Below are 54,381 nucleotides of genomic sequence, written 5' to 3'. Positions count from 1 at the left end.
GAAGCTGATGAATACTACAGAGTTAGTATCGAGTTTAAGTGTACTTTGTGCAACTATTTATATCGGCGTTACTCTGAGCACCTTTTTAACTGCACTTCATACAACTATTTTTAGTGATTTTCCACTTAACCTAATCTTTGATGCGTTCTAAGTGTACAAAGTACAACTATTTCCCATTTAGATAGCTATTTCGGCGATTTAGTTGTATATAGTGCAATTATTCCCTTGCGCAGCTATCGTATAGATGTCCCTAGCATACCTGGTCCGATCAGATCAGGTATGATTTGGTCTGATTTTATTTGGTCTGGTCTAGTCTGGTCTGGTCTGGTCTGGTCTGGTCTGGTCTGGTCTGGTCTGGTCTGGTCTGGTCTGGTCTGAACTGATCTGATCTCAGAGCATTCGCTTCATAACATCGAACTTTTCTCCCCCATTAACTATCTTCAACACCCTAAACTCACAGTTAGGAATTCCACCTGAGTTTAAGTGTACTTTGTGCAACTATTCCTATCGACGTTACTCTGAGCACCTTTTTAACTGCACTTCTTACAACTATTTTTAGTGATTTTCTACTTAACCTAATCTTTGATGCGTTCTAAGTGTACAAAGTGCAACTATTTCGCATTTAGATAGCTATTTCGGCGATTTAGTTGTATAAAGTGCAATTATTCCCTTGCGCAGCCTCTAAAGATCCTTACCACATTTGATCTGGTCTGAGAGCCTTCACCTCATAATACCGAATTCTTTCTCCCTGATTAACCGGCTTCAGCAACCCCTTCTCACTTAATGATTGCAGCAATCGACGCGCCGTACGGAAATTAATGCAGAAATGCATGGCTACATCCTTTGGACGAACCGGTCTACCGAGACGCCAAGCGAAACGCAGAACCTCTTTTTCCTCAGATAAAATAGCTACGCTAGCAGATTTACGCGCCAAGTAAGGCGCCAGCACCAGTTGCAACAGCATCCGGCAGACCTCGGGACGTTGCTGGATATCATCAAAAGAAAAATGAATCATCCTCCAGCCCATCCCAGTCAAAAAAGTGTCCCGATTTACTGAATAGTTGAATTTCTCGCGGTCCATATCTTTCACATGGCTTTGATATCCATCACACTCGATCCCAAAGCTGCTGCCCGTCTGTGGAAGATAAGCAAAGTCCAGAAATTGTGATTTACGATTCCAGTCATATACTTCGTATTCTGGATGCAAATCGCCTAGGGACTCAAACATAGGCCACCATACATTCTGCAAAAATAGCTTTTCCGCAAAATTTTGTCCTCTAACCAGCCTCCCTCTTCTTTCACCTGTTCTTGATTTCATATGCTGGTCGATAAACAAACCATGCGCTTCTTCAAACTCCATAACCTATAGCCTCCCCTACAAAATAAAAAAACGCCCTTCACCGCAAAAAGCGGTTTAAAGGACGTTCTTCGTCTAATCTTATTATAACTAGCTCAACAGGCGTTTTACATTAGAAATCGCACCTTGCGTTACACAATACCACTTATTTTGGCTAAACTTCATCATCTAAGTTTGCATTAGCCACAGCATCATAAATTTAAACCTAGTTAGTTTATTCCACTTTTGCTCGTTCTCGCCAGTTTGCTCATTCTTCACCAGTTAGTTCGTTCATCACCAGCCCGTTCATTCTTCGCCAGCTAGTTCGTTCTTCACCAGTTAGTTCGTTCTTCGCCAGTTTGCTCATTCTTCACCAGTTAGTTCGTTCTCGCCAGTTTGCTCATTCTTCACCAGTTAGTTCGTTCTTCACCAGTTTGCTCATTCTTCACCAGTTAGTTCGTTCTTCACCAGTTTGCTCATTCTTCACCAGCTAGTTCATTCTTCGCCAGCTAGTTCGTTCTTCGTCAGTTCCTTGTTACGTCCGTTGGTCAACGCTAACTATAATCACTACATATTTAACTCAGTGTTTAGTTTAACAGTTATATAACCGAACCTACTGCCGGCTACGCCCATGCATTGTGATCGCTTCTTCGACCTTGATGCAGCGGTCCATAATGGCGATCATACCGTGCTCAGCGACGATTTCAGCGGCTTCCGCGCTAACTATACCCTGCTGGAGCCACAGCACACGTGCGCCAATGTCAGCTGCCTCCTGCGCGACCTTTGCGCAGTGTTCGCTTCGACGGAATACATTGACGATGTCCACTGGCTCTGGAATTTCTGCTAAAGTGTGATAACACTTTTCTCCCAGGATTTCTCCGTCCACCGTTGGGTTAACGGGAATGATCCGATATCCCCGGCTTTGCATGGCGCCCGCGACCATATATGAGGTACGATCTGTTTTGTCTGATAAGCCAACAACAGCAATGTTACCTGCGGAAGCAAGAATATCTCCGATCTGCTCCCGACTTGGATTCTCAAAGCTCATAAGTAGTGCCCCTTTCCATAGTTACACTTAATGATCCTTGTTTAACTGAAGCTAGAACTGAAGCTAGATAAGCTAGCTCCCTTATTCCTATTGTACCCACTCCACATTCGCACCAAGCGCACGCAAGTGATCAAAATATTGCGGATAAGATTTTGCCACATGATGTGCATCCTTAATCAAAAGAGGTTGACGCGCACGCAAGCCTACTACGGATAGTGCCATAATTACGCGGTGATCATAATGCGCATTAATGGTGACTCCGCCTTCGACACCTTCGGGCATGCCGTGAACAATAATCTCATCGCGGCGTTCTTCTACCTTGGCTCCGGCACGGGTTAACTCTGCCAAGTAATCGGTAATGCGATCACATTCCTTATAGCGCAAATTCTCAACATTGTAGAATCGGGAGGTACCTTCTGCAAATACTGCAGCAGCCACCATGGCCAGTACCGCATCTGTTGCAGCATCTCCATCGAATTCAACAGCTTTTAGGATACCGTTCCCTTGGACATGTACTGTACCCTCTTCATGTGTAAGAGGAACTTCCATCATCCGCAGTACATCAACAATGGCTCTTTCACCTTGTTTACTTTGTTCTGCAAGACGGTGAATTTTCACATCCGACTTTGTAACGGCAGCCGCCGCAAGGATTGCCGCAGAGCCTGGGTAGTCACCTTGAACAGTATATGATTTAGCTGCATAAGCTTGACGACCCGGAACTTTAAAGGACATGTAATCATCCGCAGCGTGCACCACAATACCTGCCTGCTCCAACACTTCCAAGGTCTGGCCCACGACAACCTTCGATTTCAAATCATCGAGGACAATAATTTCACTATCTTCTTCAAGCAATGGTGTCAGAAACAGTAGAGCACTTAAGAACTGGGAGCTTACTGCACCAGAGACAGTAATTCTGCCTCCAACCGGTTTACCCCCACGGATCGTGATCGGCAGTTTCCCTTCATTATGCTCCACCTGAACACCTAGCTGTTCCAACGACACAATCAAGTCGTCATGCGGACGTTTGCCCAATGAGTCTGGATACGTATTTACAAAAGTAACCTCAGGACTTAACGCGGCCACAGCCATAAGAAAACGCAGCACTGCTCCGGCATTTCCTACATTAAGTTCTTTAACGTCTTTTGGGTGACGTCCGAAGCCTTGAATCACAATCTTTTCCTCATCTTCTGTAAGCACAGCACCCAAATCTGCTATGCAGCGGCGGATCGCGTCGCTATCCTCACTATGTGCAGGATGATAAATCGTACTTACTCCTTCAGACAATGCCGCAACCAGCAGATAACGTGTCGTATAGTTTTTGGAAGAGAGGGCTCCAAATTCTCCTTGCAGAAATGGCGTTGGCCTAACAATAACGTCCATAATATAAACTCTCCTTAGTAGATGTAGTGGGTATGTAATGCTCGTTTGACAGGGTATTCTGTTCTTGTGTTATCATTAAACCATTCTTCTGATGAAAAGAGGTCAAACCCATGCATAATGTACCACAAATCACACCGCAAGAATTACGGCAGTGTATAGAGACAGGTGAAGACCTTGTACTCATCGATGTTCGCGAAGACGAAGAGGTGGCCTTTGGGATGATTCCCGGTGCACAACATATCCCTATGGGAGAAATTCCGCACCGTACTGAAGATATTCCAAGCGATGCCAAAGTGATCTTCATTTGCCGTTCCGGTGCCCGCAGCCAACGTGTCTGCGAATATCTACAGCAATTTGGTTATAACGCTGCGAACCTTAGCGGCGGTATGATTGAATGGAATGAGACACTCTCTTAAAAGCTCAACCGCGGTAATGCATTAAAATATGTTGCGACACTTCTGCCGCAGTCAGTCCCGTTGTATCGACCGTGTAATGCGCGAATAGGTATGCATCCTGGCGATCTTCCATGATTCGTCTGACCCGTTCTTCTGCATTGCCGGCGAGCAGCGGACGATTCTCATCCCCGCTAACACGTGCAATAATCTCTTCCTCAGTTGCCGTTAGCGCAACTACATGCCCTTTACTCAGCATTAAGGCTGTATTCCCCGGCGCCAATACCGCGCCTCCACCAGTGGATATTAATTTATTCTCAGACTCTAGCATTTGCTTTAGAACCGCAGTTTCTACGCTTCGAAAGTATTCCTCACCATCTTCTGCGAAGATTTCTGCAATGCTTCTGCCTTCAGTCTCAATAATGACATGATCCAAATCAACCAGCTCATAGCCCAGCTCCTCGGCCAAAATAGCACCAACAGTTGACTTACCAGTCGCCATCATCCCTACTAAAATAATGTTTTTGTTCTTATCTTCCTGACTCATCGTTTTTAGTTCTTCTGTATCCCCAGCCATGACTATCCTCCAACCGCGATATTTGTCATATCATAACACAGGGTCAAAACATTAGACAATCCGCTTCTTCCAGTAAAAAAAGACCCGAAAGGCTCCCCATTTCTGGTGAAGCCGTCCGGGCCGCTTGTCATACCGTCAATTAGATTATTCCGCTGCCATCCAGTTGTGGTGGAAGACGCCTTCTTTGTCCACACGTTTGAAGGTGTGAGCGCCAAAGTAATCACGTTGAGCCTGAAGCAAGTTAGCAGGCAAACGTTCTGTACGGTAGCTGTCATAGTAAGCCAATGCGCTGGAGAATCCAGGAACTGGAACACCCAAAGTTACCGCAGAAGCAATGACTTTACGCCATGCAGATTGGTAATTGTCCATAACATTCTTGAAGAAAGGATCAAGAAGCAGATTCTTAAGCTCTGCATTGTTCTCATAAGCATCTGTGATATTTTGTAGGAAACGGGAACGGATAATGCAGCCGCCGCGCCAGATTTTAGCCAGCTCGCCATATTTCAGATCCCAACCATATTCGTCGGAAGCTACGCGAAGTTGAGCGAAACCTTGCGCGTAGGATACGATTTTGCTCGCGAACAATGCTTTACGCACGTTCTCAATGAATTCGGCTTTGTCACCTTCAAATGTTGTTGCTTCTGGTCCGTTAAGCACTTTGCTTGCTTCTACGCGCTCATCCTTCATAGCAGACAGGAAGCGGGAGAATACGGATTCGGTAATCATGGACAGAGGTACACCAAGATCTAGTGAGCTTTGGCTTGTCCATTTACCAGTACCCTTTTGGCCAGCGGAATCAAGGATAACGTCAACCATAGGTTTGCCGGTTTCTTCGTCGTATTGAGCAAAGATATCAGTAGTGATCTCGATCAGGTAGCTGTCGAGCTCGCCGCTGTTCCACTCTTTGAAAATATTGTGAAGTTCTTTTGCATCCAGACCTAGAACATCTTTCAACAACTGATAAGCTTCACAGATCAATTGCATATCACCATATTCGATACCATTGTGCACCATTTTAACATAGTGTCCTGCACCGTCAGGTCCGATATATGTACAGCAAGGCTCTCCGTCCACTTTGGCTGAGATTGCCGTTAGGATAGGCTCTACAAGTTTATACGCACTTTCTTGACCACCTGGCATAATCGAAGGACCTTTAAGAGCACCTTCTTCACCACCAGAAACTCCAGTACCGATAAAACGGAAACCTTTTTCTTCCAGCTCTTTACTACGACGAACTGTATCAGGGAAGTAAGCATTCCCTCCGTCGATAATGATGTCGCCTTGATCAAGATGCGGCAGCAGTTGCTCGATGGTAGCATCAGTAGCTTTACCAGCTTGAACCATGATCAGAATTTTGCGCGGTGTTTCCAGCGAAGCTACAAATTCCTCAACGGAAAATGTGCCTACGAGGTTTTTACCTTCTGCTTCAGCAAGAAGATCATGTGTCTTCTCCGGGGAGCGGTTGAATACGGATACGGAAAAACCTTTGCTTTCGATATTTAGAGCCAAATTCTTGCCCATTACCGCCAAGCCAATAACGCCGATTTGTTGTTTTGCCATCTGGTCCTCCACCCTTTGCACCCTATATTTTTGTGAAATCCATTTCTCGCAGTATAAGAATACCACCCTTTATCAGAGACAGCAAAGCCTGCCCTGCGAATAGAGATCAATTTCATTGACAAATTCAGTCTAAGAAATGATCACAATGACTATTTTAACGTTTTTAACGTCAGAAGTGAACCCCTGTCTGCAAGTTCCAATACAAATATAAGACACCCCGATGAACGGGGTGCCTTGAAAGAACATTTGCGGCACTTGCTTACCATTCTAACATAAACAATTCCTTGGTCAAAAAGGCAAGCTCAGCTCGACATTTGTCCGCGCGAACCGTATCTCCAGCCTTTAGGGCATCATTTAACCGATCCAACTGTTCATCTACTTCAATTCTCCGCTGGCGAACCCGTTCTTCCCCTTCAATAGAATAAAAGAGTCTTGTCAGCTCCTCATCTGTGAGCATAGGTCCCTTCTGATATAACACGCGCTGCTGATAACCAGAAATTTCAACTAGGCGAATCACTTCGCCAAACAAAATATTTTCAATAATAATCTGCCGATCCCGGAAACGTTTAACGATTGCATGCCCGCGCATATCCCCAATTAATTTCTCCATCCACTCTGACAAGCGAGCATCACGGATCATATAATCGCCCACAAGCTTATAGCCGTCTTTAATCCTTTGAAACCGCAATTTCACTAACTTACGACCCGTACGGACCGAAATCACAAAGACCTGTTCATTCTCGCTCCAATATAGGGAATAACCTTCTTGAATCAAATCCTTGATCAGGTCCTGGATATGCTGTCTGTCGAACCGCAGTTCCAGGTTACAATATTCCACCTCGTCGTTTTTGTTCACGGCACTCCCCCCTAACAGCTTCACATCTGTAAAGCCAACCTTCATTAGTTCAATTCCAGAGTAATCATGGCTGCCGGACCTCTTCTTGAGTTAACTTCCTTTTTGCGTTCGTCTTAATCTTATTTTATACTTCAGTTTATGTAGCGGTAACTTGGTTTATTGACTATTTTTACCCGCAACAGCCTTTCTCCAAACGCTGATCGAGAATTTTAATGCCTTTTAGTCCTTTTGAAGCATAAACGTTCTAGTCCTTCAGCTGCACAGTGTCATACAGAAGACCTTCGAAACTTACTTCCGTTATATCGTATGTCCTTCTAATTTTCTAAAAAGCCGCTGATTTACCGGATCATTCTCCGGTTATCAGCGGCTTTTTTTCCTCAGCTAGTCTTAAATTTCTGTTTCGTTCTATGCACGATAAGCAGATGCAGCCCGAAGAGCATCAGCATTACAATAGCACTTGCCAGGAATGGGACACCATGTCCTACATGATCCCATAATCTACCTGACAATACTGGCCCCGCTACCATTCCTGAGCCTTGGAGTGTCAGGAACAGCCCCCAGACAGTCCCTCGTTCTCCCTTAGGAACTTGCTTAGCCAGAAAGGCATTCCATGCCGGAAGGATAAGCGCGTAGCTTATACCGACCAGTGCCACCGCGATAAAGGCAAGTGGCAGCCAGCGAACCTGAGAGAAAAAGGCCAGCGAAAAGGCAGCTAACAAAAAACCTATATTCAGAAACACCGTTGTCCCTATACGGTCCACCAGCTTACCTGCGGGAATAAGTGCAAGAACTGTAATCCCTCCCCCTGCAATGAGGAGCAAACTGAATTGATTGGGACTAACATGCAGCTCTGTACGTGCGAACAAGGTAACTACAGGTGTCATCAAGCCAATGGCGAAGGCCTGTAGGAACAACGCCGGGTACAGCCATCTGCTGACTTTCAGGGTAGTTCTCACCTGATGCAGCGTTCTTTTTATACTTTCTAACGGACTAAGTTTTTTACGCTCCATTGCTCCGCCAAGTCCATGCATGTCCCTCACGACAGCATGAGACCCGCTAGAAGAGATTCGTTTAGGTAAGAAAAGGGCTACTACAACTACAGCGGCAGCACAACCTAACAAGACTAGAAAAGCCACGTGATAGCTTTGTCCACCCTGATCCATTAAAAAATTCACAACAATTGGACCGATTCCTGTTCCTGCGAGAGAAGCCATCTCAACAGCGCCCATGGCCGCACCACTGCTGCCGCTTTTAGTTGATCCGGCCAGCTCGGTAATCCCGGTCATCACACAAGGCCAAAGCGGAGATGTCCCGATCCCAAGAATGAGACAGGCGATGGATAACGCAAGGGCCGTTTTGGCATAGATGATCAAACCAATGGCTACTAGAATCAGCAGCAATGCACTTGTCATCGTCCAGCGGAACCCTATGCGCTCCATAACCCAGCCTGAAGGGCTGCGGAAGACGTTGTCCCCCAAATACTGTAGGGCAAAAGCGAATCCCACTACTGTCACCGACAGCCCCAGTATATTCTCCATATACACTGGCAATAAAGCAACAAGCAGCGAACCTTTAACAAATTCAACTAAAAAAATAATTACCCACATCTCAATAATAAATGGTGATGCTAAACTAATATTCATCCGTTGTTCAGCTTTCGTGGACATTCTATCACATCCAAATCCTAGTATTCTGAAGATTGTTTTGTTATACTGATGCTTGCCTTAAAAATTAACTATTCGCGAAAGGTTGTGACAGCATTAAATGAATCAACACCGTACTCCCCTCTTCACAGCTCTAAAAAAGCATGCCGCCGGCAATCCAGTTCAATTTCATATTCCCGGGCATAAGAAGGGGCTAGGAACCGATGCCGAATTCCGTGAGTTTATCGGCGATAACGCTCTATCCATAGATCTAATCAACATCGCACCGCTTGATGATCTACATCAGCCAACTGGCGTAATCCAGGAGGCTCAAAAGCTGGCTGCGAAGGCTTTCGGCGCCGACTATACGTATTTTAGCGTACAGGGCACGAGCAATGCCATCATGACGATGATCCTCTCTGTCTGCTCACCGGGTGAAAAAATAATTGTGCCGCGTAACATTCATAAATCCGTAATGTCGGCCATTATCTTCTCCGGAGCCAAGCCTGTGTTCGTCTCGCCTGTACAGGATGAGAATCTCGGGATAGATCACGGCATAACCACCAGTGCGCTGGAACGAGCGTTAAAGCGTCATCCAGACGCTAAAGGAGTTCTAGTTATCAATCCAACGTACTTCGGCGTATGTGCCGACCTGCGTTCGATTGTCGACCTGGCTCACCGTTACGGGGTACCCGTTCTGGTGGACGAGGCACATGGAGTACTGATTCATTTTCATGAGGATCTGCCGGTATCGGCCATGCAGGCCGGTGCGGACATAGCTGCCACTAGTGTGCATAAGCTTGGTGGTTCCATGACGCAAAGCTCGGTACTGAATCTAAATGCGAAGACTGGGCTGATTAACCCACAACGGGTGCAGACCATTATGAGCATGCTGACTACAACATCAACCTCATATATTTTATTAGCGTCTCTCGATACATCTAGACGCAATCTCGCGCTGAACGGACATGAAATGGCGGAAAGAACCATCCAATTGTCCAACTACGCACGCGAGACCATTAACACTATCGAAGGCTTGTACAGCTTTGGTAAAGAAATACTTGGAACAGAAGCAACTTTCGATCTAGATCCAACCAAACTTAACATTCACGTTCGCCATTTAGGGATCACTGGTTACGAAACCGAAAACTGGCTGCGTGAGAAATACAACATCGAAGTTGAACTGAGTGACATGTATAATATTCTTTGCCTTATTACCCCAGGTGATACTCAAGAATCAGTAGATAAATTATTAGCTGCTTTACGGGTGCTATCCGCTATCCATTATAGCAAGGGTGAAATCTATGAACTGAAGGTTCAGGTTCCAGAAATCCCGCAGCTTGCTTTAATTCCAAGAGATGCTTTTTATGCTGACACTCAGTTAGTTCCGTTCCGCGAATCTGCTGGGTACATCATTGCAGAGTTTATCTATGTATATCCACCGGGGATACCGATTCTCCTCCCTGGCGAAGTCATTACTCAGGATAATATCGACTACATTATCGACCACGTCGAAATCGGCCTGCCGGTTAAAGGGCCTGAGGACCGCAGCATCACTAATGTTAAGGTGATTGTTGAAGCCGATCCTATATCCTAAGATCTATTTTTTTCCTTAAAAACTTAAATCATTTATACAAAAACCCGATACCATAATGAGTATCGGGTTTCTGTATATAAGCATCAACTGTTCCATTCACATAGAACAGCTTAAGTTTAGTCGCTAGAATCTATTCTTGCTGAGCAAGCAGATTGTTGTAAGCTTCTTCAACAGCTTTCCATTCTTCTTCATCTTCGATATTATACAATACCATTTCTTCGTCTTCTTCTTCCATACGCAGAATAATGCCGTCTGCTTCTGGATTCTCGCGCTCTAACAACAGAGCATATAATTTCTCGCCTATGTCGAACGTTTCTACAAGCACCATTTCCACATCTTCGCCCTGCTCGTTCGTCAAGGTCAGCACAAACTCCTCGTGCTCATGGTCGTGATCATGCCCGCAACCGCATGCTTCACCATGCTCATGTTTGTGATCGCTCATTGTAATACCTCACTTTGAATTGTATTATCCTACATCTGGTATCGTACCACGTTAGATTAGTTCAGGTCAATTTAGAACACCTAATTTAACGCTGTTATTACCTTCTCCGACACAAGTACGTAATCGGCATTTTTGGAGGGCTTAATATAGAAGCCTACCCGGTATTTGCCCGCTTCTTTAAAATCATAAGTAAACTCCGAGGTTGGAAACCAGAAATTATCCTTCTGCGAGCCTTCAAGCACCTGTGACTGAATATCCTTAACGTTTCCAGACGGATCTGTCATGGCCACTTTCACAGCTGAAATCTCTTCGGTCAGACTATCTACCTGAGTTAATATCTTTATTTTCAGCTTGCCTACATTGACATTGCCAAAAACCGTATCCCCTTTAAAAAGTACAATATGGACATTAGGTTTAAGGATCGTAACTTTCCCAGAACCGTCCCAAGTAACAACCCCGCCTGTTTCTCTAGCAGGAATGTACGTTTTTCCATCAATTAGATAACCGCCGTCTACAATTTCTTTTCCGTTGCTCCATACTCTAATTTTCTGATTAACGGAATCGGCGAATAATAATGAGCCACCCATTAAGGAAAAAGCAAACACGCACAAAGTGATTTTTTTCCATCTATTCATTTGAGACCCTCCAGATAATTCATGCTGTTAATATATACTTACTTTGTTTCAGCAAGTTGCGCTGATTTCAGGTAAATATTTCATTGATCTTGCGAAAAATGATATTATGGTCTTATTCGAAGTAGAAACATTAGCTATAACCGATTTCAGGAGGGTTCTTTCTTATGAGTCTAAGCCTACAAATGCTAGGAACAGGCAATGCTTTTGCGAAAAAATATTTTAACAACAATGGCTTGCTGCTAGATGAAAATTACACCCTGCTGATTGATTGCGGGATAACAGCCCCGCTTGCCATGCATAGACTTGAAAAATCCTTCAGTGACGTAAATGCTACGCTCATTACACATATTCATGCAGATCATGTTGGAGGGCTGGAAGAGCTTGCGCTAACCTTAAAGCATGTGCACGGTAAAAAAATGACCTTACTTCTTCCGGAGACACTTATAGAGCCCTTGTGGAACAATACGTTAAAGGGAGGTTTATACCAAGAAGATGCTGTATCTTCCTTATCTGATATCTTCGATGTTAAGCCCATGCAGCCTGAAAATACCTACAAGCTCTCTCCTACTCTTTCATTAGAGATCATACAAACACCGCATATTCCCGGGAAAAACAGTTATTCCCTTCTAATAAACAACGAGATTTTTTATAGTGCGGACATGACCTTTCAGCCGGATCTACTGATTAGCCTTGTGCGGGAGCGCGGGATCCGGATCATCCTGCATGACTGCCAACTAGGTGGAACAGGCGTTGTTCACACCACGCTGGAAGAGCTGATGTCTCTGCCTAAAGATGTTCGCGAGCGGATCAAGCTCATGCATTATAGCGATGAACAACCAGATTTCGTCGGACTTACAGGAGAGATGGAATTTTTAGAGCAGCATGTGAACTATAAACTCTGATCTTTACAAAAAAAAGCCGTACATAAACGTCTGTAGACGTATGTACGGCTTTTCGTGTTGAACTATGAAAATGTCGGCAAATTATCCAGATTGTTAGTTGGATCTCCATCCGCATCTCCGCGAATATAAGTTTCTCCATCCTTACCTTTAAAAGCGTTCACTCCGGCAATATTTCCGGCCTGTACTTCTTGCAGGGCTTGGTCATACGCCAGCACACGTCCTGTAGAGGTCTGGAAGCTTGTTAAATCGCCATCCCCATTTTTTTGAACAGCTACGAAAGATTCACGTTCGTTATTTGGCACTTAAGTTCGCCCCTTGCACTTGGATTTGCCATCATTCGGCACATCCTAGCTTGCGTAGAGCGTCCAATAATTATGTGCGCCATCTTTAAAGCATTTTTTGCATACGTACATGTAATATACCTGCATCATAAAATGGTTCTGTAGAAATAACTTCATAGCCGAGTTTCTTATAGAAATTCTCTGCCTGACACTGAGCATCTAGAATTGAAGCTTCCAGTCCAAGCTCCCGAGCAAGCTCTTCCATCGCCAGTAACAAGACACGTCCGTATCCTTTGACCCGATAGTCTTTCAATACGGCGATGCGCTGCATTTTAGCAGTCCCTGCTTTGTAATAGATCAATCTACCCGTTGCTACAGGTATCCCTTCATCTATAATCAGAATATGGTGCGCATTCGGACTGATGGCATCATATTCGTCAATTTCTTCCTCGGCCGGTACCTTTTGTTCCTCAACAAATACTTTAGTACGGATATCCAGCCCCATCTGAAGCTGTTCCTCTGTAGTTACCCGTAAGATTTCTGCCGCCATGTTAGTTGCAAACTCCTCTCTCTATGTAGCCAACGATAGTTGTCTATTATATAAAATAATGACAAGAAAGAAAAGCCTACACATGGAATCCGTAACCTCTCAGTAGACTAATCCACAGAATATACTTCTTCAGGGATTGAACGGTTATATACGTCTTGCATCACAGGTGACAACGGAGGATACTGACTTTTAGATTTGCCATCCAGATTGGTCATCTCATTGATTTCGATAACTTTTGCGGGTTTCACCGTAGAGCACCCCACTACACCCAGCAGTAACACTAGGCAAACGCCGACTTCCCATTTCACAATTTTAGACATAAAAAAGCTCCTTTCATCGCAGCTGCAGTTATACTCACTACAGCTTTGACGATTCAGGAGCTTTATAAACAATAGGAGCTATTCATTCCAGTTTCCCTCTTAGAGATTGACGTTTCCAACCAAATGGACTAAATACATCATCCCAACCAAAAAGCCTGCTAAAACAAAATAAGCTGTCCCATATTTCCAGCGTGTATTGGCTGGCACATCGTAATACTTATCATTATCGTGCACGGTACAGCTGATGTCACATTGCATTTTTAAATGAAGACCATTCTCTAACGTTACTTGCTCCAGCTGCGAAATTCTTACCTTTTCAATAATACATTGCTGTGGCAGTGTAGCTTTGCCATAATAATTCAGCTGGTCCCATCTTACCACAACATACTGCTGTCTCTCTAGATCACTGTAGGTAGTAAAAGGTAAATCCCGGCGATGCTCAGCTCCTGGAATCATGTAACCCGCCTCTCGCAAGGGCTCCACGGGAATTAAGAACCCCTTAGTGACAGACTGCGGCCGGTTGTTGTTACGTCTTTTCACATATTTATTATACAGATCGTAAGCAAACATTGCCCAGATGATAAAGAACAAAATCGAACGCAAGTAAACGATTATAGCTAAGCCACCCACCAGACCCACAAGCCACAGCCAGCGCGTAACTGCGGTAGCAATACGTCCACCGTCTAGCGGATGGATTGGCAGCAGGTTAATCAAATTAAGCAATAAGCCTATATAAGCCAGGGAATAAAGAAGTGGACTATCCATATAATATGCCGCTCCAAACACAGCAGTAGCCCCAATAGTACCCAGAATCGGTCCGCCAAAAGCAACATACGCTTCTGTCTTCGCATCCAGCGGATGTTTTTTCATAGTAATTAACGCGCCTAAAAAAGGAATAAATAACGGAGCGCTGACGGGTAGCCCGATCCGCTTAGCGGCTATAACATGTCCCAATTCATGAACAAGCAAAAGCAGGACAATACCTATAGCAAACCCCCACGGATAAATCAAAGCATATGCCCCTATCGAAACCATCATGGAAATTAACGGCCCGGCAATTTTACCTATTTTCAGCAGAGACAAAATCGCCTTTCCTTTTAACAGGAGCATGGCGGCTCCGCCCCCCAACCATTTCAGCGGAGTAGAAGTATTCTTTTTCTGCTCATTTTGCATTTGCGGCAAGATCACAAGCTCCTTTATCTTTCAATTTTAAGAAACTACTGTACAGTTCCATCTATCTTATCATAGAAGCATTAAGGATATTTCTACAGTGAGCCCTTCGGAAAGTATACGACGCAACTTTTAGAAACGTTTCAGCGTCAAACCAACTATCATGGATAAATTTTACTGCCAGATAAAGAAAGGGTTGGTTAATATGCTCTCTTTTCACTCCAAAGCTTGGTTATCCGTCTTAATGCTCTCAACATTTTTACTCCCTGCCACCATGTCAGCAAGCTCTTCATTAACTGTATCGGTGTCCTCTGCGCTCACCCAAGCTTCCTCTGCTAATACTTCGCAAGTATACTACCAATTTGGCATTCCTGGTGGAAACATAGGCGGACCTGCGCTGCTCAAAAATGGTGTAATCTACGTAGATGTTCGGGGGATCGCTGAACAAGCTGGCTTAAAAATGGAATGGGATAAATCCGGCAAACGTGCTCTGTTCAAAGGCTGGACTAAAAGTTTTGCTGTTCGAATCGGGAGTCAAACTGGCGTGCTTGACGGGAAAGCGGTAGATCTAGGAGGAATACCTTTTAAATCCAAAGAAGATGGGATATATGTGCCGGCCCGTTTTATCGTTAAGGCTTTCGAAGGCAGCCATCTCCGTCTGGACTCCACAACGAACACACTTTTAGCAGATGATCTGAAGACCTACAATGTTTTCACAGAATCCTTTGGAGGGCGTACCTATACGCTGGTCAAAGCTAATGGTGATTTATATGTCTCACAAGGCAAGGATACGGTGATAAAACTCACTTCACTCCAAACAAACTTTGACTGGGCAGGAATGAAGATCGAGAAAACGGCGGGGGGTCTGCTAGTCATTAAGATTATTGATTCCTATGGAGAGCCTCATATTAATACACGCGAAATCACACTCATATTCAAAAATGGTGCATTACTACGCAAGGCCACATTCGCTTACCAGTTCAGAGGAGATGCGGATTTCAAACCTTATGATGGCAACCTCATCTTGCATGATGGTAATACCTTACGTTTCATCCAAGACGGCACAGGCAATGTAATAGATACTCTTGATCTTGTAAAGCTGGGTGGCGAGGAAGATGCTTACTATGTAGAAAGCATTGATAAAGAAATCATACTGCTTCGTGGAAATCAGAATGGATTGCTAACCTTAATCGACCGCCAAACAGGCGAGCGAACCCTTTTGTATAAGGAGCTACTCACAGCAAAGGATCAGGAATATGCGGAAAATAACGATGTTCCTTTTAAAGGAGATACTTTGAAATTCGTAAAACGGAGCGGTGACAAATTGTATTTTATAAATGACTCCCCGCTTACTGGCAAAAAAGAAGTTATCTACTCCATTGAAGCTCATTCCAATAACTCCAAGAATAATACTGATTAGAAAGTACAGCACAAGCATGTGTATAGATTAAAGAACTAATCGAATCCTCCTCAGTGATTATCCCTGAAAATTAACCTTCCTACATATAGGCAAACGCCGTGAACGTTGTAGGCAAAGGACCATAGACTGTTATCAGGATTGAAACATTCGAGGAGGATATCCATGGAATCAAATACAAATTTTCATCAACAGGTCGCTTGGAATTGCATGAATAAATATGTAGGTATAGTAACGACTGATGGTCAATCCTTTGACGGCTTCATCGCTCACGTGGATCAGAACTATATCACCCTAGCGGTTCCCAGCAATGAAATGGTCGATCGTATGAACGGAATGCCTGCCGAGCAGTCGAACTATAGACAATTCGGGTTCCAGCCCGGCTTTTACCCAAGACGCCGCTTCTATCCACGCCGTATCCCTTTTTTCGGAATAAGCAGTCTATTTCTACTCCCGTTTTTTATCTGACTCGGTGCAGGGGGATGAAGGGTCATCCCCTTTCTAGCTATTTAACTACTTAATCGGAGAAAATTAAGAAGTAAATACAACTCTACATCTATATTGATTATAAAAAAGAATTGCCATCCTACTCTATCGTATGGTATTATAAATTTCGTCGCAGGACGGTAGCTCAGTGGGAGAGCACTATCTTGACAGGGTAGGGGTCATGGGTTCGAACCCCATCCGTCCTATACGGTTTTATAAGACATATCTCACAGAAATCCCTTATTATATAAGGGTTTTTTGTTTGTTTATTTATACTAAACAATTTGAGAAATATTGCTCTTTGATAACTGGGGGGCTTAACAGGGGGCACATAATACTGCGCAAAAGTTTTTCCTTAATGCAACATTCAATTAATAAAAAATGAGGGGCATTGTTTCGCCCCCCAATTCTAACCACCTAAGTACCATTTCACAAAAGATCTTTTAGGTATTTTATATAATTTTCCGACTCTTATACTATAAAATTGTTTTGATTCAATTAGATTATATGTAGAATTTTTACTCAGCCCTAAAAATTGTTGGATGTCTATTGGATTTAGCGGTTCTGGTAAATTTCTTAATCGCTTTATTATTTTTTCATCTTTTATTAGTTCGTCCATATCTTCCTCTACTTTTCATTTACTTTTCTTCAATTACAAGTTCTAGACGTCCCAATATGAGGCTTTAAAAACTATATTGAACAAACATAAACTTAATCACTCTAAGCATCATAGCAAGCCTCTGAGAACGTCTAGGAGGCGTTAGGAGCCCTGTGCTTTCATATAAGTTTTAAAAAAATAATTGATTATCTGAATTTTTTAATCGCTTCGGATAAAAACTGCTTAATGTGATAATGCCAATTAACCCTCTTCTTGAAACCCTTAATCTCTATACCGATCTCTTCACAGATACCAATTGGAATACTCGATTTATTTACTTTGCTTATATATTTATGTTCTTTGATCTGATTTTGAGCCACATTCTGATAATCAACGAATTCTTGTATCGGGACAAAGAATACTCGATTCTCTGGCTCCCTGAAATTCATGACAAATCCTGAAATTACATCTTCGTATGTACTTGCTTCTAATAATTTATCAATTTGATGTTGTTTGATAATACTTTCATCAAAACTAAACCTGTTTTCTTTTGTTGATTTAAGTTCGAGTGCAAACAAATGAGATCTTGCAAACATCATGCAATCATAATCATTTTTGGTTACCTTAACACGTTGACGTAAATCTGGCGGAATAAAAACATCCTTTATTCTAGTGAAGAATATTTTTTCACCACATTGTTCTACTGATTTTTGAAGATTGTCTTCAAAAACTTTGCCTTCTTTCTTTTTCACAACCATTCTTTCATAACCTCTAACCGTTCATCCAACGCCTTAGTCTCTTTGTCTAGTAATTCCTGATATCTACCCTCAACAATGAATCCATCCTTATTGTACTCTTCCAGTTTCTTAATCATATGTATTTTCAATTGTTCAACTAACCAAATATTATGTCCTACTAAATTCAATAAATCACTCCTCTTCTAATATAGCAGTCGTAGCATCAACTGCTTTTTTGATACATGTTCGTTCGTCATGTACACTCATCCCATAAATGTTTAAAATCTCACCAGCAGCTACTTCAAATGAGTAGATAACTTCATCACATCCTGAACAAGTTGAGTACTCAATCACCTCCTTTTCTTGTGGATCAGGGAAGGTGTGTCGGTGATAATCTGATGAAAATCTATCCGCATTGTAATTAGTTTGATTATTTTTATTCATATTCGTTCGTTTCTAAGAGGTTTAATAAAGCTTGGCTTACCACTTGTGTGTAGTAATCATCTGTAAGAGGACGATTTAGTAGTTTTTCAATTGATGGTTTTGATAATTTATCAATGTTGGTTTGCATTCTTAGTCTCCTTATTGATGTATTTTGTGTAACCAGTAATCCAAATTTCTAATTCATCTGTATCTATATATCCACCATTACCATCAGGAACAGATTTAAATTTCTTTTTATGCTCAGTTATTTCAATCAAATCACCTATGTTTATTTTTAAACTCTTATCTTTTGTATTGAACGTCTTTCTATCCATCTTGAACATTATATTTTCTCCGCTTCTCACATTATACAAATAGAGTTTTGGAGAGTATTGCGTATTGATGTCAGTTACCACACACCAGGAAGAACTAATATTAGGATATTTCACATCTGCGTAGCCCATATGCTCAATCTGAGTCATTACAACATCATTTGGTAATAGTTCAGGGAATCCATCTTGTTTCAACCGTTCTTCAATTTCTTTAAGTTTCGCAATTCTTACGATCAATGTTTTTTCTACATAACTAGACTTATATTTATATTCTCCATTAACAAATTCATTGTACAGCTTGGTGAGAAGTCCACTATGGCCGTACATATCGAAATAGTTAAGCTTAATCAGAATTTTAATCTGTCTTGCATCTACAGATGTATTTTTAGTTAAATGAATAAGTAAATCGACGAAACTGTTATATGTATTTTTACTTGCTTCGTAGAGATCTTCGGCAACTTTTGCACTCATATATTTGATACCAGATATATCCGCAAATATCGAATTTGTTTCTTCATCGGCAACAAAACTTCTGTTATCCTTCCCGAATTTTACACCTCCATCTTTAATGCCAAACCCTCTTTGCATTTCATCTTTGAGAAGTCCTATTTTATCTTTGTTCTTTTTCTCTGCAAAGTGCCTAAGAAGAGATTCATAAAAATAAATCGGATAATGACTTTTCAAATAAGCACAATAAGCAGAATCAAGGGCATAGCTATAGGCATGCGAAGCATTAAATCCGTAGCCGCTTGAATCTTCAATAATTCTCCATACACGATCACTCATTTCTAGTGCTTCTTCATGAGTAACTGTTTCTCTCTCCATGATTTTATCACTAAATCCCTTAAGGAAACGATCCTTCAATGGTCTAACTACTGCTGGTTTTTTCTTGCTGATTGCTTTGATAATTCCGTAAGTTTCATCTGATGGGAATCCAGCATATGCAAGAGTAGCCATAGTTTGTTCCTGATAAAGCACAAAAGAGTTTTTCATTTCCTCAGTTTGAATAAGATCATCGAAACTGCTGATACCATATGAAAATGGTTTTCTACTTTCGAATGTATGATACATCGATTTGAATGATGGGCGAATAGCGGCGATAAAAGCAGTTAGTTCTGAAATATTTTGAGGTCTATATTTTTTTGCTTTCTGTGTTGTTGAATACTTTTCAACTTGGTTTACTCCAACAGTGAGTCCATTTGCATAAATATCCCATACCTTTTTATTGTCTCTTATTACATTAAGTAACTCTTGTTCTGTATGGATGGACATTCCGATTCTTTTATATGTATTATGTGTTGTCTTTACAACATCTACTTTCAACAAGTCATTCTTAAGGAATTTATTTCTTTCTGCTATTTCACCATCGATTAAACATGCTAAAACTTCTTTTTTTGTTGATTCGCTCTTTAGCATAATAAGTCCAATTTCTTCTCGAATATTTCCTTGATACAGAAGATGCGCACAAGGGTGAGGCTTCTTATCTGATATAATTCCAGTATATTTTTCGCTTTCCTTAATTAGATGATGATACTTTTCTTCAACAAAATCATATACATCAATCAAGTCTTTTTCATCGTCTTCGGCATACTTTAATTCATTTTCGTATTTTTCCAATTGCTTAGATATTTCGTTTGCAATTTCAAACGGCAAATTCTGAGATTTGGCATACATTTTAAATCCTGATTTAATCTTAAACGTTCCATAGGCAATCATCGGAAAAGCATGCCCCTCACCCAATATTGTATTCTGCGCTGCGATAAAAACTTCTGGATTGCCTAAATTTAAATCCAAGTCAGGCAAAGATTTCGTTTGTAAGATACGACTTTCGCTCATAAATCTCTCAGGATATAAATGAACTGGGGCAGAAATTCTATCTACTTTTGAAAATCCTAAAAGAGTATTTGTATAAAAAGATACGCCAGATCCACGACCAGTAGAAGTTATTATCCCACCGTTTTTCACAGCTTCTTTCACAAGTTCATAGTCGATAAGAAAATAATCTGCCATTCCGGTATTTACTACAACTTGACCCTCTTTTCTGATTCCATCAATATGTTCAGCATGTTTTTCTCGGGGAATTAATTCTTTTGCTTTTCTCCATTCATCATTCAGTATCATTTTATACTTATGATCACGTTGTTCCTGTGTAAGTTCAGGATACAATGTAGGAAGCTTAATATCTTTGCTGAATACCTTAATAATGTTTGAATCATAATCATCAAAATCCATGAATAAGAGCGTGTTTTGGATTGCTCTATCTATTTGACCTTCTGATAATACTCCTTGGTCTACGAAGCGCTGCCTTAGTGTATCTCCGTCTGGATAGTCCATAAACCATCCTTCCTCATTCTCATAGACAATACCTTTTGCTTCTAGAACATCATCTCTATCCTTTGCTTGTTCAGGATAAATAAAGTGGCTGTCACATCCAGCGATTAGTTCAATATTATGTTTTGAGGCAAGATCAAGTATTCGCTTATGTAGTTGTCTTTGTGGATCGGTATGGTGTGCCTGAACCTCTAACATGAAGTTTTTCCCAAAGTATGAGTGCAAATCAGTAACAATCCTATCAACATCTTCATACTGCCAAAAAGCAATACATGCCGATGTTACAAATACCTCGTTAGGGTCTAGTGTGGATATTAAATCTAAATCAATACGAGGTCTGTAATAGTATCCAGTCTCATTTGCTTCAGATAGAATACGATTAATATCGCGTCTACCCTTTTCCGATTTTGCAAATAGGCACATATGTCCGTTTGTTTTGTCTTTTTCGAATCTGTCTTTAACCCAATATGCTTCAGTACCAAATATAAACTTTAAATTTTCTTTCTTCGCTACATCATATGTATCAAAATATCTTCCTTGGAATCCGTGTTCCATGCTACAGAGAATTCTGTGGTCAAGTTCTTTTGACCGTTTAACATAGTCATCAATTTTTACTGAGCAGTCGGGCACATATATGTTCGAGTAATCTCGATGATTATGATAATTGCAATAGATGCACAAGTAGTTAACGACTCCTTTCTTTATTTCTTTAAAATATTTATTTGATCAAAAAATATATATATATTTCTATATATCCTTATAAATCAACGTTTTAATCCTACTGGATTTAAATGTTTTCCTTGTAAACTATGTATAGAACAGGTTTTACCCCGTTCTCATATTCCTTGTAGAAATTCATCTATACTTTTATTAACTTCCTCATCTGAAATAAATTCTTCATCCGTTTCTAGCTCATAGATAGGAATTTCAATGCTTAAACTTCTTCTTTCGTTTTTGATCCCAAAAAATAAAAGACGTAATGCTTCTCTTACAACATCACTTTTATCTTCATGTTCTGGTAGCTGCTCAAAAGCTTTTATTAAATCCCTATCTTTCACAGGTCTTAGCCTTGCTCTTGCCACTATCTCCATAGACGAGCACCAAGCTTTCCGTATCCATTCAGTTGAGATAATTGATTGAACAGAATCTTGTTTGGTAAGTCTAAGTACTCATAAATGAAATGTGCAGCACCTCCACCAATTAGATAGTAGTCAAAGGTAATGTTCAAGCTTTCTATTTCATTCTGTATTTGCTGTGCCAATGCTCTAAAAGCCTTGTTTACTAATTTCTTAATACTTTTCCCTTCATACGATCCTGATATGACATATGGATCTAACTCATACTTAGCTGGAGATCTTCCAATGTACGCTTGAAGATAGCTTTGCAATAATTTGTAGGCATTCTCTACACCCAATAAAAGTGCGGTTGATTCTTTCATAATCTCCATCTTATCTAATCCAAGTAATCCCAACGTATAGAATCCAAGATCAATAGTTAATATTTTTGATTTAGCTATTTTGTGTTTTTCAATACTACCATCTGTCTTTAATATGTAATCCATTGCAATTCCATAGCCTTGTGGAACAACCTTACAAGCATTGATCGACAATTTAACTTGTATATTTTTATTCTTACCTTTACGAACAAAAAATCCGTCTGTATCGTTAAGCTTCATTATCTTTTGTTCGAACTCATCTTTTTGTTTAAAATAAAAATTTAGTGGCAGACCAGTCAACAAGTTAATTGGATTCGACCTAGCAAGCGTTCCTATTGCTGTCTTCAAAATCACATCACTAGTTCTAGCTTCTGACTTGTTGTTGTTCATAGAAAAGTATTTAATATCGCTATGTCGTAAAGCTAAGTTACCTACAAAAAGCTCGTCATTATATACGTAATCGTCTGATCTGATGTTCATATCAAACATTGGTTTAGCCTCACCTATGATAGATGGTTGTAAATACGATCTTTTATCATTCCTCCCCTTCGTCCAACTAAAACCAAGATCTAACTCGCAATTTTCAATCATGATACAATCCTCCTATGTGTATAGGTTTGGCTTATAGTGCCTACTTGTGTATAGTTGTAGCCTCAACATCACATATGAATTGTATCATAATTAATAAATTTTGTATATGTTTATTAATGTATTTTTCATAATGAAATACCTAACATTACATCAGTCCGCACATCTAGCATAGATTTCCGATAGTTCTTCAAACCACTGACGATCTTGCATATGTATTGATAAATCTATTAATTCCATTACCTCTTGCTTAGTCAAATAAGAAGAGTCGTCATATTTTACTTCAGCCTTAAAAGTCACTAGATCATTGTAATTCGTATCATGGGGTAGGTCGGCAACATTGTCTATGTATACTTGTAAATCGATTAATGCTCCTTGATATTCATCATGAAGCAATCCCTTGATTTCACTCAGTTTGAGGCGTTGCGGTATGTATCCTGCATATTGAAACTTTACTATATAGTCATGAAATGTCATTCGCTTAGTAACAAAATTATATCTGCCACTATTCATATCCAGACTTACGAATACATTTGGGGGTTGACTGAATTTTAGATAATGCTTTCTAAGTTGCTTCTGAATTATCATTATAATATCTTTATTATTAAGATTGATCATATGTATTATCCTTTTCATTAATTTAAGTATTAGGGGCTTTCGCCCCCAATAGACTAATCACTAATATTGTCTGTTTTATATGAAGTAGAACGTCCTGCCGCTGGTATATAAACTGTTGTACGACTCTTATGTCCGAATGTTGTTCCTTCTTTATATACTGGAACTTTTTTAGCCTTTGTTTTGATTGTGTTGATCTGCATAGGTTTATACCATAACATATGAAGTCTAGCACAAATCATTTTATCATTCTTTAACTTTTCCCATCGATCCGCATAACATATATCACCTAATTGATCGATTGTAGGATTATTAATATTCCTCAATTCAAGTATTTTTTTAAGGTTTTCAAAAAACATTTTAAACTCTTTTGCGTCTGGACTGAGTACCATCATACCTTTTACTAAAGATCGAACATGAAAATAGTATTCTCTTTCATTCATAAAATTCTCAACTATCTGTGTGCCAGATTCTACATCTATGTTACCTTTTACCACGCCGAATCGAATAATGCATGTTGATCCAACGCTAAGATATCTATCAGTATTGGGGTTATGAATAATGAAATTATGTTTTAAATGAGGATTGCCGCAGAGTTGACATATATTTGAAAACCCTTCAGAAGCCTCATTTTTATAATCGTTTAAGTTCCATTCGAATCTAGCCTTATCATATTCACTTGATAAACTGTTCTGACTTATAGCATTGATAGTAAACTGCGTTGGGTCGCACATCTTCTTGTGGGGGTCAATTTTAATAAACTTGAGCTTTGGTTTCTTTTGAGTGTACTGAGCTATAATACATCATCTCCCTTATGGAACAAATGTTCCTTTTTATCTAGCAGGGATATGATATCATATATTTCCAGTTGACACAACATATATTATCTTAAAATAATTTTACACACAACATATTGTGTATAACTATGAATAAGTCCGATGAAAGTAAAGTTTCATTTGTCTTTAATGATTTCAAAGTTCCAATAAACTGTCTTCTTCTGCTGATCTACAGCTACATAAATTTGATGAATTTCTTGATCTTGATACAAAAGACGATTATGTATGCACACTTGTTCAAACTTGATCATCGGGATCAACTTATATGCTATTCTTTTACCCTCAAAGAATTGGAATCCTATTTGTCTACCAACCATTTCTGTTCTTTTAACCGATACTTCTTTAACGGTCGCTCCTATTTGGACTCTCTTATATCGTGGGAATGCTTGTTTTATTTTCTTTTTAGTATACTTATAAAGAGAATTCCTCACATATTTTCTCCTTTGTTTGTTCTCAACTCCATAACTAGTTCTTTTCTAATTTTCAATTCACTAAGTAACAACTCTTCAGGAATCAAATTACCGAATCCAACGGCTCCCTTTGTAAATGGGCTATCTACTCCAACATTGATTTGGTTGACATAGTTAGACTCTCTACCATGGATGTGGCCATGTATAGAGTAAGCATTAGGTGTTAAGCCAATTTCAATTGGATAATGAAATAAGAATAGATGCTGCTTATCAATTTTCTTGGTAATCATATCGTCAACTGAAGCGAACTTGTCTGCAAACTTCTTTACCATCTTCTTATCATCGTGATTTCCAACTACTAGATGAATGTTACCTTTCAGTCTTAAGAGAACCGCCTCCCATTTAGTGCTCCCACCAAATACAAAATCTCCTAAATGATAGACTGTATCATTCTTGTTTACTGTCTTATTCCAAATATCAATTAGTGCTTCATTCATTTCTTCAACTGAATCGTATGGTCTGCTTTCATGGAATGTTCTTGTGGCAAAAGTGAGTATCTGCCGTATACCAAATTTGACTCATATGTATTCTCCTTATTATTTCTTGGGTAATCGCAGGAAAACTATGTATTCGACATTTGACTACTTATATAGGCTTTCGACTTTCTTTCTGTCCGTGTACATGTCCTTTACCTTTAACTCAAACTCTTTGTTGATTGGCTTTGAATCTCCGAAAGATTCTTTCCACATTTTCTTATACATATCCCAGTAATATTTAATCATTCCTGAATCAGAGTATTCAAGTCTTCTTTCAATCCACATAATAATTGACTGTTCTTCTTTTTCATCGTCATCATACTTTCTCATACACAGTTACCCCTTCTTCATGAAATTCAGTTTTTATCGACTTTTCTCGAATATACTGATTCGATATTTTTATTTATAATTGTTTTTTCATTGATTACGATGTCATACCCATATCCCCAATACATGATTATATTCATGTATCTGTCTGGTGTTATGGTTTCAACTTCTGTGCCATTTACAAAGTCTTTAACAAAAACCTCAAACATCCACTTTCCTCCTTTTCGAATAAAAGTCGCATTTCATACAACCATTAGATTTGTCTCATTGAAAAAAATAATATGGGGTCTCAATGGAGCAATTCCATTCTGTTTACAATCACAATAGTAGTTAGCATTTATAGATGTGTCATTTAAAAATTCTACCCCAAATAAAACCTTATCGTTCGTAGTTATGTTGTCAATTATTCGTACTGTACCACGTTGTTTCAAATATTTATCATGCGATACTGGACAGTCCTTTACGTTATGTATAATTACTGAATTGCTTAATTTCAATACTAATCACCCTATTCTCTCCTGATAAAAGCAGCCTTTCACGGAAACCTATATCCCCAAAATCCCTTTTTAATGAGCGCTGGAACTCCGTTACTATGTAAAAATCTAACTTGATTGTTGCTAACATTGTTAACAGGTAGCCTATAATTGTCTCCACTCTTCATTTTTATTAGTATGTACTCATCATATATTTCTGTAACAACGCCAACCTGATAGGTGGTGTCACACCCCAAATCATGAATGTGGCACAATTGATTTAACGCAACCAACATTAGCCCCCCTGTTCATTGTGCAAAATATGGTTATAGAACATCAGCAGCATCATCAGTAAAGTCTCTTGGAACAGTACAATACGTGAGATATGACCAATTAGATATCTCCAAGATACCTTTCTCAACCATTTGCTTTGCTGTCTCCATTGACACTATCTTCCCTCTATAATCGTTAGGCTGATTTCTAATTTTGTATCCGTATTGTTCAACTGTATCTCTAATATAAACATTATTAATCGTAATCCACTTTTCCATGATTAATCACTCCTTATGAAATGCATCTTTTACTCAATTATCTTCGCGACACAGTACAACTCTTCTTTAACAAATTCTTTGGAATATACTACGGCTTCTTCTTCAGAGTTAAACTCTTTAATTATGTATTCAGAATCAGTGAAATCATCATAAATAGTAATTACAATCCACTTGTCCATTTTTTGCTGCCTCTTTCAATCCTATGTATATTCTAGTCGTGTTTACAAGACTATGTTTTAATCCGTTACTTCATCAATAATATATTGTAGTTTCTTAATTGATCTTTTAGTTAAGTTTTGTTTATGATTGTTTAACCAACCTTCAAATTTTGACTTTGTTGATTGTTTATTTTTACTCTCATTGATAGGTTCAGTATATTCTTCACTACTCTTAATAGTGTTGCTATACGTTTGATTAACAAATACGGCATTGTAACTCCCCAAGCTGCTCACTTTTGAGAACTCATCTTGATTCGTAACTGGAATAGCATTCTCACCGTGTTCATCCTTGAATGCCCTATATGTCTTATTTGAGATTGATTTATATGTATTTGATGAAGTTCCCCATAAACTTGATCCAGCATCGGACACATAGGCAACATCTGCAACTCCCTGCTTAATTAATTCAATCGTTTTATCAGAATCAACTCCACTAAGCATAGTAGACGATAGCCACTTAAGCTGAAATGAATCAGCAAGTTTTCTGTCTCTATCTATTTTAATATGTTCTGACTTGAAGTCGTAACCCTGTGTGTAATCCGCATAACTACAAACATATAAGCCGTTTACAAAAACTTTAGATCTATATCTATCTTCTTCTAAGATACGACCATATTTGCTCTCAATGATCCTACCAACGTCCTGAAGATGTAAGTTGGATTCAACAATTTGTTCATAATCATGTGGACTGATTCCTTCAATTGTAATAGTCAAATTGTTATCTGGAACTTTAGTCCAAGGGTATTTCTTATCTACGAAGAAAGTTAGAATTTCTTCTCCATTATAACGGCGAGACTTTACGAATCTTGGATTCCATACTTCTTTGGCTCCATAGTTGAAGAATGTTACCTTCTTATTCTGACGAGTCAGAACGAGTGTAGCGATCTTATATCCTTCTCCAAATTGACCAATAGTGTTTGGATCATCTCGTTTAGTGGAAGATCCCAATAGTAATGTCTTAACATCTAGAACTGACAATTTGTTTCCTATGTATAGTGTTTCAGATTGTTCATCATAATTGAAAAACATTGTGTTATCTTCAGTTGTGGTTTGCTGGTCAAGTGCGTTTTGGAACAGTTCTCTTACTGCGTCTACTACAGTCCACGATGGTACGTAATCTTTAGATAAACTTAGTTCATATTTACTCAATTAATCGTCACCTTTCTTTTAGCTTTCTTTTCTAATCTACTCAAGATAGCCCATGACATCGCTAATCCATCTATGTATCCACTTATGGTGCAGTATTTCGTAGAAAGTACATCTTCTTTTTCTTTTAACTTCTGCATTTGATCCATCTTCTTACTAATTTCATCTGCCCAATCATCTAGTAGTTTGTCGTAGTCAATCATTATCATTTTCCTTTCAGATACATATCTAGTTTTTCAATGTCTTTGCGGAAATACGGGTTGCTTTCATATTCTTGGCAAGACATAACTAGCATTTTCAATAATGTAGTTTGTGCAAGTTTCTTTGTTTTTGAGTTTGCTAATAATCCATTTGCTATATTTGTAATGTATTCATCTACCGCTTTAAAATCAAATTTATCCACTTAGCTTCACTTCCATCACTATAGTTTTAAGTTCATCTGCTCATGAAATAGATATTTCATCATCTCTTTCATACTATATATAGTGGTTTGTAAAATTAATTAATCTATATATACATAGCTTTATCTTTTGTGAATCATCTTTAATTTAATTTTATAGTATGTAGATAATATTCCACACTTTGTTGCCCATATGATTCCATAAACAATAAGAAGCGGTATAAGCCAAATATGGTCATACCAGTGGGGCGTAGCCATTCGCTCATCAAAATAGTCACTTATTAAGCTAATATATTTGTTATTAATAATATGCTTTCTATTGCCCCGTTCCTTGTATTTGAGCAGAAACATCATAATCCATACAACAGGCCAAGCGAAAGTATACTGAGCAGTCTGTTTCCAACCGAAATCTGTAAGTTCCTCTTTGAATATTCCGAACAACAGTGTAAATAGCCCTATGTATAGATAAAATGGAACAATCCAACCACAAATAATATCAATCAGCAAGAGACAGGTTCAGCCTCCTTCAGTTCATTCATCAGAATCTCTGCAAATACTGGAGCTACAACTTCACAAAATGCAATTGCTTGACGATCTCCTATGTATTCAACATCTAAACAATGTGCAAAATAATCTCCGTCAAATACTTCATCGAGATAACTGTTGTTCCACAGCAGACTATGGAAAGCATCCATAGACAATTCACCTTCAGATTCTATACTTACAAGTTCATCATAAGCATCGCGCATCCTATCATCTAATAGAGGATAATATTTCTTTTTGTCTTGTTCCATATAATGCCAATCACGTTTCTTTTCACGATAATATTCAAACAATTCCTTTTTTAGTGGTTCTATTGATTTCTTAGTGTCTACCCTATTTGCCCGATTTCGATCATGAATCTTATCATATAAATATCCTTTGCCTTCACCGTGCTTGCAGATTCGGATAAGCAGTTCCTTGAAGTTTTCATTTTTATTCATTCGCCAACTATAATTAAAGTTGCCGCAATCACTGATTACATTCAAATCGCCATTATTGATTGTTAAAGTTGCCCATTGGCATCGGTGGCTATCTAATCGGATACGGTAAACTTCCGAAATGTCCTTTTCGATACTATACTTTGTCATTTAGAACCTCCTTTTTATTTTGGTAAAACAGGTATTTTAAATAGAAATTATTGAGTTGCAAACAGTGACTGACAGAGATGATTACATATTTACCGAGTTGGAGAAAAAGTTCAAGAGATGCTTTCAATTTAGGCATCTGAATTAAGAGATTAACTATTCTATCTGAATCCAAATATGGGAGGAAGATAGAATATGAATAAATTTTCGTCTGCTTATGGTTATGTTGGTGTTTACATCTTCACTAGAGTTCTAAAAAGCAATAAATATTGTTACTCGGTATTGATTTATCAGGCTGATATTTATGAGGTACTATCTAGTTTTCTGGGTTAAGAGTTGTTGGAGTCACTTCAAAAATGAGGTGGCTCTCTTTTAATGAAACTAGACTTTTATCGCTTTATCTTTCCCAGTTGATGAACTCCGACTTAGGGAAATAACCCATCGGTGTATCATTCACATATCTTCCACCTTCAAATGACTTTAAGAGTCTAAGCATTTCTCTTCCATCTCTTTGACTAAGATCAAAAAACTTAATGATATTATAATTACCTTCTACACATACTACTGCCCAACTATTTCCACTGTTGTTTGGAGCAATGTCACTCCCCATCGAAACCACATTCGACAGTGTGTTGTGTAGCGCTTCGATTTTAATGCTGTTATCTCTAACATTCCTATGTATAAGTTCGATTTTTTCATCGTGTCTAATTAGGTTGCTACCTACTGTTCTTTTGAAATTTGTTAATTTATTTTCAAGGTCGTTGATCCTCAAGAAATGTCTAAGTTTGTTTCTCAACTTCTCTTTTATTTTATTGAGCACTCTCTTCTCTCCTCTTTAATTTTCTATGTAAAACTTGTCTTTCATCCGATCATGTTTCCCATATCATTAATGAACCTCTCAATTAGTTCATCCAATTCATCGTATCTTGTGGTGCGTCCTTTCATGGGATCATAATGCAAAGCCAATAATCCATTCAGTTCACCATATGTTCTCTGTAATTGTTGTTGTTGAATCGCGTACAGTATATCTGTCATTGATTATCTCCTTCCTCATAATTCTTTCCTCCTTAAATTGCCTTAGTTCGGCACAATGTTATGTGCTTCTCTTTCACTCATTCCATATCTGTTGATCAAATTGTGTAATACCAAATGCTCAATGCTGCAAAAGTGGTTTGTGTACGTGTCTCCGTTTTCCATTTGAGTCAATGTTGTGCTTGATTCGCTTACTTCGTTTTCGCAGAACCTACAGTCCATGATTTAATCCTCCTTATGATTTTTCGCTCGTTATTGTAACTGCCATAGCATATGTTCTTGGATAAAGGATTCTTTCAATCTCCTTAAATGCTCCAGGAGTGTTGTCTTTTACTGGAATGATCGTTGATACAACCATTTCCCCTTCCAACCTGCTAATATCTGCTGACTGAATGTAAAATGAGGATACCATTGGTATTTCTTCTTCCTTGCACACCTCAATGATCAGCTTCATCAACGGTGCAATCTTTTCGTCATAGACAGATTCCTTGTCATACGCCTGTTTCATCGTTTGACTCCACCTGCTTCCACGGTATATTTTTGGACTTTTTGGTGAATCCAGAAAGAGTACAATCATAGCAGCGCTTATTCTTAGTCCCTTTAAGTGGCTTTGTTCGACCGCATGCGCAACATTTGCCTAATCTGAAGGTGAGCATTAGGATTCGCCCTCCTTGGGTGCTGGGGTATCTGGGTAAAGGGTGGACATAATTTCTGATGCACCCATGATCGCCTTCCACGCAATCCACGTTTCGTAACTCTCGTAAGCAGATGGACGATCATTGTAGAATTTACCGAAGAAATATGAGTTTGCTTCTTGGAATGACCATTCTTCATGACCTTCTGGCAAGTTATAATTCATGATAATGCTGCCAAGTGAATTACCTGCCACCAAACATCTACCGATTGCCCGTTTAATCTCTTGTTCCCGTTCTCCACGCTCTTTGGCTTCTTGGAGCCAGTAGGGAAGGGCTGTTCGGGATTCGGCAGCAAATATTGCGTTTAACTTTGCTTGATATGCGCTTACCTCTGGGCCGCCCGGATATCGTGTTCCTTGCCACGCTGTATACAATTCTGAGTTGTCATGTTCTGAGGTAATGTTGTATTGATCTGCGGTTGGTACGGTCCAAGCTTTAGCTATCCATGGTCCCTTAGTTGTCGCCTCGCACATCTCCATATCCTTTTTCCAGTCCCTTTGTGTCATTGGGCTTCCTCCCCTAAATTTCTTTTGCCAAGACGCACGGGAAATCCGTTCTCTGCGTCAGCAACTCTTGATATGTGTCGTACAAGTGGTCGTTTAAATCTTCGCAGCGATCGCATCCATCCTCGCAGCAAGTGACGGTTTGTGTTTCAATTTCTTTCGTAGTTAATCGCTTTATGCTAACGGTTATTTCCGTCTCTTCACCTTCCGCTAGATCATCTACAATCATGGTTTCCAAACTATCTGTTTCCTCCAAATATTGCCCGAATGCTGCGTCAGCGTCCTTTGCAGCAATCCAGTACTCATTGACCTTGTACACATTCATCTCTTATATCCTCCTTGTGGGAGAGGAGGGCTATTAACCCTCTCTGTCCCTGTATCTTCGTACTGTGTATTAATCTTCAATTTCATGTACGCAAAATTTATCATCACACTTTCTTTCTAGTACCGTCACAGTATTTTCTGCACGTTTTTTAGAAGAATAGCGTTTAGCCTCAGATAATTTACACCCTGCGGGGAATGTCTCCCCTTGGTGAGTGTATGTGTTTCCCCTGTAAAATTCGCTTAGCCCTTCCACGTATATTACATATTTCATAAAATCGCACCTTCCTTCACAGTTTGCGTCTACTCTTCCTTTGGGAGAGGAGGGATACTCCTACTCCCTGATATCGTCGTATGGCATACTACTGAATCTGTTTTGGATACTCCAACACATCACATTCTTTTTGCGCTTCAAGTTTGCTGCCGAATTTCAAAGCTTCGTTAAGGTCGGTTGTATACTCCTCTGAAAGTGAATTGATTACTTTTTTCAGATACTTGCCTTGTAAATTAACGATAACCCACTGTTCCATTCAAATCCTCCTTGCTAATGGATAGCGTGATATATGCCGCCTCTGCCCTCTCTCGGGGACTGGCGTTGAGTAGAACAGACACTTCTTTTCTTGCAAGTGGAGCCATGATTTTTTTCCATTTCGCGATTTCTAGATTACGTACATAACCAACACTATCTACCTCTATAGCCTTTGCCTGTACCTCTAGGCTGGCAGCAGGGTCGGTGCAATAGTCTGGAGCATCAAAAAATGCATTATCTATTGTTAAAGCAGCCATTCTCTGCCTGCCTATCGGAGTCACTAATGCGTACAATTGTCTGCCGTTAGATCCTATGGGTAATTCTTTGACTGTGTACCCCATCAACTCCGCCAGCGCCCGGTTAAGCTGCTGGTCTGTTAGCTGTATCTGTGTCATGACTTACCCTCCTCGATTAGAAGCAAGTTCTCTTCAGCGTACATTCGATACTTAGGCTTGTATGATCCTTCATCTTCGAATGCTGCTTGTAGTCGGTCTATGGTCTGCTGTGCCTCTCCCAATTCGTCGTTCTTACTAACAAATTCGTCTCGCCATTGCTTCGCTTCTTCTTGCCACTCTTTGCTTTGTTGTTGTGCCTCTTCTAGAGCAGACTCTTGTTTCCTGATTAGCTTGATTAATTCTCCCCTAGTGAATGCGGCTAATTTAATGGGTTCTATTCGTTCTGGTGTCATTCAGTTCTCTCCTTTTCAATCATAAAATTATGATTTTATGTATATAGAAGTTCGTAAATCTCTTCATCAGTCGCCATGTTATTGTTATAGTCACCTTCACAAACTGAGATATTATAATATTTTTGTTCGAACTGTCTTTTTCTATAATGCGAAACATTGGCATATTCACTGTTCTTCTCCATGTCGATTACCGTGTTGTCTTTGACTGTAAAACGTAAATTATGATACTGGATAGCTCTGCAAGGATATGTATTAATCACTCTTCCGGTTTCAACCGCACGAATAATCTTGTAGTCAAGTTCTTCGTATGACTCACATTTATGAGCACTATAAGGACACAGTTCCATATACTTCTCTCTAACATGTTGTTTAATTTTCATTGATCAAGCCCTCCAGTTGGTTGATACAATTCTCGCACTGACTTTCTCTTTTTCCTTTTATGATTCCCTGATCTTCTGCCATCTTATAGTGATTTCTTCTCACTTCATCAAGAGCGTCTGACCAGAAGATACGAATGATAATATTGGTTTTTATTCTGTGAACGAACTTTTTCATTTTACTATTTCTCCTCCAGTTATATTGACGTAATCGCCATTCCTATAAAGTTTGAATGGTCTATCAGTTATTGATTGATACTTTTCAAGTTCTTCATATGTATTGTTATTTGGCTTATATTTCAAACCACTTTTAGTCGTGTATTCGTGCTTACCATCAACTAAAAAACTTGTACATCTTCGTTCATCATTTTCCCAACAGAGAGACAAGATTGCTTTAACGTCATTGCTTAATTCCAATATGTATCACGCTTACCCTTTCAGAGATTGGATTAATATTGCTATATAATTGAATAAAAAGTGACTTAGAATAGGGACTAGAATGTTGTTTGATTTACGATAGTAGTAGCACCAAACAATTCCGATAAATACGTAACCGATTAATCCTACTGGGTTGAAATGTAGTAAAGAGAATATTAACGAGCTGATTATCGCTGCTAACCACCAATTAATATATTTGTTTATTTTTATCAATAAAAATTTCCTGCAAATTAATTCTTCTACAATGGGACTGAACAATACTGCATATATGTACATCATAGGTGTTCTTATGTCAACTTGGGTCTGAGGTGAGTTAATTAATTGTGAAGATAAGCTTGTGAGAATATTGAAACCAATCATAGAAATACATAATGAGTAGAATATATCATCAAATGCAGACTTATCTAGCTTGAGTAAATCCACTTTGAATGTTTTACTCCTAACATAAAGAATGATAGCTAGAATTAAAGTTGGAACGATGTTTAGTGCAACAATTAACAATTATCGAATCGCCTTCTCTCCTATTAAATAAGGTACAAGTCGTTGTGTTTCATTGACTTGTACCTAGTATATCACTTATTTACTTTTGTGTATATGTTTATTAATAATATTATAAGAAGTATTTTTCTAACCACGGATCAACCTCTAAAATGGATGATTTGATACCTTCTGCTAGTTGAGTAATTTCATGTTGTGCACCCTTACCCGGCTTACGTTTAGTATAGAAATCTAGAAGAGTACGAAGATTGCCTGTCATAACGATATTTGTAGTTGCTGCTTGTGGGATTACTGCTCTAGCATCCTCTTGTGGTACTCCCGCTTTTCGTAATTGGTCATAGGCGCTTTGGGCATATCTCATAGCTTCTTCAAAAATGTCTCTGGCTGTTTGCATCTCAGAAAATTCACGATCATCAACTTTTTCAGGAACAATATAATTAAATCCATTCGATTTGCTTTCAGTACTCATTGGAACATATCTCATGGATTGAATAGAAAAAGAAAGATGTCTGTGTCGGGTTAATTGAGCCATAAGAGCACGGCTAACCCCTTCAATAGAAAATGTGTAATTGAGATGTTCTAATGTACTAGTGTGACCAGAACTAGTAATATGGCGAAATAAGCGATCCGCTTCAGTTCCTGTTTCTCCATCCGTAGCCTTATTGCCAAAGTACTTTTTACCTTCTAAATCAACAATATCCGTTGGTTTGTTGGGGCTGTAACAAGTGCGAATAGCCACTAAAGAAATAATTTGACTGTCTTTAGGCACTGGAATTATATCTTGGAGTTCTGACAAAATTGAAGATCTGTATTTTTGAGATAATTGTGTATGTGCAATAAGCTGAATATTCATTTATTAACTCCCTTTAGTTTTTGTTTTAAGAAAAGGCGATAGATCAACCACCGCCAGATTATGTATTAGTTGATTCCCGTACTTCCAATTCCACCTCGTGAAACTTCATCTAACTCATCAACCGTGATAAGCTCAATTTCGGGCATAACTTCTTGAATCCGAAACTGGCAGATTCTATCGTTCTTTTTAATCGAAGTATTTCGCATAGCCAATGCAGGAAAATGCCATTGGTCAGTGTTGCCACTGAAGGAATTATCAATAACTCCGAAATGGTTTGTCTGAATGATCCCAAAGTTTTTAAATGTGCTACTTCTTGGAACCGGATTAGCTTCATAGCCATCTGGAAGTTTCATGCCAACACCAAGAGGAATCAGTTTATATTCTCCTGCTTTCATTTCAACGTCAATTGAAGAACGAAGATCAATCCAGTCACCTTTGGAGATTTTAGTTAGTGGTTCAATGTCATCAAAGTATTTCACTTTGATTTGAAGTGGTTTAACTTTATCGTTTATTGATTTTAGTGCTTCTCCAATCATCTGAGCAGTAATACTCGTGTGTTTACCAATTTCACTGGTCGCTTTAACCAATTCATCAAAACTAACTTTATGAAACCTTTTGTTTCTGAGGATTTTTGAAGTAATTAAAGTGTAAATTTTCTTATGAAATGGTTGTTTTATCATGTCTGTCATTTTTATTATATTTCTCCCTTTTATGTTTATTCATTTAATTAGAAAAGTAAAAATCCTCATCCTTTAGTGCTTCCGTATTCGCTTTTTGATATGAACTACCTTTCATACTGAAAAAGTCATGAGATTTTGTTTTTGTATCTAGACCATTAATTACGATCTGATTAACCTCTTCATGATCAAAGTAACTATCAAACCCAAGATTTTGTAATGCCTTGTTTGCATTGTATCTCAAGAATTTTTTTACATCATGAGTCAAACCAAGTTCATCATACAAATCTTCTGTATATCCTAGCTCGTTTTCATAAAGCCGCTTTAGCAGAGAAATAGAAAACTCATTCAATTCAGCTTTAACTTCTTCAGGTTGTTTGTTATAAATTTCCTGAGCTAGCAACCCAATATAAACTCCATGAATAGCCTCATCACGAATAATTAAATTGATAATTTCTCCACTTTGCATCATTCTACCTTGTCCGTAGCAAAGTAATGGGTAATAAAACCCACTATAAAACAAGAAACTTTCCAGATAAACAGAAGCTACCATTGCCTTATACAGAGATAATTCATCATCATTTTTAACATCGGTATATAGGTTTACAATAATACTCGCTTTCTTCTGAAGATATTTATTATCCTTGACCCATTCGAACAAATCCTTAATCTCTTCGCTTGGCGCTAGAGTCATGAAGATATTTGAATATGACTTAGCATGAACTGCATTCTCCATCATAGCCATAAAGTTTAAAACAGCCTTACGTTGATGTCCCCTTACTTGTCCAGCTATCAAGGGCATCCCAGTATTACCTTGTTCTGTATCAAGTAAAGTCAACCCCGCTAATGCTTTTTTGTATGTCTCTTTTTCTTGGGTGCGCAAAGATTTCCAAATCAACAAATCTGAATTAAGACTGATTTCTTCGGGAAGCCAAAACTGTCTGACATTTTGATTGTAAAACATCTGTGTAAATGAGTCTTCTTCTGAAGACCAATCAGCGGCTTCATAAATTTTCATATTCAATAGATTAATCCCCTTTTTATTAGACTGAGCAAGATATGCAAGTTTCACGAGAAGTGTCTTTTGTTCGCATATAATATAGCGTTTTGATTCCTTTATGATGAGCATACAAATCAATACGATTCAAATCTCTTGTTGTGTGAGTGTCTTTTAAGAACAAGGTAAAACTAATCCCTTGATCAACATGCTGCTGAATTGTTGCAATCATATCGACAACTCTGAACATATCCATGTCATAAGCTTCTTTATAGAAGAACCATGTTTCAGGAGAAAGGTATGGCATCGGATAGTATGTTTTTGAGTTTCCATAAGTACGTTCCTCAATGCGTTCCATGATAGGCATAACAGATGCAGTTGATGATTGAACATAAGAAATAGATCCAGTTGGGGCAATTGCTAATCTATAAGAATGACGAAGCCCATGTTTCATAACTTGATTCTTTAGTTGCTCCCAATCAGTAACTGAGGGGATGACCATACCTTCAAATAAAGTTTTAATCTTATCAAACTTTGGAGAATAATCATTCACTAAGTACTTATCAAAATATTCCCCCGATGCATATTCGCTTTCTTTAAAACGAAAAAACTTCTTACCACTTTCTTTCGCAATCTCCATAGATCGTTTAATGGAATAATAATTAACCATCATGAAGAAAGTATTTGCAAAATCTCTTCCCTGTTCACTTTCATATGAAACTTTGTTTTTAGCTAAAAATCCATGCAGATTCATTGCCCCTAAACCAATAGAAGTCATCATATTGTTTGCTTTGCTAACTGCTGGAGCATTTTTAATATCTGTCTTTTCAGATACCACCGTCAATGCATCAATACCAATCGATACTGTCTCAGCTATCGACTTGTTTTTCATAACATTGACAATATTGATCGAACTCAGATTACAAGATACATCAAGCCCAAGTTCATCTTCTTCTTTATAATCATGATAGTTTGATACATCTGTAAGTTGAAGAATTTCTACACACAAATTTGAAAATTTAACCTTCCCAATCTCTTTAAGCGCATGAACTGCATTCACATTATCTTCAAACATAATATAGGGATATCCTGATTCAAATCTTAAAGCAGCCATCTTCTCAAGTAACTTACGTGGGTTGATTTTATCCTTTCTTACTTTAGGATTGTCAACCAATATGTCGTACATGTTATTCAAGTCCATATCATCGAGATGTTGACCGTATTCTTGATAGACTGTGTATGGATAAAAGATATAAGCATCTTTATCTTCTCTAGCAAGTTCAATAAATCTATCTGGGATTACAACGCCTATAGATAGAGTTTTAACTCGAACATCTTCGTCTGCACTGATTTTTTTAGTATCTAGAAAATCGTTAATATCTGCATGAAAAACATTTAAATATGTAGCACCAGATCCTTGTCTCTGTCCCATTTGATCAGCGTAACGAAAAGCATTATCTAAAAGCTTCATAACACCAACCACACCTTTGGTGGCATTCTCAATACCTTTAATAGCTTCTCCTTTTGCTCTTATCTTACTGAGATTTAACGAAACTCCACCGCCAACTTTACTAAGTTGCATAGACATATCTACTGCCTTGGAAATGTCATTAAGAGAATCATTAACTTCCATCAAAAAGCAACTAACTAATTCTCCTCTTCGTTTACGTCCTGCATTTAGAAATGAAGGTGTTGAAGGCTGGATCTCCTGATTAATCAATGCTTTCACTAGCTTTTGTGCTTTGATGTAATCACCATCCGCCAAGTAAAGAGCAACAATTGATACTCTATCCTCATATCTCTCTAGAATTTTTTTCTTGTCGTTGGTCTTTAATGCATAATCGTTGTAAAATTTGAAAGCACTCATGAAGGATGGAAATCTAAACATTTTGGAATAAGCAATTTCGAATATGTTCTTAATTTGTTTATATGTATATTTACCAAGAAATTCTTCTTCGTAATATTCATTTTCAATTAGGTAATCTAATTTTTCCTTTAGATTGTGAAAGAATACTGTATTTTGATTAATATAATCAATGAAATATCTTTTAACTGCATCCTTATCTTTTGAAAATTGATACTGCCCATCCTGTTGAACCATGATTTCATTATTTAAGCGAATATAGTTGTTTGTATTAGACAATATTTAATACCTCCATTTTTATCTTTTCTATGTCATATGCATTACCTGATAGTTCAAACTTGTGTAATAGAGGTACATCATATCGCTTTGAAATTATTTCTGCTGCACCACAATAAAATTTGCCCCAATTCCTATTACCACTTCCCATTACGCCCTTTAAATATTGATGATTCGATTCAAGAAACTTTTCAATAGACTTTGGTACTTCACCATATCCAGTTGAGTATGTAATCAATACAAAGGGTTCATTTATAGATAATTCAGTTGTAATTTTGGTACTTCTCATATCTAGTTTATTAATAAAGCGTTGAATATTTCCTGTCAAGGAATCATAAATTATAAGTAATTTAACCACCTCATTCATCTAACGACAGCAGAATCGCCTTCCCTTGTTTAAAACTTTCATTAACATCTAATATGCGCTGATTGTGCGATCCTCTCCATTTAAGTGTCAAATCCCGTTGTTCTAGTACAAATTTCCCATCAATTAAAACATCACAATATGATATCAGCTCTTTCATCTTTTCATCTCTGTATATTTCTTCAAAGGTAAACCCAGTCCAAATCCATATATCTTTCTCTTTACACTCACGCTTGACTCTCTTTAAGAGTGGAAGAAGACCCTCTACATTCTGTAGAGGCTCACCGCCAAGAATTGATAAACCTTGAATTTTTACATAATCAATTTTTAAATCCTTAATAATTCTTTCTTCATATTCTTTTGTAAATGGAGTTCCATAATTAAAATTCCAGATAGATGCATTAAAACATCCTTTACAGTGGTGCAAACAACCTGATGTATATAGTGAGTGTCTAATTCCTCTTCCATTGATTACGTCAAACTGTTTATAATCTGCAATGTTCATTTATGTTTCACTCTGCTAACAACTTCATTTTGCTTCCCTTTATTAAAGGGTCTTTGTGAAGGTTCCGAGAGATACCCGCAACATCTACGAATAACTGAAGATGTCTTAGGATTTTTATTGCCGCAATTAGGACACTCAAACCCCGATACTGTTGCTTCAAACTCACCTTCATAACGACACTCGAGACATTTATCTACTGGTGTGTTCGTACCGAAATAAGGAACTCTTTCATAAGCAAAATCCCATACTGCTTCTAAGGCTTCAGGGTTTTTTACTAAAGCATCAAATTCGCAATAAGTAATAAATCCACCACTTGCATAATGAGGATATTCTTTTTCAAACTCAATCTTTTCGAAAGGGGTTGCTTTCTTATTAACATCTAAGTGAAATGAATTTGTGTAGTAACCTTTGTCAGTAATTCCTTTAATAACACCGAATACTTCTTCATCCAGCTTACAGAACCGATAACATAAACTCTCCGCTGGAGTAGAGTATAAACTAAATCCATAACCTGTTTCATTCTTCCATTTAGTAGCCTTATTGCTTAAGTACTTAACAATATTCAAACCTTTTTGTCTAAGTTTAAGATCGTCAAAGATGTGCTTGTCAAACAATGAAAGTACAGTTTCATGTATTCCGATGTATCCAAGAGAAATAGTTGATCTGTCATTCTTAAGCAAATGGTCAATAGTGTCATCTGCTTGGAGCCTTGCGCCTGTTGCTCCTTCCATGTAAAGAATTGGAGCTACTTTCGCTTTTACGCCTTTAAGACGTTCAATTCGATACATCAGTGCTTCCTTACACACTTCGAGCATTTCATCTAACAGTTTATAGAATTTAGATTCAGATCCTTCCGCCTTAATTGCGAGTCGTGGCAAATTAATTGTGGTTACGCCCATATTAAATCGACCATCATGAATTTCTTTCTCGTCTTCAATATACTGTCCAACAAAACTGCGGCATGACATTGGGAATTTAAACGATCCAGTCACTTCTTTGACTTTTGGAACAGATAAAATATCTGGATACATACGGAGTGTACTGCACTTGATTGCAAGTTTTTTAATGTCGTAATTAGGATCTTCAGGCTTGAGATTTACTCCTTCTTCAAGAGCATAGATAAGCTTAGGAAACACAGGTGTCTTGCCTTCTTTTCCCAATCCTCTGATACGATTTTTAAGAATGGCAATTTGGATTTGACGTTCCTCCCAAGAAGTTCCTCTACCAAATCCGAATGTTGAAAATGGTGTTTGTCCATTTGCCGATACAAGAGTGTTGATCTCGTATTCGAGGGATTGGAAAGCATCTAGAGTCTCTTTTTCTGTTAATCTCATCGCATAGTCATAGCATCTAGGAAATTGAATTGCAATATCCAGACTATCTACAGCAATTCCGAGACTATCAATGTATTCTGGTTCAGCGTTGTAGAGCCACTTCATCCCCGTTTTGAAATGTTTTTTAAATGACCTACTAACATAAGGAGCAAGCACTTTATCGATTTCATTTATGGTATTCCCACCATAAATATGACTTGATACTTGAGCAATTATTTGAGCTGTAACTGCTGCTGCTGTAGTAATTGATTTTGGAGATTCAATTTGAGCATTTCCTAATTTAAAACCATTCTCCAACATCTCTTTTAAATCGATTAACATACAGTTGAATGAAGGAAAGTATGGAGAATAGTCTTGATCGTGCTGATGAATATCTCCATTGTTATGTGCATCCACTACACGCTTTGGAATCATATATGCTTGTGCAAAGTCTTTAGCAATGATACCCGCCAATAGATCTCGCTGAGTGGGAATTGTTTGACTATCTTTATTTGAGTTTTCGCTCATAACTTCAGTATTAGTGTGATCAAGAAGTCCCTGTACCTTTTTATCTAAGCTTCCTCTTTCTCTTCGTTTCAAACTTCTTACTTCTCGATATCCTATGTATTCGGTTGCTACATCTTTTCTCTTGCTCAACATCAATGCCGATTGTACTTCGTCTTGAATATGTTCGATATCAACATTGTTTAAATTTGACAGTTTATTTACTACTTTTTCTGTTACCTTTAAAGCCACTTCATCATCAATACCTTTTTCCGTTCTTGTCATTGCTTTGATAATAGCATCTGTGATTTTCTGCTTATAAAATTCGACTACTGTTCCATCTCTTTTTACAACTTTCGTATCTGTCATCCCCTTTTAGTAAATTAAGTCTTCTTCAATTACTTTAAATGATTTCCCATATGAAAAATCAATGATTTTTATGCCTTTGGAAAACTTATGATTCAATTTCTCGTCATAGGTATTCTTATAATATTCAATCTTACTGGAGATATTTTTTGCTGGATTAATAATTATCTCATCTTCGGGGGAACCGTCCATAGAAACTTTAATCGCAACATATTTCGCCTTATAAGCTTCAGCTTCGCTAAACATTGCGATTAGTCCATCCATTGTATACATATTCAATAATTCACCTCCTTGTGTTAATAAATATATTTTTATTCATAAAATTAATGCTTGTCATACCAAACTCTCGAATCGAACTCTCTCCATGCTTCCTTCCATGACTTTTCATCGAGGGAGTCCATCTTTTTAAATTCCTTTGCTCCAATAAACTCCTTCAGTTTCCTTTTTACATATATGTCCTCGTGCAGCTCTGCTTCATTTTTAGTTCCAATATCGTTCCTGAAACAATCAAATAATGCGTCACCTAAACTTATGTATGTTTTCAAGTGTTATGATCTTCTCCTAATCAACAATCTTCTGTACGTTACTCATATCTTTCATGGCGAATACACGAGTATCTTTCTTTGCTAGATCATAGGCTTCCATTAGCCAACATGATTCTGTGTGATATTCAGTGCTACCATATGAAACATTCATAACAACTGCTCTTCGTTTATTGCGCTCATTCTTCCAGTTTAAATAGTCAAATGAGATAGCATTACCTTTTTGAATATTGATCATGTGTTCTCCTTTCTTTCTTGATAAAAGGTACATTTTACAAAGTCTTTAAGTGTCTAATTAATTCATCCTGTGATTCGTCCAATTGCTTTCCAAGATTCTTAATCGTCTCTGGATCACTTTTATCAATAGCTAAAAGTTTAGCTTCAGTGGCAATTACTTCTTTTAATCCACCAATCTTCATTTTAAGTTGAAAAGATTTGTTATCTATATTGCTCATCTCCTTCATAATCAAATGTGCATTCCGTCAGACAGTATCAATATTGTCTAGCCCTTTTTATTAACTACAAATTTGCAATGCTAGGCTTTTACCTAGTATGTATGCAAATAATGACGGAATTCCACTACATCTTTCATATTGCTTATCTAATTCAATATCATCATCGAAACTAAAACAGTCTGGGACTGTCTGAATTCTCAAACACTCTCTTACCGTAAATCTCCTCGGAGCCTTACATTCATATTCTTCCATTTTTCTTATGTCGTAATTTGCTGGACTTGGATGCAATGGAAGCTGCCTAGCTGTAGATACGATAGTAAATGAAGGCTCATTCCATTGTCTTTGCCTATTTCTAGATGTGTACCGTGGCGAAAACCCTCCATCATAATACTCTTTATGATTGCTCATGTTGTGATTTTCTTTAGGAAAAGGTAAATCACCTATAGCGTCTATCAAGTGCTTTCGTTCATCTTCTGGAATAGGATCTGGGAAACGAAAAGTCTTATTTAATGATTTATGCATACCAACTATAAAAACTCTTTCTCTTTCTTGTGGAACGCCATATTCATAGCAGTTGATTAATTTCCAGCTTACATCATATTCCAACTCTTCAAACGACCTTAAAAGATGATTTAGAAACTCTTCATGCTTCTTAAAAGTTAACCCCTTAACATTTTCTACAATAAATGCCTTTGGTTTGGATTCTTTTATTAAACGTAGGAAATGCTTACCTAGGTCTCCATTTACCTTATCTTTTACACCTCGCTGGGCTCCTCCCTCACTGAATGGTTTACAAGGAAACCCTCCCACAATCACATCGGTTTTCGGCAGATCACATCCGTTAATCTTTCTAATGTCTACTACTCTGGCATGTTTTCCAATATTTTTATTGTATGTATCAACAGCATATTTCTTATTATCTAAAGCATCTACGATGTCATACCCAGCCAACTTAAAACCTACAGCTCCTACACCCGCTCCACAAAAAAGATCAATCATTTTTAAACCATTACTTGCTTGCTGCCTCAATCAATCACTCCTATAATTTTATAGCAATAAATCCAGCGAAGTTATTCCATTTAAAGAAAGTATCAATATTTGAGAACCCTGCCTTTTTCAACATTGAGATATTTTCATCAACAGTATTGGGCTTTAATATCCCCCTAATTGATTGTGATTTTGCAATTACTTCTTGATGTTTTAAACCATTCTTCAGTTTTAAATCATGATATAATTCAACCCACATCTCATCGAATCTGGCGTTGCTTCCAACAATTTTTTCAATCATAACAAAAGCTCCGCCATAATTTAGACCCTTATAAATCTTATTAATTAAATCTTGTCGTTGTCTTTGAGGAACAAACATTATTGATAAAACAGCGGTTATGTAACAAGCATTATTCATTACAAAGCTTTTATCAGTAGCATCTTGATTTAATACAGTAATGCAGCCCTCATCCTTAAATCGTTCTCTAGCTTTGATAACCATGCTTTCCGAAGAGTCAATTCCAATGTAATTTATGTTTTTATTTTTATGCTTATTATTTATATTATGTACTGTTTCTCCTATGGATGTTCCTATGTCATAGATATTTGTAAAATCCTCCACAAACCAGTAAGACATCTCTGTTATCATATTATGTATTTCGCTATATAGCGGAACTGATAACCTTACATGTTCGTCAAAAATAGGTACAATCTCAGAATCAAATTTCCAATCTCCTGATTCTTGGAGCAAAATAATTAACTCCTTTCTTTAAAATGTGCATTTCATCAGTCAGTAGCTTTATCAATAAACAACAATGCTGAAAGCAGTAAAGTCAATCCTACAGTAATTAGACTTGGTTGATAGCCAAAGAATAATCCAAAGAACAAACCTATGTAAAAAATTGCACAAATCCAATTAATCACCTTCATTTAGCCGTATCCTCTCCTTCCTGATGAAATTTGACTTTCATGTGCTTTTTAGGTCTAAAAAACCCTAATAAATCAAGGACTTCTAATTCAGCAACGCTGCAATCTCATCCAATTCAAGCTCAACCTTTTTATCGTCAGAAAGTAATTTATCAAGCTTCGTTTCCATTGCTTTAAGCTTCTGTTCTTCTTCTTTTCTATTCAGAATTTCATACTTCAATTTCAGATCTGCAATCCAATCCAGAACATGATATCCGTTAATATTAAATGAATCTAACAATCCCAAATCTTTGGACGATAACACATATGTGTTAATTTTAATAAGTAGAGTTAAAATCTGTTCCTTCTGAAGTACTTGAATGTTGTGCCGTACTCCATCAATTTCAATTGAACAATTTGTGATTGGTGTGAATTTCTGAGATTTACTCAATTTTTCCTTCTTTAGTTCAATTTGCTTCTTCAATTCAAGAATTTTCTGGTCATTCGGATTTGCCATTATTCTTCATCTCCCATTCTATAAAGTTTTCCATTGGTAAGATATTCATTTCTATATCTTGGTTTATAAACCTCATGTATTTCTTCTAAGGTTCCAGTTAATAAAGGTACGTCCTCAGTTGTATATCCGCTTCCCCATCTACTCGGGACTTTTCTTTTGACAACGATTTGATAGCTCTCACTATCTCTTACGCCTTTTACTTCAGCGTAGCTGCTCTTCTCATTTCCAATATAGACGGTTGTGCTGTAATGCCAAGCATATTCCCCTATTTTCTTTTTGACTTTTTCAATGAACCTACTTAGGTCATAATATACATACTCATCTTTTGATTCATCATATGGAGAATAACAACTTCTACTTTCCAACAAATCAAACATCTCTGCATAGCGTTCGCAGCAATCGATTGAAATCATCTCAATAATCCTATCTCCTAATGATTTAAGATTAAGGATGTGAATGTCTTGTTTTTTTCGATAGTTAATTATTTCTTTTGCAAATATGTATTGTTTACCCTTATTAACATTCTCATAATAGCTATCCTTATAATCATTTCCCGAGTTCCATTTGGTATCCCAATAATCAAATCTCCCCATATATACGAGTTCTTGATTATCTTTAGTTCTATAGGTAGCACCAATAATTAGTTCCTTAGATTTAATATATGTCTTTTCATGTAGAACCTTATTAAATTGGCTTATCTCTTGATAATCCGGTGAATCTACAGGTAAAAGAATCAAATTTTTACCATCCCATGAGTAAACGAATTCACCTTCTAGACCTTTTCCCTTGATAGAGTTTGTGTTTTCAAGAATGTAGAGTAGATTTTCAATGGTAATCTCAAACTCAAATCCTCTAGGGTCGTACACACGAGTGTATGCCTGACGATGATTCCAGCCATCCTTATAGTCACCAACTTTTTTGTTTAGGACAAATCCCGAAACTGGTTCATTTTCATATTCTACAGGATCGATCTTCTCATCTCTCCATCCTTCCCATGATGTTTCTTGGCGCAACTTACCTTTTGCATCGTAGTAAATAACAAAAGCAAGTTTTTTAGTATATGTATTTTCTCTATTCTGGAATCCTACTTTAATTTTTTGTGGAACAAAAATATTAGTCTTCAATCAATCACTCTCCTATTAATCTAATAATCTCTTTATATTGCTCTGTATTTTTAGTAATCCAATCCTCTACAAATGATCCGTACTTCTTCTCATTGAATAACCTTTTCAAGTCTCGATTTAGGTCTTTAAAATTACTAAAACCAGCCATTAAAACCAATATTGGATACAGTATAATGTTTAGAGTGATAAGCAATCTGCTACTGAACTCTTGCATGATAACTCTGTCTTCATTCAGATAGTATTCGTATCGATTCTTCCAGTTTTTCTTTCTTCTTTTAATGATTGAGTTGTGCTGCTTTTTTGTGAGATGAATTAATTCATATCCGCTATCTAATAAATCATCGTACTTATATATGCGTTTATCCTCATCAATCAAACACTCTCTCTCCTTTGCTAATAGACTATTAACTTTCTTCTTAAACACACCGATATCTTATGTAATTACATAATAAAGGTTGGTGTCTATGGGTCTTACGATTGATTGGGGAACTATGGTTATTTCTGTGCCAGTAATAGCCGCTTCTTGCTTTGGCGCAGTCAAATTTTTTGGTGAAGCATACTTTAAAGAACATTTAGATAGGAGGGCAAAAGAGATAGAAAAAGAATTTGAAGCCTTCAAATCTAAATTAGAAACAGATCAAGTAGAGTACATAAAACGGCTAGATATTCAAATTGAAAGAAATAGACATATAATTGACACCTATACTCCTAAATATATTGCCGCCACAGAGAATGTTAGAAATGAAATGAATACCTGCTTTCAGTTCTTGAAAACAGCGAATTATGAAATTCCTAGCGAATGTCACACAAAAGAAAATGAGTTAAAAACTATTTTTGAATTGAACCAAGTATACATCTCACCGAAATTCAAAGAGCATATGATAGCCTTCATAGGGCTTTTCAACAAAGTCTATAACAATCATATCCAAATGATAAGAAGTACTGATAATGCAATGACGATATATGCAGATTGGGAAAAAAATTCAAAAGAATTGAAGAACGTACACGATGACATTGAAACTCTTGTTCAGATGGAGCTTTCAGGAAAAATTTGATTCATGTTTTGAGGACATACTCTGGTCTCTTTTTTTTTGAAATACGCCTTTCACTTAGTTAAAATGTTTAGTGTCTTACTTATCTTAGTCAGAATATCCTCAAGTTCTTGTTCCTGAGAATCATTATTTAGTTGCACCGATAGTTTGATATCTATTTCTAACTTCTTGCCAACGATACCAGCATCTATGACATCATAATCTAATGATTCATAAAGGTTCTTGGGATACGACAAGATCTCATCATAGATTCTATTGCTCCAAATTCTTTTGTTTTGCTCTTCTAGTGACTTTTCCATTCACATATCTTCCTTCCTTATGAAATCTCTCTTTCATGTAAACTCTAAACTATTTATTGTCTCGATAAAATCTATGTATATTTGGATTTCAATATTTAATCTGCTATATTTTTCATTACTTAATTGGAGTGTTTACTTACATCGCTGTCTTGAAGAGTAGATAGTACCAGTTCTCTCTTCTTTTCTAATTCATTTATTCTAGTTTCATATTTCTCAATTGGCCTGATATCTGTTCATCTAAGCACCAACCTCATGTTGAATCGACTCTATATCTGAAATCAGTTTCTTTGTTTCTTTGATATATTCTGGATACTCATTTTCAAGATAATCTACAGTAATCCATTCGCTCAAATCAAACCTTGCCTTTTCAAGCAGATTTAGTATTTCTTTCATCTGTTCAATTATAACCATCAATAATTACCTTCGTTTGCTTCTTCGAACTCTTCAATCTTTTCATTCAATTGTTCAATTTCATCGGTTAGTTCTGCAACATTAGCAAGCAACAGATTAATTTGTAGTTGCAGTCTATCTCTTGTCTCGACCTTGGAACCTAACTTTTCAATCAACTCATCATATTCATTCATCTCGATCACCCTTCCCAATCAAATATATCTTTTATCAGTACTAATACCTTACCACTGGCTTATCAAGTAAATCACCTTTATATGTATAAGCACCTCTATACTCATCAGCCAACTTCAAATTTTTTTCAGCTTCGAGGCTAATAATTTCATCATTAATCTTAGCTCGTTGCTTTCGTAGATCGGTAAGACGGTTATTGATATCCAACAGACTTCTATTTAACATTTGTCACTCACCTTTCTGATAACTAATGTTCATTAATAATGACAGTCCCTGATTTCACTCCATAATTACTTTCCTCTTTGAAGGTATAAGTTTCTGGCTTTTCTTCTGGCTTAATGTCTCGTGTTAAATACCACAAGTCACTATCCTTCCATGTAATATTCACAAGTTTCTTATTTTGGGGCAAATCAATTGTCGTCGTCCCTCCAAAATTTTTAGCAATTCCATTACAACCAGAAAGCAATGGTAGCATAATCACTAAAAGCAACCATCTCATTTTTTTCATTAGAGTTCCCATTTTATTTTTTGATCGTATAAAAGCATTATTTGATTTAAATTACTCACTACATTCTACTGATTCAATATTGATTACTTTGAAGAATGTTGGTTGATAATTGTACTTTTCAATCCACTTAATGATCACTTCGGATATTTCTTCTTCGAGTTCATTACAGTGTTCTTGTTTTACATCCATCAAATAATCTTCAGCACACTCACCTACTTCATCACACATATTCTGATTAATATGCTCAAAAATACTATCTAAATCAACACATACTCCCAATCCTACCTTTTCAACTTGACCAATATAAAATTTCCGTTCTTCAAAATCACCCTTACCTGCTTCAATAGCCTCTTCTTTTGTGCCGAAGTATTCTCCGTGATTAAAGTATTCTTCTGAAGAGCTGTATGTCCACTGTCCATTGTTTGGCATTGTTCTTTCTCCTCTTTTTATGTGTATTTGTGACCACATAAAACCACTATTTCATTATTCTTTCTCAGAATAAAAATCCAATTAATTTATAGTGCTCATGGTCACTATCAATCCATTCTCTTTCGATCTCTTCGTTATAAACATCAAAATCATCTAAGGCTTCGATATAACCTGCAATCTTTCCAGAAATACTATCGTGGTATTGATCTCCTTTCACCAAAACTTCTTTCGTGTCAAGATTGAACAATGCCTTCTCATCTTCAAATTCATCATTTACATACACTATTAACTTCATCATTAAAACTCCTTTTATTTTATTTTTGATAAAGCTTGTATTTCATTTAATTCAGTACCAACGATCTTCTTCTTCGTTACTTATTGCAAATATTAGAGCGTATTATTTTATAAGGTCTTTTCCCTACAAATAACGAAAGAAAATATCCCACACAATCCTTTATAGAATTGCCTTTATATCTGTAAGTACAGCCCGTTGTTAAATCTTCAATCTCAACCTCTACTTTTACTGGTTCGCTAACAATCATATTTTCTCTCCTTTCTTTATGAAACAGTTCTTTCGTTGTATTTTTTTTCTTAAATAACCCTTATAAGACAATATTTCTTCTAATCGAATTCTTTTATGGTCTCCGAAATTTCATCATTTGATGAGAAACTAGGTCTCTTCTCAATAACTTTTCCACTTAACACTTTTATGTATTCTATTTCTCGGTCAGATCCAACTTCTAGGCTAGTATAAGTATAAGTTACCTCATCTATTTCTTCGCTGTATTTCATGTTTTCACCCTATGTATCAAAATGTCGTACAACCTTTACGGTAATTTTGCCCTTTGCCTTTATACTTATACCTAGCAATAAACGTCTTAACTAGTATAAGGTTTTCATTAACTCTTTCTACAACAATTACTCCAAGTTTAGTCATCCATCTAAGTTTTCCTTGAATGTTTGGAATGGAGGATATCTCTTTGATAAGATATCCTGTTCCAACTCCGCACTCCTTCAATCTAGTTCTAGCGTGTTCACTGATTTTAATACGCATATGAGTTACCGTTTATTAGCTGCACGATCCCGTTGTTTTTTATACTTTGTGAGTGTAGCCCCTTTCTTTTCATTTGATTTCACTGGATACACAGTTTGAAATGTAAGACCATTCTTGGCTGCATATCTTTTTGCTTCATTTACCGCTCCTAGTCGATCAGATGGTAAATTGCTGATTACCACGCTTGTTCCATTTTGTGCTGTTGCAAGTCCGAAAAAGTTTGTCATATGTATTATTGCTCCCTTAGTATATTATAGTTTTTGTTATTTGTATATATTTATTATTAAAATTCTTAGATATTTATTTCTCGATAATCATCTATGAATAGTTGAAATGTCTTTGTGACTTTAAATTTGGGCTTATATTGCTTCCACACGTTGATGTTGAGTGAACCAATTGCTTCGATTTCTGAGAAGACTGGAACACGATTAAAGAAATCTTCGTCTGTTTTAAACTTCATGAGCTGTAGTTTATCGCAGTCAATCTTAACGGTATTCGCTGATTTACCCATCAACTTCTTATCTGATACGAATAATCCTTTAATGAGGAATCTTCCCTGTTTAAACTTATTGCCTGTTATGCGATAAAACTCAGATAGATAATTGATCAGGTTTTCGTTAATGTCGCTCAAGTTGAATTCTAGATCATAATACATGGAGTCGTCTGGTTTGAAGTCATGGAGTTTCTCGTTAAGTTCTTGTCTCAGAAGCTCTATATCTGTTTTCTTAATCTGCAAACCACCAGCTCCCGGATGACCTCCTGTGTAAAGAACACTATTACATTCGTCGAGTAAATCAAGCATTGAAAAATCCTCTAATCCTCGAAAACTACCTGCATATGTATTTTCATCGTCTCCGTTACCAAGAACAATTGCTGGTCTGTTAAAGTGCTTTGATAACTCTTGTGCTACCAATCCATTCATCCCGCGTCCCAATGTTGGATCAAATACAATGACGGTCATATCTCTCTCATCAACAAATGGCTTTAAAGCCTTAAGTGCTTCAGCTTGAATTTCTTTACGCCTTTCATTTGCTTTAACTAGTTCTTTAGCCAATCCCTTAATCTCAGGGGAGTCTTCATTACACATTAAGAAGTCTATTGCCAGTGTAATGTTATCGGCTCTAGTAGCAGCCGTTACAGCAGGGCTTACACCATAAAGAAAATCAGTTGCAGATAAATTGTTGAGATCAAAATTCATAGCCTCAAATAACTTTCTAAGTCCAGCGTGTCTTAAACTTTTGAGAGATAGTTTGGCATAATATCTATTTTCTAGTTCCATCATTGACATCATATCAGCCATTAATGAGAAACCCGGTAAGTCATCAAGTTTATTGGCGTAGTATGTATTCATGTAATCATCTAATACTTGGCATACCTTGAATACCAACAGTCCACCACAGGCATTCTTATTAGGGTATAAACATCCATCTTGCTGCGGATTGACCAAAATCGCATAGGGGTTATCTACTGTAACTGTGTGATGGTCAATAATTAGACAGTCAACCCCTCTAGAAGACAACAACTTCATCGTCTCAACATCATTGGATGAACTATCTACGGCAATAAATAGTTTTGTATCGATAGGAATTTCACCTATAAGATTGCCTATAGAGTGTCCAGTAGATCTTTCATTGCAGACATAATGAATCCTGTCCGTAAAGTTGAGCAGATATTTATACTTTAGCACTAGTGAGGAAACCCCATCAAAATCAGGGTCTCCTGAAATCACTATCGTTTCATCGTTGTGGATTGCCGCGATTATACGATTAGCTAATGCATCTATATTTTTTAGTAAATACGGACTATGAACAACATTTGATAATGGATTCAAAAATACATCAATATTATCGATCCCGTTAATTTTTGCTAACCTTGAATATGTATTATCGTAATCTTCAAATGGAATCTTGGGTATTTTCTGTTTCCAAGCTATGTATGGTCACTCCTTCTAAATGTATTTATCTCACAACTATTTTGAAATTTTCAGGCATTGCAATATTATCATAGTTATCGATAGCCTTGAGAAATTTATAAGTTAAAGATTTGCTTTCTCTTCCTGTCGCTTTGTTGATGATTCTGATATTTACTTTTCTGTACATATCTATCACTCTCCATTTACAGGTTTAGTCTTCTATTAATTCATAATCACGCTCAAACAACTCTTTACAAATCCATTTCTTTGACTTATCTTCGTAAGTTACGATATAGTCTCCATATCTATGTTCTTCAACATCTCCATGTGAGTTATAAATGTATGGAGTCCTGTTAGTCTTTGGAATTAGACCATCTTTATCGAACCATCCAATCCACTTGTTTGTAAAAATTTCATAACAAGAATATCCGTCTTCCATACCTTCTAGAAACTGAATTGCGCTAACGTATTGAGGAGACTTTCTTTTATATCTCGGTTCTTGCATTTTTTCACCTCCTTGATTTGATGAAAGATAAGTTTTATCTATTAGATAACTTTCCAAGTTCCTTCGGTTATGCATTCTTGTACAGCCTTAGTTCGCATAATACTTGCGGTAATGGTTGGTAAAGAAGTGTTTACTATTAAATAACATGATTCATCTTCACGTAGAGTTGCTTTAAATTCTACGCCAAATGAATTTTTAAAGTAAAATTCATTTAATAATTTATCCTTACCTTCCTCCAACTGCTTTAGTTCGTTTAACAGTGATGCCATCTCAGAGTCCACTTGACCAATTAATGAATTAATTACTTCCTTGCTACACTTATCTCTTTTAATGTCAATTTTAACTTTTAAAGAATTTATTTCATTCTCTTTGTTAACTTTAGATACATGGTTACTTAGATCAACTTTGCTAACGATCCACTTTTTAGCATCGCTACTTTCTACTTCATATGTTCTTAATACTCTCGCAGTTTCATAACCTCTTTGTGTATCACATACTACTAAATCATCTTTGTTTAAATCTAAATCTGTTTTAAAGACGTACTCCATAGTGTTGTTGTTATGCTTTACAACTGCCATTTTGATCATATGTATTATTCTCCCTTTTCTATATTATTTGTATTTTTTGATACTTTAGCTTTAGCGAAATTACACAATATATTATCTATAGTAATAATAACCATAGCCAGCAAAATGAATGTTAATATGGGATTCTCTATTGCCCATCGAATCATTGTTCCCTTCCTTTCTTCATAAAAGTATCGTTTATATTGTGCTTAATCTTCATCCTCATCCTTGTATTTCACAAACTCATCTAAAGCATCCTCGAACGCTCTCTCATATACACTGTCTAGCATAGTTACAATAAAATTGTCACCTGATTCTGAGTCTGCCTCATCTAACAAGTTTTCAATAAGCCACTCTGCAAATTCTTTTCTTTTCCCACGGCGAATTTTCGCTTCATTCCAATTATTTGGGCTTGCATTAAAGCCTCTTACGAGATTACTGATAGGCATTTCAATGATTACTTTCTCA

Annotated in this window: 82 protein-coding genes and 1 tRNA gene (1 of these 83 running past the window's edge); 8 read left to right on the top strand and 75 right to left on the bottom strand. The window is 37.5% G+C overall.

The window, feature by feature from the left end; all coding sequences use genetic code 11:
* Nucleotides 1-691: 691 nt before the first annotated feature.
* The 3 genes from MHB37_RS13125 to aroA form a co-directional block, all read right to left on the bottom strand.
* Nucleotides 692-1,360: a hypothetical protein gene (locus MHB37_RS13125; RefSeq protein WP_076306213.1), complete on the bottom strand. Its 669-nt coding sequence runs from the start codon at nt 1,358-1,360 to the stop codon at nt 692-694.
* A gap of 589 nt (nt 1,361-1,949) precedes the next feature.
* A complete protein-coding gene (locus tag MHB37_RS13120; RefSeq protein ID WP_076279823.1) occupies nt 1,950-2,384 on the bottom strand; it encodes a CoA-binding protein in 435 nt (144 codons plus the stop codon).
* An 87-nt stretch (nt 2,385-2,471) separates the two neighbouring features.
* Complete coding sequence (gene aroA, locus MHB37_RS13115; protein WP_405169478.1) at nt 2,472-3,764, bottom strand: 3-phosphoshikimate 1-carboxyvinyltransferase; 1,293 nt, start codon at nt 3,762-3,764, stop codon at nt 2,472-2,474.
* Between the two features lie 110 nt (nt 3,765-3,874).
* Here aroA and MHB37_RS13110 point away from each other — a divergent pair, with 110 nt between their 5' ends.
* Entirely contained in the window at nt 3,875-4,180 is a 306-nt protein-coding gene (locus MHB37_RS13110; RefSeq protein ID WP_036686126.1) for a rhodanese-like domain-containing protein, read from the top strand.
* A 4-nt stretch (nt 4,181-4,184) separates the two neighbouring features.
* Here the strand turns inward: MHB37_RS13110 and MHB37_RS13105 are convergent, their stop codons facing one another.
* From MHB37_RS13105 to MHB37_RS13090, 4 genes are all read right to left on the bottom strand, one after another.
* A complete protein-coding gene (locus MHB37_RS13105; RefSeq protein ID WP_235219530.1) occupies nt 4,185-4,733 on the bottom strand; it encodes a shikimate kinase in 549 nt (182 codons plus the stop codon).
* 144 nt (nt 4,734-4,877) lie between these two features.
* Nucleotides 4,878-6,293, bottom strand: coding sequence for an NADP-dependent phosphogluconate dehydrogenase (gene gndA / locus MHB37_RS13100; RefSeq protein ID WP_038570246.1), 1,416 nt, complete (start codon nt 6,291-6,293; stop codon nt 4,878-4,880).
* A 259-nt stretch (nt 6,294-6,552) separates the two neighbouring features.
* Nucleotides 6,553-7,149 (bottom strand): hypothetical protein, encoded by a 597-nt coding sequence (locus tag MHB37_RS13095; protein ID WP_036686566.1) that lies wholly within the window; start codon nt 7,147-7,149, stop codon nt 6,553-6,555.
* Nucleotides 7,150-7,526: 377 nt separating this feature from the next.
* Nucleotides 7,527-8,816, bottom strand: coding sequence for an MFS transporter (locus MHB37_RS13090; RefSeq protein ID WP_076279826.1), 1,290 nt, complete (start codon nt 8,814-8,816; stop codon nt 7,527-7,529).
* Nucleotides 8,817-8,913: 97 nt separating this feature from the next.
* On the opposite strand from MHB37_RS13090, the gene MHB37_RS13085 reads away from it, so the two are divergent.
* On the top strand, nt 8,914-10,389 hold the full coding sequence (locus MHB37_RS13085; RefSeq protein ID WP_036686120.1) for an aminotransferase class I/II-fold pyridoxal phosphate-dependent enzyme: 1,476 nt from the start codon (nt 8,914-8,916) through the stop codon (nt 10,387-10,389).
* Between the two features lie 130 nt (nt 10,390-10,519).
* Here MHB37_RS13085 and MHB37_RS13080 read toward each other — a convergent pair whose 3' ends face one another.
* Nucleotides 10,520-10,831 (bottom strand): DUF1292 domain-containing protein, encoded by a 312-nt coding sequence (locus MHB37_RS13080; protein WP_036686118.1) that lies wholly within the window; start codon nt 10,829-10,831, stop codon nt 10,520-10,522.
* An 80-nt stretch (nt 10,832-10,911) separates the two neighbouring features.
* Nucleotides 10,912-11,466, bottom strand: coding sequence for a copper amine oxidase (locus MHB37_RS13075; RefSeq protein WP_036686116.1), 555 nt, complete (start codon nt 11,464-11,466; stop codon nt 10,912-10,914).
* A 164-nt stretch (nt 11,467-11,630) separates the two neighbouring features.
* Between MHB37_RS13075 and MHB37_RS13070 the strand changes: the two genes are divergently transcribed.
* Nucleotides 11,631-12,368 (top strand): MBL fold metallo-hydrolase, encoded by a 738-nt coding sequence (locus tag MHB37_RS13070; RefSeq protein ID WP_076129115.1) that lies wholly within the window; start codon nt 11,631-11,633, stop codon nt 12,366-12,368.
* 62 nt (nt 12,369-12,430) lie between these two features.
* Here MHB37_RS13070 and MHB37_RS13065 read toward each other — a convergent pair whose 3' ends face one another.
* The 4 genes from MHB37_RS13065 to MHB37_RS13050 all read right to left on the bottom strand — a co-directional run bounded on the left by MHB37_RS13065 (nt 12,431) and on the right by MHB37_RS13050 (nt 14,692).
* Nucleotides 12,431-12,670, bottom strand: coding sequence for a DUF3892 domain-containing protein (locus MHB37_RS13065; RefSeq protein ID WP_036686113.1), 240 nt, complete (start codon nt 12,668-12,670; stop codon nt 12,431-12,433).
* 85 nt (nt 12,671-12,755) lie between these two features.
* Nucleotides 12,756-13,199 (bottom strand): GNAT family N-acetyltransferase, encoded by a 444-nt coding sequence (locus MHB37_RS13060; protein ID WP_076136093.1) that lies wholly within the window; start codon nt 13,197-13,199, stop codon nt 12,756-12,758.
* Between the two features lie 107 nt (nt 13,200-13,306).
* Complete coding sequence (locus MHB37_RS13055) at nt 13,307-13,519, bottom strand: hypothetical protein (protein WP_076219148.1); 213 nt, start codon at nt 13,517-13,519, stop codon at nt 13,307-13,309.
* Nucleotides 13,520-13,618: 99 nt separating this feature from the next.
* Nucleotides 13,619-14,692, bottom strand: a complete 1,074-nt coding sequence (locus MHB37_RS13050) for a site-2 protease family protein (protein WP_248548320.1) — start codon at nt 14,690-14,692, stop codon at nt 13,619-13,621.
* A gap of 202 nt (nt 14,693-14,894) precedes the next feature.
* Here MHB37_RS13050 and MHB37_RS13045 point away from each other — a divergent pair, with 202 nt between their 5' ends.
* The 3 genes from MHB37_RS13045 to MHB37_RS13035 all read left to right on the top strand — a co-directional run bounded on the left by MHB37_RS13045 (nt 14,895) and on the right by MHB37_RS13035 (nt 16,798).
* Entirely contained in the window at nt 14,895-16,109 is a 1,215-nt protein-coding gene (locus tag MHB37_RS13045; RefSeq protein ID WP_339248311.1) for a copper amine oxidase N-terminal domain-containing protein, read from the top strand.
* A gap of 162 nt (nt 16,110-16,271) precedes the next feature.
* On the top strand, nt 16,272-16,574 hold the full coding sequence (locus MHB37_RS13040; protein ID WP_036686108.1) for a hypothetical protein: 303 nt from the start codon (nt 16,272-16,274) through the stop codon (nt 16,572-16,574).
* A gap of 152 nt (nt 16,575-16,726) precedes the next feature.
* Nucleotides 16,727-16,798 (top strand) — tRNA-Val (locus tag MHB37_RS13035).
* Between the two features lie 203 nt (nt 16,799-17,001).
* Here the strand turns inward: MHB37_RS13035 and MHB37_RS13030 are convergent.
* The 21 genes from MHB37_RS13030 to MHB37_RS12930 all read right to left on the bottom strand — a co-directional run bounded on the left by MHB37_RS13030 (nt 17,002) and on the right by MHB37_RS12930 (nt 29,678).
* Nucleotides 17,002-17,211 (bottom strand): helix-turn-helix domain-containing protein, encoded by a 210-nt coding sequence (locus tag MHB37_RS13030; RefSeq protein ID WP_076189857.1) that lies wholly within the window; start codon nt 17,209-17,211, stop codon nt 17,002-17,004.
* Nucleotides 17,212-17,396: 185 nt separating this feature from the next.
* On the bottom strand, nt 17,397-17,942 hold the full coding sequence (locus tag MHB37_RS13025) for a Holliday junction resolvase RecU (protein ID WP_405169477.1): 546 nt from the start codon (nt 17,940-17,942) through the stop codon (nt 17,397-17,399).
* Nucleotides 17,939-18,115 carry a hypothetical protein gene (locus MHB37_RS13020; protein WP_405169476.1) on the bottom strand — a complete coding sequence of 59 codons (177 nt, stop codon included), beginning with the start codon at nt 18,113-18,115 and terminating at the stop codon, nt 17,939-17,941. Before MHB37_RS13020 ends, MHB37_RS13025 begins: the two co-directional genes overlap by 4 nt.
* Before the next feature lie 4 nt (nt 18,116-18,119).
* Nucleotides 18,120-18,371 carry a hypothetical protein gene (locus tag MHB37_RS13015; protein WP_405169475.1) on the bottom strand — a complete coding sequence of 84 codons (252 nt, stop codon included), beginning with the start codon at nt 18,369-18,371 and terminating at the stop codon, nt 18,120-18,122.
* Nucleotides 18,364-18,498, bottom strand: coding sequence for a hypothetical protein (locus tag MHB37_RS13010; RefSeq protein WP_405169474.1), 135 nt, complete (start codon nt 18,496-18,498; stop codon nt 18,364-18,366). Before MHB37_RS13010 ends, MHB37_RS13015 begins: the two co-directional genes overlap by 8 nt.
* On the bottom strand, nt 18,482-21,694 hold the full coding sequence (locus tag MHB37_RS13005) for a PHP domain-containing protein (protein ID WP_405169473.1): 3,213 nt from the start codon (nt 21,692-21,694) through the stop codon (nt 18,482-18,484). Before MHB37_RS13005 ends, MHB37_RS13010 begins: the two co-directional genes overlap by 17 nt.
* Before the next feature lie 155 nt (nt 21,695-21,849).
* Nucleotides 21,850-22,104: a hypothetical protein gene (locus MHB37_RS13000; protein ID WP_405169472.1), complete on the bottom strand. Its 255-nt coding sequence runs from the start codon at nt 22,102-22,104 to the stop codon at nt 21,850-21,852.
* A complete protein-coding gene (locus MHB37_RS12995; RefSeq protein WP_405169471.1) occupies nt 22,095-23,039 on the bottom strand; it encodes a hypothetical protein in 945 nt (314 codons plus the stop codon). Before MHB37_RS12995 ends, MHB37_RS13000 begins: the two co-directional genes overlap by 10 nt.
* Before the next feature lie 150 nt (nt 23,040-23,189).
* Nucleotides 23,190-23,654, bottom strand: a complete 465-nt coding sequence (locus MHB37_RS12990) for an IDEAL domain-containing protein (RefSeq protein ID WP_405169470.1) — start codon at nt 23,652-23,654, stop codon at nt 23,190-23,192.
* Between the two features lie 53 nt (nt 23,655-23,707).
* Nucleotides 23,708-24,385, bottom strand: a complete 678-nt coding sequence (locus MHB37_RS12985) for a hypothetical protein (protein WP_405169469.1) — start codon at nt 24,383-24,385, stop codon at nt 23,708-23,710.
* A gap of 218 nt (nt 24,386-24,603) precedes the next feature.
* The gene (locus MHB37_RS12980) at nt 24,604-24,918 is read right to left on the bottom strand and encodes a hypothetical protein (RefSeq protein WP_405169468.1); all 315 of its coding nucleotides are present in this window, start codon (nt 24,916-24,918) and stop codon (nt 24,604-24,606) included.
* Nucleotides 24,915-25,394 carry a metallophosphoesterase gene (locus tag MHB37_RS12975; RefSeq protein ID WP_405169467.1) on the bottom strand — a complete coding sequence of 160 codons (480 nt, stop codon included), beginning with the start codon at nt 25,392-25,394 and terminating at the stop codon, nt 24,915-24,917. The genes MHB37_RS12980 and MHB37_RS12975 overlap by 4 nt, the downstream gene beginning before the upstream one ends.
* Before the next feature lie 144 nt (nt 25,395-25,538).
* The gene (locus tag MHB37_RS12970) at nt 25,539-25,763 is read right to left on the bottom strand and encodes a hypothetical protein (protein WP_405169466.1); all 225 of its coding nucleotides are present in this window, start codon (nt 25,761-25,763) and stop codon (nt 25,539-25,541) included.
* Nucleotides 25,764-25,789: 26 nt separating this feature from the next.
* Nucleotides 25,790-25,969, bottom strand: a complete 180-nt coding sequence (locus MHB37_RS12965; protein WP_405169465.1) for a hypothetical protein — start codon at nt 25,967-25,969, stop codon at nt 25,790-25,792.
* Nucleotides 25,970-26,559: 590 nt separating this feature from the next.
* Nucleotides 26,560-26,784 (bottom strand): hypothetical protein, encoded by a 225-nt coding sequence (locus MHB37_RS12960; RefSeq protein ID WP_405169464.1) that lies wholly within the window; start codon nt 26,782-26,784, stop codon nt 26,560-26,562.
* Nucleotides 26,785-26,813: 29 nt separating this feature from the next.
* Nucleotides 26,814-26,963, bottom strand: coding sequence for a hypothetical protein (locus MHB37_RS12955; RefSeq protein WP_405169463.1), 150 nt, complete (start codon nt 26,961-26,963; stop codon nt 26,814-26,816).
* A 57-nt stretch (nt 26,964-27,020) separates the two neighbouring features.
* Nucleotides 27,021-28,151: a hypothetical protein gene (locus tag MHB37_RS12950; RefSeq protein WP_405169462.1), complete on the bottom strand. Its 1,131-nt coding sequence runs from the start codon at nt 28,149-28,151 to the stop codon at nt 27,021-27,023.
* Nucleotides 28,148-28,351 carry a hypothetical protein gene (locus tag MHB37_RS12945; RefSeq protein WP_405169461.1) on the bottom strand — a complete coding sequence of 68 codons (204 nt, stop codon included), beginning with the start codon at nt 28,349-28,351 and terminating at the stop codon, nt 28,148-28,150. The genes MHB37_RS12950 and MHB37_RS12945 overlap by 4 nt, the downstream gene beginning before the upstream one ends.
* A 2-nt stretch (nt 28,352-28,353) precedes the next feature.
* Nucleotides 28,354-28,551 (bottom strand): hypothetical protein, encoded by a 198-nt coding sequence (locus tag MHB37_RS12940; RefSeq protein ID WP_405169460.1) that lies wholly within the window; start codon nt 28,549-28,551, stop codon nt 28,354-28,356.
* 120 nt (nt 28,552-28,671) lie between these two features.
* Nucleotides 28,672-29,055 (bottom strand): hypothetical protein, encoded by a 384-nt coding sequence (locus MHB37_RS12935; RefSeq protein WP_405169459.1) that lies wholly within the window; start codon nt 29,053-29,055, stop codon nt 28,672-28,674.
* Complete coding sequence (locus MHB37_RS12930; RefSeq protein ID WP_405169458.1) at nt 29,049-29,678, bottom strand: hypothetical protein; 630 nt, start codon at nt 29,676-29,678, stop codon at nt 29,049-29,051. The genes MHB37_RS12935 and MHB37_RS12930 overlap by 7 nt, the downstream gene beginning before the upstream one ends.
* 192 nt (nt 29,679-29,870) lie before the next feature.
* Here MHB37_RS12930 and MHB37_RS12925 point away from each other — a divergent pair, with 192 nt between their 5' ends.
* Nucleotides 29,871-30,008 (top strand): hypothetical protein, encoded by a 138-nt coding sequence (locus MHB37_RS12925; RefSeq protein WP_405169457.1) that lies wholly within the window; start codon nt 29,871-29,873, stop codon nt 30,006-30,008.
* Between the two features lie 64 nt (nt 30,009-30,072).
* On the opposite strand, the gene MHB37_RS12920 is transcribed toward MHB37_RS12925, so the two are convergent.
* The 27 genes from MHB37_RS12920 to MHB37_RS12790 all read right to left on the bottom strand — a co-directional run bounded on the left by MHB37_RS12920 (nt 30,073) and on the right by MHB37_RS12790 (nt 47,382).
* Complete coding sequence (locus MHB37_RS12920; protein ID WP_405169456.1) at nt 30,073-30,495, bottom strand: hypothetical protein; 423 nt, start codon at nt 30,493-30,495, stop codon at nt 30,073-30,075.
* Nucleotides 30,496-30,536: 41 nt separating this feature from the next.
* A complete protein-coding gene (locus MHB37_RS12915; RefSeq protein ID WP_179088781.1) occupies nt 30,537-30,710 on the bottom strand; it encodes a hypothetical protein in 174 nt (57 codons plus the stop codon).
* 232 nt (nt 30,711-30,942) lie between these two features.
* Nucleotides 30,943-31,215, bottom strand: a complete 273-nt coding sequence (locus MHB37_RS12910) for a hypothetical protein (RefSeq protein WP_076127767.1) — start codon at nt 31,213-31,215, stop codon at nt 30,943-30,945.
* A gap of 147 nt (nt 31,216-31,362) precedes the next feature.
* On the bottom strand, nt 31,363-31,908 hold the full coding sequence (locus tag MHB37_RS12905; protein WP_405169455.1) for a hypothetical protein: 546 nt from the start codon (nt 31,906-31,908) through the stop codon (nt 31,363-31,365).
* Between the two features lie 13 nt (nt 31,909-31,921).
* Nucleotides 31,922-32,230 carry a hypothetical protein gene (locus MHB37_RS12900; protein ID WP_405169454.1) on the bottom strand — a complete coding sequence of 103 codons (309 nt, stop codon included), beginning with the start codon at nt 32,228-32,230 and terminating at the stop codon, nt 31,922-31,924.
* Nucleotides 32,231-32,588: 358 nt separating this feature from the next.
* Nucleotides 32,589-32,756 carry a hypothetical protein gene (locus MHB37_RS12895; RefSeq protein WP_405169453.1) on the bottom strand — a complete coding sequence of 56 codons (168 nt, stop codon included), beginning with the start codon at nt 32,754-32,756 and terminating at the stop codon, nt 32,589-32,591.
* A complete protein-coding gene (locus MHB37_RS12890; RefSeq protein WP_405169452.1) occupies nt 32,734-33,150 on the bottom strand; it encodes a hypothetical protein in 417 nt (138 codons plus the stop codon). Before MHB37_RS12890 ends, MHB37_RS12895 begins: the two co-directional genes overlap by 23 nt.
* Nucleotides 33,147-33,443 carry a hypothetical protein gene (locus tag MHB37_RS12885; protein WP_405169451.1) on the bottom strand — a complete coding sequence of 99 codons (297 nt, stop codon included), beginning with the start codon at nt 33,441-33,443 and terminating at the stop codon, nt 33,147-33,149. The genes MHB37_RS12890 and MHB37_RS12885 overlap by 4 nt, the downstream gene beginning before the upstream one ends.
* A gap of 35 nt (nt 33,444-33,478) precedes the next feature.
* Nucleotides 33,479-33,823 (bottom strand): hypothetical protein, encoded by a 345-nt coding sequence (locus MHB37_RS12880; RefSeq protein ID WP_405169450.1) that lies wholly within the window; start codon nt 33,821-33,823, stop codon nt 33,479-33,481.
* Complete coding sequence (locus MHB37_RS12875) at nt 33,813-33,998, bottom strand: hypothetical protein (protein WP_405169449.1); 186 nt, start codon at nt 33,996-33,998, stop codon at nt 33,813-33,815. Before MHB37_RS12875 ends, MHB37_RS12880 begins: the two co-directional genes overlap by 11 nt.
* Nucleotides 33,999-34,249: 251 nt before the next feature.
* A complete protein-coding gene (locus MHB37_RS12870; RefSeq protein ID WP_405169602.1) occupies nt 34,250-34,534 on the bottom strand; it encodes a CPBP family intramembrane glutamic endopeptidase in 285 nt (94 codons plus the stop codon).
* A 334-nt stretch (nt 34,535-34,868) separates the two neighbouring features.
* On the bottom strand, nt 34,869-35,609 hold the full coding sequence (gene thyX, locus MHB37_RS12865) for an FAD-dependent thymidylate synthase (RefSeq protein WP_405169448.1): 741 nt from the start codon (nt 35,607-35,609) through the stop codon (nt 34,869-34,871).
* A gap of 65 nt (nt 35,610-35,674) precedes the next feature.
* Entirely contained in the window at nt 35,675-36,145 is a 471-nt protein-coding gene (locus MHB37_RS12860; protein WP_405169601.1) for a dUTP diphosphatase, read from the bottom strand.
* A 187-nt stretch (nt 36,146-36,332) separates the two neighbouring features.
* Entirely contained in the window at nt 36,333-37,304 is a 972-nt protein-coding gene (gene nrdF, locus MHB37_RS12855; protein ID WP_405169600.1) for a class 1b ribonucleoside-diphosphate reductase subunit beta, read from the bottom strand.
* Nucleotides 37,305-37,329: 25 nt separating this feature from the next.
* Nucleotides 37,330-39,426, bottom strand: a complete 2,097-nt coding sequence (gene nrdE, locus MHB37_RS12850; protein WP_405169447.1) for a class 1b ribonucleoside-diphosphate reductase subunit alpha — start codon at nt 39,424-39,426, stop codon at nt 37,330-37,332.
* Complete coding sequence (nrdI, locus tag MHB37_RS12845; RefSeq protein WP_405169446.1) at nt 39,419-39,790, bottom strand: class Ib ribonucleoside-diphosphate reductase assembly flavoprotein NrdI; 372 nt, start codon at nt 39,788-39,790, stop codon at nt 39,419-39,421. Before nrdI ends, nrdE begins: the two co-directional genes overlap by 8 nt.
* Nucleotides 39,783-40,292, bottom strand: a complete 510-nt coding sequence (nrdG, locus tag MHB37_RS12840; RefSeq protein ID WP_405169445.1) for an anaerobic ribonucleoside-triphosphate reductase activating protein — start codon at nt 40,290-40,292, stop codon at nt 39,783-39,785. Before nrdG ends, nrdI begins: the two co-directional genes overlap by 8 nt.
* The gene (gene nrdD, locus MHB37_RS12835; RefSeq protein WP_405169444.1) at nt 40,289-42,478 is read right to left on the bottom strand and encodes an anaerobic ribonucleoside-triphosphate reductase; all 2,190 of its coding nucleotides are present in this window, start codon (nt 42,476-42,478) and stop codon (nt 40,289-40,291) included. Before nrdD ends, nrdG begins: the two co-directional genes overlap by 4 nt.
* A gap of 6 nt (nt 42,479-42,484) precedes the next feature.
* Nucleotides 42,485-42,748 (bottom strand): hypothetical protein, encoded by a 264-nt coding sequence (locus MHB37_RS12830; RefSeq protein WP_405169599.1) that lies wholly within the window; start codon nt 42,746-42,748, stop codon nt 42,485-42,487.
* Nucleotides 42,749-42,798: 50 nt separating this feature from the next.
* A complete protein-coding gene (locus MHB37_RS12825; RefSeq protein WP_405169443.1) occupies nt 42,799-43,020 on the bottom strand; it encodes a hypothetical protein in 222 nt (73 codons plus the stop codon).
* 16 nt (nt 43,021-43,036) lie between these two features.
* The gene (locus tag MHB37_RS12820) at nt 43,037-43,255 is read right to left on the bottom strand and encodes a hypothetical protein (RefSeq protein ID WP_405169442.1); all 219 of its coding nucleotides are present in this window, start codon (nt 43,253-43,255) and stop codon (nt 43,037-43,039) included.
* Between the two features lie 34 nt (nt 43,256-43,289).
* Nucleotides 43,290-43,481 carry a hypothetical protein gene (locus MHB37_RS12815; protein ID WP_405169441.1) on the bottom strand — a complete coding sequence of 64 codons (192 nt, stop codon included), beginning with the start codon at nt 43,479-43,481 and terminating at the stop codon, nt 43,290-43,292.
* Between the two features lie 51 nt (nt 43,482-43,532).
* Nucleotides 43,533-44,501: a DNA cytosine methyltransferase gene (locus MHB37_RS12810; RefSeq protein WP_405169440.1), complete on the bottom strand. Its 969-nt coding sequence runs from the start codon at nt 44,499-44,501 to the stop codon at nt 43,533-43,535.
* 10 nt (nt 44,502-44,511) lie between these two features.
* Nucleotides 44,512-45,210, bottom strand: a complete 699-nt coding sequence (locus tag MHB37_RS12805) for a methyltransferase domain-containing protein (protein ID WP_405169439.1) — start codon at nt 45,208-45,210, stop codon at nt 44,512-44,514.
* Nucleotides 45,211-45,471: 261 nt separating this feature from the next.
* Nucleotides 45,472-45,882, bottom strand: coding sequence for a hypothetical protein (locus tag MHB37_RS12800; RefSeq protein ID WP_405169438.1), 411 nt, complete (start codon nt 45,880-45,882; stop codon nt 45,472-45,474).
* Entirely contained in the window at nt 45,882-47,006 is a 1,125-nt protein-coding gene (locus MHB37_RS12795; RefSeq protein WP_405169437.1) for a hypothetical protein, read from the bottom strand. The genes MHB37_RS12800 and MHB37_RS12795 overlap by 1 nt, the downstream gene beginning before the upstream one ends.
* Nucleotides 47,007-47,010: 4 nt before the next feature.
* Nucleotides 47,011-47,382: a hypothetical protein gene (locus MHB37_RS12790; RefSeq protein ID WP_076127730.1), complete on the bottom strand. Its 372-nt coding sequence runs from the start codon at nt 47,380-47,382 to the stop codon at nt 47,011-47,013.
* 88 nt (nt 47,383-47,470) lie between these two features.
* Here MHB37_RS12790 and MHB37_RS12785 point away from each other — a divergent pair, with 88 nt between their 5' ends.
* On the top strand, nt 47,471-48,061 hold the full coding sequence (locus tag MHB37_RS12785; RefSeq protein WP_405169436.1) for a hypothetical protein: 591 nt from the start codon (nt 47,471-47,473) through the stop codon (nt 48,059-48,061).
* A gap of 50 nt (nt 48,062-48,111) precedes the next feature.
* On the opposite strand, the gene MHB37_RS12780 is transcribed toward MHB37_RS12785, so the two are convergent.
* The 14 genes from MHB37_RS12780 to MHB37_RS12715 all read right to left on the bottom strand — a co-directional run.
* Entirely contained in the window at nt 48,112-48,357 is a 246-nt protein-coding gene (locus MHB37_RS12780) for a hypothetical protein (protein WP_405169435.1), read from the bottom strand.
* Nucleotides 48,358-48,594: 237 nt separating this feature from the next.
* Nucleotides 48,595-48,768: a hypothetical protein gene (locus MHB37_RS12775; protein ID WP_405169434.1), complete on the bottom strand. Its 174-nt coding sequence runs from the start codon at nt 48,766-48,768 to the stop codon at nt 48,595-48,597.
* Entirely contained in the window at nt 48,768-48,959 is a 192-nt protein-coding gene (locus tag MHB37_RS12770; protein WP_405169433.1) for a hypothetical protein, read from the bottom strand. Before MHB37_RS12770 ends, MHB37_RS12775 begins: the two co-directional genes overlap by 1 nt.
* 22 nt (nt 48,960-48,981) lie before the next feature.
* The gene (locus MHB37_RS12765; protein WP_076127721.1) at nt 48,982-49,164 is read right to left on the bottom strand and encodes a hypothetical protein; all 183 of its coding nucleotides are present in this window, start codon (nt 49,162-49,164) and stop codon (nt 48,982-48,984) included.
* A 22-nt stretch (nt 49,165-49,186) separates the two neighbouring features.
* On the bottom strand, nt 49,187-49,447 hold the full coding sequence (locus MHB37_RS12760; protein WP_405169432.1) for a hypothetical protein: 261 nt from the start codon (nt 49,445-49,447) through the stop codon (nt 49,187-49,189).
* 51 nt (nt 49,448-49,498) lie between these two features.
* Nucleotides 49,499-49,876, bottom strand: a complete 378-nt coding sequence (locus MHB37_RS12755; protein ID WP_405169431.1) for a hypothetical protein — start codon at nt 49,874-49,876, stop codon at nt 49,499-49,501.
* Nucleotides 49,877-49,940: 64 nt separating this feature from the next.
* A complete protein-coding gene (locus MHB37_RS12750; RefSeq protein ID WP_405169430.1) occupies nt 49,941-50,174 on the bottom strand; it encodes a hypothetical protein in 234 nt (77 codons plus the stop codon).
* Nucleotides 50,175-50,247: 73 nt separating this feature from the next.
* Entirely contained in the window at nt 50,248-50,418 is a 171-nt protein-coding gene (locus tag MHB37_RS12745) for a hypothetical protein (protein ID WP_405169429.1), read from the bottom strand.
* 517 nt (nt 50,419-50,935) lie between these two features.
* Nucleotides 50,936-51,157 carry a hypothetical protein gene (locus MHB37_RS12740; RefSeq protein ID WP_405169428.1) on the bottom strand — a complete coding sequence of 74 codons (222 nt, stop codon included), beginning with the start codon at nt 51,155-51,157 and terminating at the stop codon, nt 50,936-50,938.
* A gap of 65 nt (nt 51,158-51,222) precedes the next feature.
* Nucleotides 51,223-52,761, bottom strand: a complete 1,539-nt coding sequence (locus tag MHB37_RS12735) for a DHH family phosphoesterase (protein ID WP_405169427.1) — start codon at nt 52,759-52,761, stop codon at nt 51,223-51,225.
* Nucleotides 52,762-52,888: 127 nt separating this feature from the next.
* Complete coding sequence (locus MHB37_RS12730; protein WP_405169426.1) at nt 52,889-53,029, bottom strand: hypothetical protein; 141 nt, start codon at nt 53,027-53,029, stop codon at nt 52,889-52,891.
* 24 nt (nt 53,030-53,053) lie between these two features.
* On the bottom strand, nt 53,054-53,347 hold the full coding sequence (locus tag MHB37_RS12725) for a hypothetical protein (protein WP_405169425.1): 294 nt from the start codon (nt 53,345-53,347) through the stop codon (nt 53,054-53,056).
* A 41-nt stretch (nt 53,348-53,388) separates the two neighbouring features.
* A complete protein-coding gene (locus MHB37_RS12720; RefSeq protein WP_405169424.1) occupies nt 53,389-53,934 on the bottom strand; it encodes a hypothetical protein in 546 nt (181 codons plus the stop codon).
* A 188-nt stretch (nt 53,935-54,122) separates the two neighbouring features.
* Nucleotides 54,123-54,381 carry the 3' portion of a hypothetical protein gene (locus MHB37_RS12715; protein ID WP_405169423.1) on the bottom strand. It continues 50 nt past the right edge of the window, so the window shows 259 of its 309 coding nt (coding positions 51-309); the start codon falls outside the window, past its right edge; its stop codon occupies nt 54,123-54,125.

The sequence above is a fragment of the Paenibacillus sp. FSL H3-0286 genome, assembly GCF_045040705.1.
GTDB lineage: Bacteria > Bacillota > Bacilli > Paenibacillales > Paenibacillaceae > Paenibacillus_AQ > Paenibacillus_AQ odorifer.
This window is presented reverse-complemented; position numbering and strand designations above follow the sequence as displayed.

Coding starts and splice junctions, on each gene's coding strand:
- MHB37_RS13050 (WP_248548320.1), bottom strand. CDS start 14,692: ATGCAAAATGAGCAGAAAAAGAATACTTCTACTCCGCTGAAATGGTTG.
- MHB37_RS12915 (WP_179088781.1), bottom strand. CDS start 30,710: ATGACAGATATACTGTACGCGATTCAACAACAACAATTACAGAGAACA.
- MHB37_RS12830 (WP_405169599.1), bottom strand. CDS start 42,748: ATGTATACAATGGATGGACTAATCGCAATGTTTAGCGAAGCTGAAGCT.
- MHB37_RS12975 (WP_405169467.1), bottom strand. CDS start 25,394: ATGAATGAAGCACTAATTGATATTTGGAATAAGACAGTAAACAAGAAT.
- MHB37_RS13110 (WP_036686126.1), top strand. CDS start 3,875: ATGCATAATGTACCACAAATCACACCGCAAGAATTACGGCAGTGTATA.
- MHB37_RS13075 (WP_036686116.1), bottom strand. CDS start 11,466: ATGAATAGATGGAAAAAAATCACTTTGTGCGTGTTTGCTTTTTCCTTA.
- MHB37_RS12880 (WP_405169450.1), bottom strand. CDS start 33,823: ATGAAAATTAAACAACATGTTAGAGAGAAGTATATGGAACTGTGTCCT.
- nrdI (WP_405169446.1), bottom strand. CDS start 39,790: ATGAATGAGGTGGTTAAATTACTTATAATTTATGATTCCTTGACAGGA.
- MHB37_RS12720 (WP_405169424.1), bottom strand. CDS start 53,934: ATGATCAAAATGGCAGTTGTAAAGCATAACAACAACACTATGGAGTAC.
- MHB37_RS13105 (WP_235219530.1), bottom strand. CDS start 4,733: ATGGCTGGGGATACAGAAGAACTAAAAACGATGAGTCAGGAAGATAAG.
- MHB37_RS13070 (WP_076129115.1), top strand. CDS start 11,631: ATGAGTCTAAGCCTACAAATGCTAGGAACAGGCAATGCTTTTGCGAAA.
- MHB37_RS12860 (WP_405169601.1), bottom strand. CDS start 36,145: ATGATTGGAGAAGCACTAAAATCAATAAACGATAAAGTTAAACCACTT.
- aroA (WP_405169478.1), bottom strand. CDS start 3,764: ATGGACGTTATTGTTAGGCCAACGCCATTTCTGCAAGGAGAATTTGGA.
- MHB37_RS12955 (WP_405169463.1), bottom strand. CDS start 26,963: ATGGACAAGTGGATTGTAATTACTATTTATGATGATTTCACTGATTCT.
- MHB37_RS13000 (WP_405169472.1), bottom strand. CDS start 22,104: ATGGAGATAGTGGCAAGAGCAAGGCTAAGACCTGTGAAAGATAGGGAT.
- MHB37_RS12745 (WP_405169429.1), bottom strand. CDS start 50,418: ATGATTGTTAGCGAACCAGTAAAAGTAGAGGTTGAGATTGAAGATTTA.
- MHB37_RS13030 (WP_076189857.1), bottom strand. CDS start 17,211: ATGGACGAACTAATAAAAGATGAAAAAATAATAAAGCGATTAAGAAAT.
- MHB37_RS13080 (WP_036686118.1), bottom strand. CDS start 10,831: ATGAGCGATCACAAACATGAGCATGGTGAAGCATGCGGTTGCGGGCAT.
- gndA (WP_038570246.1), bottom strand. CDS start 6,293: ATGGCAAAACAACAAATCGGCGTTATTGGCTTGGCGGTAATGGGCAAG.
- MHB37_RS13055 (WP_076219148.1), bottom strand. CDS start 13,519: ATGTCTAAAATTGTGAAATGGGAAGTCGGCGTTTGCCTAGTGTTACTG.
- MHB37_RS12885 (WP_405169451.1), bottom strand. CDS start 33,443: ATGACACCAGAACGAATAGAACCCATTAAATTAGCCGCATTCACTAGG.
- nrdG (WP_405169445.1), bottom strand. CDS start 40,292: ATGAACATTGCAGATTATAAACAGTTTGACGTAATCAATGGAAGAGGA.
- MHB37_RS12960 (WP_405169464.1), bottom strand. CDS start 26,784: ATGGAAAAGTGGATTACGATTAATAATGTTTATATTAGAGATACAGTT.
- MHB37_RS12970 (WP_405169466.1), bottom strand. CDS start 25,763: ATGAGAAAGTATGATGACGATGAAAAAGAAGAACAGTCAATTATTATG.
- MHB37_RS13090 (WP_076279826.1), bottom strand. CDS start 8,816: ATGTCCACGAAAGCTGAACAACGGATGAATATTAGTTTAGCATCACCA.
- MHB37_RS12725 (WP_405169425.1), bottom strand. CDS start 53,347: ATGCAAGAACCGAGATATAAAAGAAAGTCTCCTCAATACGTTAGCGCA.
- MHB37_RS12925 (WP_405169457.1), top strand. CDS start 29,871: ATGAATAAATTTTCGTCTGCTTATGGTTATGTTGGTGTTTACATCTTC.
- MHB37_RS13085 (WP_036686120.1), top strand. CDS start 8,914: ATGAATCAACACCGTACTCCCCTCTTCACAGCTCTAAAAAAGCATGCC.
- MHB37_RS13015 (WP_405169475.1), bottom strand. CDS start 18,371: ATGAATAAAAATAATCAAACTAATTACAATGCGGATAGATTTTCATCA.
- MHB37_RS12990 (WP_405169470.1), bottom strand. CDS start 23,654: ATGATCAATCTTAATAATAAAGATATTATAATGATAATTCAGAAGCAA.
- MHB37_RS13010 (WP_405169474.1), bottom strand. CDS start 18,498: ATGCAAACCAACATTGATAAATTATCAAAACCATCAATTGAAAAACTA.
- MHB37_RS12905 (WP_405169455.1), bottom strand. CDS start 31,908: ATGACACAAAGGGACTGGAAAAAGGATATGGAGATGTGCGAGGCGACA.
- MHB37_RS13120 (WP_076279823.1), bottom strand. CDS start 2,384: ATGAGCTTTGAGAATCCAAGTCGGGAGCAGATCGGAGATATTCTTGCT.
- MHB37_RS12815 (WP_405169441.1), bottom strand. CDS start 43,481: ATGAAGGAGATGAGCAATATAGATAACAAATCTTTTCAACTTAAAATG.
- MHB37_RS12750 (WP_405169430.1), bottom strand. CDS start 50,174: ATGATGAAGTTAATAGTGTATGTAAATGATGAATTTGAAGATGAGAAG.
- MHB37_RS13040 (WP_036686108.1), top strand. CDS start 16,272: ATGGAATCAAATACAAATTTTCATCAACAGGTCGCTTGGAATTGCATG.
- MHB37_RS13060 (WP_076136093.1), bottom strand. CDS start 13,199: ATGGCGGCAGAAATCTTACGGGTAACTACAGAGGAACAGCTTCAGATG.
- MHB37_RS12870 (WP_405169602.1), bottom strand. CDS start 34,534: ATGTACATATATGCAGTATTGTTCAGTCCCATTGTAGAAGAATTAATT.
- MHB37_RS12740 (WP_405169428.1), bottom strand. CDS start 51,157: ATGACAAACTTTTTCGGACTTGCAACAGCACAAAATGGAACAAGCGTG.
- MHB37_RS12910 (WP_076127767.1), bottom strand. CDS start 31,215: ATGAAACAGGCGTATGACAAGGAATCTGTCTATGACGAAAAGATTGCA.
- MHB37_RS12900 (WP_405169454.1), bottom strand. CDS start 32,230: ATGAATGTGTACAAGGTCAATGAGTACTGGATTGCTGCAAAGGACGCT.
- MHB37_RS12775 (WP_405169434.1), bottom strand. CDS start 48,768: ATGGTTATAATTGAACAGATGAAAGAAATACTAAATCTGCTTGAAAAG.
- MHB37_RS12895 (WP_405169453.1), bottom strand. CDS start 32,756: ATGGAACAGTGGGTTATCGTTAATTTACAAGGCAAGTATCTGAAAAAA.
- nrdD (WP_405169444.1), bottom strand. CDS start 42,478: ATGACAGATACGAAAGTTGTAAAAAGAGATGGAACAGTAGTCGAATTT.
- MHB37_RS12930 (WP_405169458.1), bottom strand. CDS start 29,678: ATGACAAAGTATAGTATCGAAAAGGACATTTCGGAAGTTTACCGTATC.
- MHB37_RS12760 (WP_405169432.1), bottom strand. CDS start 49,447: ATGAAAAAAATGAGATGGTTGCTTTTAGTGATTATGCTACCATTGCTT.
- MHB37_RS12765 (WP_076127721.1), bottom strand. CDS start 49,164: ATGTTAAATAGAAGTCTGTTGGATATCAATAACCGTCTTACCGATCTA.
- MHB37_RS13125 (WP_076306213.1), bottom strand. CDS start 1,360: ATGGAGTTTGAAGAAGCGCATGGTTTGTTTATCGACCAGCATATGAAA.
- MHB37_RS12780 (WP_405169435.1), bottom strand. CDS start 48,357: ATGGAAAAGTCACTAGAAGAGCAAAACAAAAGAATTTGGAGCAATAGA.
- thyX (WP_405169448.1), bottom strand. CDS start 35,609: ATGAATATTCAGCTTATTGCACATACACAATTATCTCAAAAATACAGA.
- MHB37_RS13045 (WP_339248311.1), top strand. CDS start 14,895: ATGCTCTCTTTTCACTCCAAAGCTTGGTTATCCGTCTTAATGCTCTCA.
- MHB37_RS12820 (WP_405169442.1), bottom strand. CDS start 43,255: ATGATCAATATTCAAAAAGGTAATGCTATCTCATTTGACTATTTAAAC.
- MHB37_RS12965 (WP_405169465.1), bottom strand. CDS start 25,969: ATGTTTGAGGTTTTTGTTAAAGACTTTGTAAATGGCACAGAAGTTGAA.
- MHB37_RS12995 (WP_405169471.1), bottom strand. CDS start 23,039: ATGATTGAAAATTGCGAGTTAGATCTTGGTTTTAGTTGGACGAAGGGG.
- MHB37_RS12730 (WP_405169426.1), bottom strand. CDS start 53,029: ATGTACAGAAAAGTAAATATCAGAATCATCAACAAAGCGACAGGAAGA.
- MHB37_RS12755 (WP_405169431.1), bottom strand. CDS start 49,876: ATGCCAAACAATGGACAGTGGACATACAGCTCTTCAGAAGAATACTTT.
- MHB37_RS12875 (WP_405169449.1), bottom strand. CDS start 33,998: ATGAAAAAGTTCGTTCACAGAATAAAAACCAATATTATCATTCGTATC.
- MHB37_RS12800 (WP_405169438.1), bottom strand. CDS start 45,882: ATGGCAAATCCGAATGACCAGAAAATTCTTGAATTGAAGAAGCAAATT.
- nrdF (WP_405169600.1), bottom strand. CDS start 37,304: ATGAAAATTTATGAAGCCGCTGATTGGTCTTCAGAAGAAGACTCATTT.
- MHB37_RS12785 (WP_405169436.1), top strand. CDS start 47,471: ATGGGTCTTACGATTGATTGGGGAACTATGGTTATTTCTGTGCCAGTA.
- MHB37_RS12985 (WP_405169469.1), bottom strand. CDS start 24,385: ATGTGCGACCCAACGCAGTTTACTATCAATGCTATAAGTCAGAACAGT.
- MHB37_RS12890 (WP_405169452.1), bottom strand. CDS start 33,150: ATGACACAGATACAGCTAACAGACCAGCAGCTTAACCGGGCGCTGGCG.
- MHB37_RS12945 (WP_405169461.1), bottom strand. CDS start 28,351: ATGATTGACTACGACAAACTACTAGATGATTGGGCAGATGAAATTAGT.